This window comes from Streptomyces sp. NPDC001450, assembly GCF_053597295.1.
In genome coordinates this window covers 1-57,324 of sequence record NZ_JBSFHY010000025.1, presented here as the reverse complement: position 1 = coordinate 57,324, position 57,324 = coordinate 1, and the positions used below count along the sequence as shown (strand labels likewise).

The following is a 57,324-nucleotide window of genomic DNA, read 5'->3' as shown; positions in this document are numbered from 1 at the left end:
GAACGGCGACAGCACGGCCACCGGCAGCAGCGCCAGCACCATCACCGCCATCTGAACCGCCAGCGGCGACAGTTGACCGGTGTTGATCTGGGTGGCCAGCCCCACCGGACGTTCCTGCTTCTGCACCAGCTGGATCATGACGTTCTGCAGCGGCATCATCTTCTGGTCGGTGAGATAGATCGACGCGTTGAACCAGGCACTCCAGTACCCCACCGCATAGAACAGCGTGATGACGGCCAGCACCGCCCGGGACAGCGGCAGCACGATCCGCCACAGGATCCGCCAGTCCCCCGCCCCGTCGATCCGCGCGCTGTCGATGAGTTCGGACGAGATGCCCATGAAGAACCCGCGCAGCACCAGGATGTTGAAGACGCTCACGGCACTGGGCAGGATCAGCGCCAGATAGGTGTCGGTCAGGCCGAGTGCCTGCACCAGCAGGTACGTCGGGATCAGGCCCGCGCCGAAGAACATCGTGGCCAGCAGGGTCATCAGGATCCAGCGGTGCCCCAGTGAGCCCCGGCGTGAGAGGCCGTAGGCGCACAGCACCGACACCGCCATGCTGAACAACGTGCCCACCAGCGTCACCCCGAGGCTGACCAGGGCGGCCCGCTGCACCTGCCCGCCGCCGAGCAGTTCCCGGTAGGCGACGAAGGTGACGCCCTTCGGGATCACCACCAGGCCGCCCGTCTCGTCGATGACCTTCTTCGGGGACAGGCTGGTGACGATCACGATCCACAGTGGGAAGAGGATCGCGAAGCATGCGATGCCGAGGACCAGCCCCTTCGCGGCCAGCCCGGCCTTCGCCGACTCCTCCTCCCACGCGGGCCGCGGCGGCGCGGCCCACCTGCTCGGCTTCTCCTGCGCCACCGGCGTCCGGTCGACCACGGCGCTCACTTCTCGTACACCCCCTGCTCGCCCATGAGGTGGGCCACCTTGTTCGCCACGAGGACGAGGGTCAGTCCGACGACGCCCTTGATCAGGCCGGCCGCCGCCGCATAGCTGAAGTCCTGGTTGCGGATGCCGTTCCACCACACGTACGTGTCCAGCACCTCGGAGGCGTCCGGTCCCACCGCCTGCCGCTGGAGCAGGAACTGCTCGAAGCCGACGGTGAGGGCGTCGCCGACGCGCAGCACCAGCAGCAGGGCGATCACCGGGCGCAGTGTGGGCAGCGTGATGTGCCACATGCGGCGCCAGCGTCCGGCGCCGTCCATGGCGGCGGCCTCGTACAGGTCGGAGGAGACGGCGGCGAGGGCCGCGAGGAAGACGATGATGCCCCAGCCCGCGTCCTTCCAGACCATCTGGGCGGTCACCAGGTACTTGAAGACCGACGGGTCGGTCATGACGTCGAACCCGGAGTGCCCGTGCTGCCGCAGGGTCTGCGCGATGACGCCGGCGCCGCCGAAGACCTGCTGGAAGACGGTGACGACCAGCACCCACGAGAAGAAGTGCGGCAGGTACATGACCGCCTGGGCGACCGCGCGGACCCGGGGCCTGATCACGCTGTTGATGAGCAGCGCCAGCGCGATCGGGACCGGGAAGTACAGCACCAGCTGGAGGAAGAAGAGCACGAACGTGTTCTGCACCGCATGCCAGAACTCCGAGTCCTCGAAGACCCGCTGGAACTGGTCCAGACCCACCCAGGGGCTCTGGAACATGGCGACGAAGCCGTTGTCGCTGAGGTAGGGGTCGTAGTCCTGGAAAGCGACCACGTTGCCGAGGATCGGGACGTAGTTGAAGACCAGGAGCAGGAGGAGCACCGGCAGCGTCATGAGGATGAGCGTGCGGTCGCGCCGGAACCTGGTCCTCAGGCCGAGCCTTCCGCCGCGCCCCCGGCGCCCGGTGACGCGGGACGCCACCGGTGCCCTCTTCGCCTCGGCCTTGCTGCGGGGAACCGTGCTGGTCACTTCGCCGAGCCGGTGTCGTCGAGCAGCTTGCGGTACCAGTCGCGCAGGTCGTCGCCGCCCTGCTTCTTCCAGTCGGACACCGCCTGCTGCACGTCGCTGACCTTCTTGCGGCCGCGCACGACGTCGTCCTCCAGCTGCTCGAAGTTGTCGGCCAGGTTGGACCAGCGGCTGGGCTCGGTGATCGTGAGGCCGTAGAAGGAGGACTTCTTGGTGAAGGCGCCCATGCGCTGCTGCCACTCGACCATGCCCCGGGTGACCTCGGGAAAGTCGGGGTGGGCGACGAAGGGGGCGGGGTCGCCGGTGTAGTCGAAGGCGCCGACGACCTCGTTGACACCCTGGGTGGTCTTGTTGGGCACCCCCTTCTTCAGGGTGAAGTCGGTGCTCTGCGCACCGTAGTTGGTGAGCAGCCACTCCTTGGTGCCGTACGGGGAGGCACAGAAGTTCGCGATCGCGAGGAAGTCCTCGATCTGCTGCTTGGAGGCCTTCTTGCTGATGAACGTGAAGATGTTCGCGGGCTGGACCGCCCACAGCAGCGGGTCGCCCCCGTCGTGGGTGAAGACGTCCATCGCGGCCATCTCGAAGTCGGGGTTCTGGGTGCGCTGTTCGGAGGTCTTGCCGTACCAGTCGGACAGGTCCTGGTTGTAGACGAGGAGCTTGCCGGCGGTGAACCGGTTGCTCGCCGGGTTGGTGGTCTTGCCGGCCTTGTCGTCGGGGTGGACGACGCCGGCGGCGAACAGCTTGCGCGCCCACTCCAGGGCTTCCAGGTACTCCTCGGTCTCGACCCGGTTGATCAGCTTGCCGTCCTTCAGGTTCCACCACAGCGCCTTGTCGCTGCCGCTCAGGACGCCGAAGGCGTTGAACGCGGTCCACTTCATGTCGGAGCAGGCCCACACCCCGCCCTCGGCGTCGGTGGCCTCCTTCGCCCAGGCGAGGAACTCGTCGGTGCTCTTGGGGAGTTGCCAGCCCTTCTTGTCGAAGACGTCCTTGCGGTAGAAGGGCGCGATGTTGGTGACGTAGGAGGCGGGCATCGGGATCGCGCGGAGCCGGCCGCCGAAGATGGCGCGCTGCCAGGCGTCGGTGGGGACGGCCGCGAGGTTGGGGTAGTCCTTGACCTTGTCGCCGGACAGGTAGGGGCCGAGGTCGGCGAACTTGGCGTTGATGGCGCTGGGTATCTTGCCCATCAGGTTCCAGCCGGGGACGACCACGACGTCCGGGATGTCGCTGGAGGCGAGGACGGCGCCCAGCTTCTCGTCGTAGGTGTTGCCGTCCTGGTTCTGCCAGGTGGCGTCGACGCCGATGGCCTCGTTCATGGCCTTGTAGTACGGGTTGCCGTTGTCCGGCGGGGTGCCCCACAGCGGGGCCATGATCTTCAGCTTGCCGCCGCTGCCGAGCTTCTTCTGGACCGAGATCTTCAGCTGGTCCATGGCGACGGCCCGGGTGAAGCCGGCCGCCGAGCCGTTCTTCGCCGGGATGTCCGGGGCCACCACGCTCGAGGCGACGTACGCCGGGAGGATCTTCTGCGCCGCCTTGCCCGAGGTGGTGCCTTCCTTGCGGCCCTCCTGTCCGCCGCCGCAGGCGCTGAGCAGCGGCATCCCTCCGGTCACCGCCGCGGCGGCGACCGCGGTGGAGGCGAGGAAGCTTCTCCGGCTGGGGGAGCTTCTCCGGCTGGGGGAGCCTCTCCGGCTGGGCGCGGAGGAAGCGGAGGCGGCGTTCGGCGTCATTGCGTCAACCCTTCATGGCGCACCAGGACACCCGGCGGTGGGCCGTCGCTGCGGTGTCTCGAGTGGATCTGGCTGAGCTGAAGCGTTCGCAGTGCGGGGGCTGGCCGGCCAGTCGAAGCGCTTCGATGTTGCTGCGAGGTTAAGTGAACACCTGGGGGCACACAAGGGTCGTTCCCAAGATTCCTCCGATGCGCCAGGCAGCCTGCAAGACGTCTATCCCTCTTGCCCTGCAGCTGAGAAGTCCGGCCCGTTTCGGCACAGTGCCTTGACAGTCCACGGGTGGTCGAATGAGCATCGAAGCGCTTCGAAAGCTTCTCGTCGTTCCATCGCAAGGGGAACCGCCCGTGACCGTTCACTCGCCGACCACCCCGCCCTTCCGCGATCCGCAGCTGCCGGTCGCGAAGCGCATCGACGACCTGCTGGCGCGGCTCACCCCGGACGAGAAGGTCTCCTTCCTGCACCAGTTCGCGCCCGCCGTCGAGCGCCTCGGCATCGCCGCGTTCCGTACCGGCCAGGAGGCGCTGCACGGGGTGGCCTGGATGGGCCCGGCGACGGTGTTCCCGCAGGCCGTGGGGCTCGGCGCGACCTGGAACCCGGACCTCGTACGACGGGTCGGCGAGGCGGTGTCCCGCGAGGTCCGGGCGATGCGCGCCCGCGACGAGCGGGTCGGCCTCAACGTCTGGTCCCCGACGGTCAACCTGCTGCGCCACCCCCTGTGGGGCCGCAACGAGGAGGGCTACTCCGAGGACCCGAAGCTGACCTCGGCGATCGCCACGGCGTACACGCACGGCCTGCGCGGCGACCACCCGACGTACTGGCGCACCGCCCCCGTCCTCAAGCACTGGCTGGCCCACAACAACGAGACGGACCGCGCGACGTCGTCCGCCTCGGTCCGCCCGCGCGTGCTGCACGAGTACGACCTGCGCGCCTTCAGGCAGACGGTCGAGGCGGGCGCGGTGGCCGGGGTGATGCCCGCGTACAACCTGGTCAACGGCCGCCCCAACCACGTCTCCCCGTACCTGCGCGCCCAGCTGCGCGCCTGGACCGACGAGGACCTGCTGGTCTGCTCGGACGCGGGCGCACCCTCCAACCTGGTCGAGGCCGAGCACTACTTCGACACCCACGAGGAGGCGACCGCGGCCGCTCTGCTGGCCGGAGTGGACAGCTTCACCGACCACGGCACGGACGCCACACAGATCACCGCACGGGTCGAGGGCGCCCTCGAACAGGGCCTGTTGACGGAGGCGGACATCGACATCGCGGTCCGCCGCCAGCTGTCGGTCCGCTTCCGCCTCGGCGAGTTCGACCCGCACTACGACCCGCACCGGGGCACCGGCGAGTTCGACACCCCGGCCCACCGCGCCCTCGCCCAGGAGGCCGCCGAACAGGCCGTGGTCCTCCTGAAGAACGACGACGACCTGCTGCCCCTCGCGCCCGGCACCCGCATCGCCGTGGTCGGCCTGCTCGCCGACGAGTGCAAGCTCGACTGGTACAGCGGCAGCCTCCTGCACCGGTCCACCCCCCTGGAGGGCCTGTACGAGCGTTTCGGCGCCGAGCGGGTGGAGTTCGCGGAGGGCGTGGACCGCGTCCGCCTGCGCACCGCCGCCGGTGCCTTCCTGCACGTGCCGCCCGCGGACGCCCCCGACGAGGCGCGCGGCTCCGAGGGCGCCCTCGACCCGGCCCTGCTGTCCGGCCGCACCGACCTGCCCCCGCTCACCACGGACGCAACCGGCACCGAGTTCGCGCTGGTCGACTGGGGCGAGGGCGTCCTGACCCTGCGCGCGCCCGACGGCCGCTATCTGTCCGTCGCCGAGGACGGCCACGTCCGCGCCTCCGCGGACCAGCCGGGCGGCTGGGTGGTCCAGGAGACGTTCCGCCTGGAACCGCACCAGAACGGTCACCTCCTCGCGCACCTGGGCACGGGTCGCCATGTCTCGGTCGCCGCCGACGGCGTGAAGGTTGCCGAGACCGGCGACGTCTTCGAGGTGATCACGGTGGAGGAGGGCGAGGAAGCGGTGGCCCGGGCGGCCGAGCGGGCGGACGTGGTCCTCGTGGTCGCGGGCAACGACCCGCACATCAACGGCCGCGAGACGCAGGACCGTACGACCCTGGACCTCCCCGCCCACCAGCAGCGGCTGCTGCACGCCGCACGCGCCGCGAACCCGCACACGGCACTGGTCCTGACGTCGGCGTACCCGTACGCGGTGGCGGCGTCCCGCCTGCCGGCCATCGTCTGGACCGCGCACGGCGGCCAGGCGGCGGGCACGGCCCTGGCCCGGGTGCTGGCCGGTGACGTCTCCCCCGCGGGCCGTCTCCCGCAGACCTGGTACGAGTCCGACGCCGACCTGCCGGACCTGCTCGACTACGACGTGATCGGCGGCCGGCAGACCTACCTCTACTTCGAGGGCACCCCGCTCTTCCCCTTCGGCCACGGCCTGTCGTACGCGTCCTTCACCTACGCGGACCTGTCGACCCGGGTGCAGGACGGCACGGTCCACGTCGCCTGCACGCTCACGAACACGGGCGACCGCACGGCCGACGAGGTCGCCCAGCTCTACACCCGGGCGGCGGACCCCTCCGTGACCCGGCCGCGCCGCGAGCTGCTCGCCCACCGCCGGGTGACGCTCGCACCCGGCGAGCGGACGGAACTCCACTTCGAAGTCCCGCTGTCCGCCTTCGAGTTCTGGGATGTGGCGCGGGGCGGGTGGCGTCTGGAGCAGGGCCCGTACGACCTCCTGCTCGGCGCGTCCAGCGAGGACGTCCGCCTGCGTACGACCGTCACCCTCGACGGCGAACCCCCGGCGCCCCGCGCGGTCGTCCGACGGGGCCTGGAGGCGGCGGACTTCGACGAGCAGTCGGGCATCGTGATCGTCGACCGCACGAAGACGGCGGGCGACGCGGTGACCCCGGCGGGGGGCGGCTCGGCCGAACTGGTCTACCGCGCCTGCGACTTCGGCGACGGCGTGATCGAGGTGACGGCCCAGCTGGCGGGCGAGGGCGTCCTGGAACTGTCCCTGGACGGCGGCCCGCCACTGGCCGCCCTGCCCCTCCCCGTCCCCACCGCGGACGCCTACACCTACACCACCCTGGGCGCGGGCATCGTCACCGAGGGCGTGCACGACGTCCACCTCGGACTGCGCGGCCCGCTGCGGCTCGCGCATGTCGGCTTCTCCGGTTGAGGGTCCGGAGAAGCCCGGCGCCAGGAAGGGGCCCGGCACCAGGAAGGCAGCGATGCCGGGCCCCTTCCCGGACGCCCGGGCCGCGCCGCACGCAGCCCACATGAAATCGGTTCCCATGAGCCAGGGGGCGGTGGGCGCCGGCTCAACCGTCTCCGGTACGTCAACGCGGCCCAGGTCTGCGGTCCGACGGCACCGTCAGCGCAGTGCGGCGGTCTCGCCCGCGTGGACAGCCCGCAAGGCGCGCTCGACGGTCTCCTGGTTCTCGCCGACCGGCGCCACGTAGTCGATGACGTCGCGCGCCGCGTCCTCCCCGAGCGTTCGGGTGATCACCCAGGCGGCGAGATACTGCGACGCCAGGCAGCCGCCCGCCGTGGCGATGTTCCCCTCGGCGTGGAAGGGCACGTCCAGCACGGTGACGTCGCAGGCCTCGACGAAGGGCCGGCTCCTGCGGTCCGTGCAGGCGGGGATGCCGTCCAGCAGCCCGAGCCTTGCGAGCACCAGCGCGCCGGAGCACTGTGCACCGATCAGCCGGCGCGAAGGGTCGAGCGGCAGCCGGGAGATCAGCCGGTCGTCGGCGACCACCTCCCGCGTCTTCACCCCGCTGCCGATCAGCACGACGTCGGCTTCGGTCACGAACTCCAAAGGGCGCTGCCCGGTCACCTCGACGCCGTTCATGGACGTCACCACCGGCGTCGGTGTCGTGATGAAGGCCTCCAGGCCGTCCCTGCGGCACCGGTTGATCAATGTGGAGGCGATGAAGCTGTCGAGCTCGTTGAATCCGTCAAACGTGACCACGGCTACCTGCACGGCGTCTCCTCGAAGTACGGCACGGAGGCGCAGTTTCCCAGGCGCGCCGTGCCGGGGTCGCGGGCCGGTCGGCGATCCGTGGCCCCACGGGCAGACGAACGGCCCGGGTGCGGGACCCGGGCCGTCGACGGGGCGGCGGAAGCCCCGTTGCAGATGTGTCGCGTCAGCTGTGGTGGCTCGCCTCGGCGAGGGCGGTCACGAAGCGGAGGGCGTTCACGGTGCCCACGCCGGTGGCCATGTCGTAGCCCTTGACGGCCTTGTAGCCGGTGACACCTTCGTAGCTGTTGTCGGTGCCGTCCTTGACATCGACCACGCCGGTGTTCCTGAGCTTGGACAGCTTGTACAGCGCCGCGTTGATGTTGCCGAGCCGGTGGCCCGCCGCCTGGTCGGCGAGGGCGACGATGCCCGAGAAGAGCGGGCTGGCCTCGCTGGTGCCGCCGGTGACGTCCCAACCCTTGGCGGTCGGGTCGTAGCTGGAGTAGATCCAGGCGCCGCCGTTGACCGCGGCGGCCATCGAGACGTCCGGCGTGCCGCGGCGGGTGCCGACGATGTTCTTCACGCCGTCCTGGAAGCCCGGGCGGGAGAAGACGTGGGACTGGCCGCCGCCGCCCGCGCCGTAGTCGTTGTAGACGCTGTCCGGCTTGACGCGCTCACCCTTGTCGTTCAGGTGGAGCTGGGTGCCGCCGATGGAGGTGACCAACGGGTCCGCGGACGGCCAGGAGTTGACCCGCTTGTCGTAGTAGTGCTTGCCGTCCGCCTTCATGTCGGTGGCACCGCCGTCGCCGGACGAGGCGAGGACGGTCACGTGCTTCCGGTTCGCGGCCTGGAAGGCGTAGCGCAGCTTCTTGATGCTGGAGAAGTCGCCCCGGTTGAAGCCGGGGAAGGTGTTCTCCGTGGCGCCGAAGCTCTGGGTGATGACGTCGCCGACGCCGTGGTCGATCAGGTGCTTCTCTGCGGACATCATCTCCGGGAGACCGGTGGTGCCCTCGGTCTCGGAGACCGCCGTCTCCACCAGGACGATCTTGGCGCCGGGCGCCACGGCGTGGGCCATCTCGACGTCCAGGGTGGTCTCGCCGGCCCACCCGGTCATGTCGGAGTTCTTGGGGTCGAAGGCGGGGACGTGACCCCACTTGACCACCTTGACCTTGGTGCTGGGCAGGCCGAACTGCCTGCTGTAGACGTCGAGATCGTGCTGGACCGTCGGAGAGCCGAACGAGTCCACGATGACGATGGTGCGCCCCTTGCCCGTGATGCCCTTGCGGTACAGCGGGTTGAGGTTGTACGCCGTGCGGTACTGCAGCGGGTTGTAGCAGTTGATGTGCCACTTGGCCTGGCACTGCGCGCTCGGGAGCGGGCTGGCCACGCCATGAACCAGGGTGTGCCCTGCGATGGCCGGAACCGCCTTGGTGTGCGGTACGGCGGCGGGCGCGGCGGCGGTGACGCCGGCCTGCGAGGTGGTCGCCAGCGCGGCGGCGACGAGGGCAGCGGTGGCGGCCGCGGAAGCCGCGACGCCGCGCCCGGTACGGGCTATGTGCATGAATTCCCCTGAGAGGTCCGTGAGTCGGACGAAGTGGTCGACTCGCATCCCATCGAGTGAGTCATGCACAGAACAAGACTATTGAACGGACGATGCCTAATCCTTTACCCGGCAATAGGAACGGTAAAAGGAACGGCCGCAGCCCCCGCACAGTGGGCTGCGGCCGTTCCGTCCGACCTGTCCGTGGCAGGTCAGAGCGCGAGACCGGTGAGAACCAGCACGCGCTCGTATGTGTAGTCCTCCATCGCGAACTTCACGCCCTCGCGGCCCACACCGGACTGCTTGGCACCGCCGTACGGCATCTGGTCGGCGCGGTAGGACGGGACGTCGCCGACGACCACACCGCCGACCTCCAGCGCGCGGTGGGCGCGGAAGGCGACCTGGAGGTCGTGGGTGAACACACCCGCCTGGAGGCCGTACTTGGAGGAGTTGACGGCGGCGAAGGCCTCGGCCTCGCCGTCCACCTTCTGCACGGTGAGGACCGGCCCGAAGACCTCCTCGCACGCGATCGTGGTGTCCGCCGGTACGTCGGTGAGGACGGTCGGCGCGTAGGAGGCGCCGTCGCGGTCGCCGCCCGTGCGGAGGGTGGCGCCGGCCTCGACGGCCTCCTTCACCCAGGACTCCACGCGCTTGGCCGCGTCCTCGCTGACCAGCGGGCCGACGTCGGTCTTGTCGTCGCTCGGGTCACCGGTGGCCTGGGCCTCGACGGCGGCGACGATGCGCGGCAGCAGACGATCGTAGACGGAGGCGTCGGCGATCACGCGCTGCACGGAGATGCAGGACTGGCCGCCCTGGTAGTTCGAGAAGGTCGCGATGCGGGTCGCGGCCCAGTCGAGGTCGGCGTCCGAGGCGAAGTCGCCGAGCACGACCGCGGCGCCGTTTCCGCCCAGCTCCAGGGTGCAGTGCTTGCGCGGCACCGAGTCCATGATCGCGTAGCCGACCTTCTCGGAACCGGTGAAGGAGATGACCGGCAGGCGCTCGTCCTGGACCAGGGCGGGCATCTTGTCGTTGGCGACCGGGAGGATCGACCAGGAGCCGGCGGGCAGGTCGGTCTCGGCGAGCAGGTCGCCGATGATCAGGCCGGACAGGGGGGTGGCCGGGGCCGGCTTGAGGATGATCGGGGCACCGGCGGCGATCGCCGGGGCGACCTTGTGCGCGCACAGGTTCAGCGGGAAGTTGAACGGCGCGATGCCGAGGACGACGCCCTTCGGGAAGCGGCGGGTCAGCGCGAGGCGCCCCTGGCCACCGAGGTCGGTGTCGAGCCGCTGGGCCTCGCCGCCGTTGAACCGCCGGGCCTCCTCGGCCGCGAAGCGGAACACGGACACGGCACGGCCGACCTCGCCGCGGGCCCACTTGATCGGCTTGCCGTTCTCGGCGGAGATCAGCTGGGCGATCTCCTCGGTGCGCTCGACCAGACGCTTGCTGACGTGGTCGAGGGCGGCGGCGCGGACGTGCGCCGGGGTGGCGGCGAACTCGTCCCGGACGGCGTACGCGGCGGCCACGGCCTCCTCGACCTGGGCGTCGGTCGGCACGCTGACCTTGCCGACGAGACGGCCGTCCCACGGGGAGGTGACGTCGAAGGTGTCCTCGCCGGTGACCTGGCGGCCGGCGAGCCAGAAGGCGTGGGTGGCCCCCACAATTTTTTCCTGGGGCATGTGAGTCCCGGCCCTTCCGCGTTGGGGGTGTGCGTGTTCTTCCGTGGTCCACGGTAGGGCGGAGGCGGGCGGGGGTCGCTTGTCCGAGTCGTAGTGGTGGGGGTGGGCGATGCTCCGGTTTGGCGTGGTGGGTGCTGAGGTGAGGCCCACTTCTCGGCCTGTCGAGTCGGTACGGCTACTCCGGTGACGTCGCCTTCAAGGCGAGCCACAGCTCCATCCGGACGTCAGGGTCATCGAGGCTGCGCCCCAGAATTTCCTCCACCCTCCGCATCCGGTACCGCAACGTATGCCGATGCACCCCGAGATCCGCCGCCGCCGCGTCCCACTGACCGTGCCGGGACAGCCACGCCCGCAGCGAGGCGACCAGATCCCCCCGCCCCGTCGCATCGTGCTCGTGCAGCGCCCGCAGCAACCCGTCCGCGAACGCCTTCACCGCATCGTCGGCCAGCAACGGCAGCACGGACCCCGCAGCCAGCTGCTCGTGCTCCACCAGCACCCGCCCGCGCCGCCGCGCGACGGACAGCGCCTGCTCAGCCTGCTTGTAGGCCGCAGCCGCGGCGATCGGTCCGACCGGGGCCGACAGCCCGAGGACCAGCTCCTCCTCGCCCCCGGCCGCCTGCTCGGGCACGGCCCGCCCCGCCTCCAGCGCCGCCGCGTACGCGGCACACGCAGCCACCGCCGCACCGCCGTCCGCGGCCAGCACCACCAGCCGATCCCCCTCGGGCACGACCAGCACGGCCTCCCCGGCGCGGGCGGCCGCCGACTCCACGGCCTCCGCGATCCCGCCCAGCGTGTCGGCGTCCGCCTCCGTGTGCGCCCGGCCGGCCGCGCCGGACCCCGACTCGGCGACGATCATCCGGAAGGGCGCGTCGAGCAGCCCGCCGTACAGGTGCCCGGCGACGGCCCGGGCATGGTCCGGCTCCCCGGCCAGCAGCATGCGCAGTACGGCCGCGCCGACCCGCTGCTCGGCCGCGTGCAGCGAGCGGGACCGTTCGGTGGTGAGGGTGAGCAGCGCGATCGCGGAGTGGACGGCGTACCGCTCGGCGGTGCCGAGGGCGGCGGCCGTACCCACGGCGAGCGCGGCGCGCGGGCGCCGGCCCGTCCCCAGGGAGTGCAGCTCCACCCGGTCCTCGTTGTCGGGACCGCCGACCACCGAGGAGGCCGGGGCGGGCCGCTCCCGCAGCCGTTCGACCTCCGCGGTGAGCCGGGCGGCCCGGCGGCCGGCCCACTCGGGTGCGGTGGCGACGACGGCGCCCGAGGCGTCGTACAGCGCCGCCCACCCGTCGACCTGCGCGGCGAGCGCGCCGAGCAACCCCTCGGGGCCGGCGTTCAGGGCCTGCCTGGTCAGCTCCCGCTGGGCGGCGAAGCCCGCCGTGACGGCCCGGTACTGGTCGGCGGCGATCGCGGCGGAGACAGCCTTGCTGATGGCCAGGAAGGGGGTGCGGCGGGGCACCTCCAGCAGCGGCAGCCCCTCCTCCTCGGCGGCGTCGACGAGGGCCCTGGGGATCTCGTCGTAGTTCACCCCGACCGCGAAGCCGAGCCCGACGACGCCCGCGCCGACCAGCCGCTTCACATACCGCCGCATCGCCTCGGGATCCTCCGCGTCCAGCTTGAGCGCGGTGATCAGCAGCAGCTCGCCGCCCTCCATGTAGGGCACGGGGTCGGCCAGCTCGCTCACGTGCGCCCAGCGGACGGGCACGTCGAGCCGGTCCTCGCCCGCGCGCACGGTCAGCTTGAGTGCGGAGTGGTGGACGAGCGAGGCAAGGGTCGGGGGCATGAGGCCTTCAGGGAGGGGAGAACCGGGACAGCGGGTGGGGAGATCCGGTGATCACTGTGATCAATTGGCCGCTGCGTATGAACAGCCTATGCCGATTCTGCCGCACCGTACGGTCCCCGGGTGCCCCCTTCCCTCAGCCCCGCAGATCCACCAGCAACGGCGGAGCGTGCTCCCCCTGCACGGTGGTCAGCGACAGCACCGCATGCCCCGGCGGTACCCCGTGCGCCAGCTCGGAGGCCGACCAGCGCTCACGCTCCACCTGGCGGACGGTGACGGCCCGGGCGGTGGGTGCCTGGCCGGTGATGACCCGGCGCAGCATGTGCACGGCCTTGCCGGCCGGGGTCTCGGCGATGATCTGCCGGTCGGTGACGTCCCGGGTCTCGGTCCACTCCTTGCCCCACACCTCGGCGAAGTCCTGCCCGTCCCAGGGGGTGAGCCCGGACAGCGCCATCCGGCAGCCGGCGGCGCCGAGCAGCGGTCCGCGCAGCGGCCGGGGCACGTCGTCCAGGGTGCGCAGCGTCAGCACGGTGCCCGCATGGGCCGAGCGCAGCCGCTGGATGCCGCGCACGGACTCAGGGGTGATCACACCGGAGGCGTCGTCCAGCAGCAGGCAGGCGAACAGCGACCGGTCCTCCCGCACCGTCACGCTGGCCGTGAACTGGGCGAGGACCAGCCGGGCGAGGATCCGCGAGGCGTCGGCGTGCCCGCGCTGGGGCAGGTCGATGCGGACCCGGACCGGGTGGTCGAGGGCCTTGAGGGAGAACGGCCGGGACTGCCCGGAGGTGTCGAAGAAGGCGGCGAAGGCGGGCCGGTCGAGCAGGGCGATCCGGTCGGCGAGCACCGCGCCCACGTCGCCCGGGTGGGCCATCTGCCGCTCCCGCGCGTCCAGTTCCCTGAGCAGCGACTCCTGCCCGGTGTCGGTCAGCGCCTTGCGGAGTGCGGCGAGCCGTCCGGGCGTGCCGTCGAGGAGCTGGCGCAGCTCGGGGACGGAGGGGAAGCGGTCGTGGACGGCGCGGAAGGGGCCGAGCAACTGGGCGAGGACGGTCGTGGAGCGGCGGCTGTCGCCACCGGGGTGCGGGTCGGCGAGGTCGCCGACGAGGGCCTCGGCGAGTATGGCGGCGGCCTCGTCCGGGTCGGTGGTGCCGCCGTACAGGTCGAGGTCGTAGACGGACTCGGGGTGCCCGATCCGTACGACGACGTCGTACGCCTCGGCCGGGCCGAGGCCCGCGCCCGCCGCGCCGACGGCCACGACGGCGGCCCGCCCGGCGAGGGCGTGCAGGCACAGCGACTCGGCGAGCGGCCGGATGACCGCGCCGGTCTTGCCGGAGCCGGCCGGGCCGACGGCGAGCAGCGAGGTGCCGAGCAGCTCGGGGCCGAGGGCGAGTCCGGAGCCGCGGTAGTGGTACGGGTTGCGGGGGTCGTCGGCGGTGGTGCCGAGCCGTACCTGCCCGGTGAGCAGGTCGTGCCGGGCGTGCCGGGCGGGCAGGTCGCGCTCGCCGGAGGGGTGCAGACAGGCGGCCGAGCCGTCCTTGAGCACGGCGCCCGTGAAGGAGGCGAGCGTGTGCGTGCCGGACCGTACGCCCTGCCAGGCCCGGCTGATCCGGGCGTGGTCGACGTCCCGCATGAGCCCGGCCTTCGCCTCGGCGGCCAGCCGCTCGGCGGCCTCATGGGCTCCGGCGTGCCGCAGCTGGGGCCATTCGGCGGGGTCCTGCTCGGGGGCGGGCGCGGGCTCGGCGGCGGGCACGGCCTCCCGCCAGGCGGGCGGGCCGAAGCGGCGCCAGACCTCGCCCCAGCGGCCGAGGCGGCCGACGACGAGCATGATGACCACGGCGATGAGCGTGTAGTACGAGTACCAGAGGAGGGCGTTGCCGACCTGGTCGTTGCTCTGGCGCCAGGAATCCGGGGTGAACAGCTCCAGGGGCAGCACCCACCAGCCCCCGAGGTAGCCGTTCCACAGCAGGGACCACACCAGCCAGCCCACGAGGAAGGCGATCAGCGCGCCGCTCAGCAGCTGCCGGGTCGGGATCCGCTCGGGCTCCTGTTCGGGCCGGGGCCGGTACCCGAACCGCCACACGCCCGGCGCCGCCTCCGGCCGGGACGCCCGCAGCCAGGCCAGGAAGGCCGAGCCGTCCGGCCGGGGCGGAACCCCGGGCGGCCCGGCGGGCATGGGCGGCACGGCGGAACCCTCCCGGGGCACCGCCGGGCGCGGCACAGGATTCGCATGCGTACCGCGCGCGTCCCGCGTCCCGTCGCTCTCCATCGCCCTTGCCCCCTGACCAGCCGTTCCGTCCACCATCAGCGAGCCAATCTAACGCCCCGACAAAGGGAGTTCACCGTTTACGCGGCCGAGAGGACGCACCGGCCGGGCGTGCCCCTCCCCTAGTGCTATGTCCACGACGGACAACCAATCTTCCCGACAACGCCCACATGGAGCATGCCCACGCTCCACTTCCGGCCCTAGCCTGCGAAGAAAGAGACAAGCGTCCGAAAAACGCACCGTCCGGTACCGCCCGGGAACACCCGGTACGCAAGATCATCAGGGAGCCCCCATGACCGCACTTCCGCAGGAGCGCCGCGTCGTCACCGCCATCCCCGGCCCGAAGTCGCAGGAGCTGCAGGCCCGCCGCCTCGCCGCGGTCGCGCAGGGCGTGGGCTCCGTGCTGCCCGTGTTCACGACGCGCGTGGACGGCGGCATCATCGAGGACGTCGACGGCAACCGCCTGATCGACTTCGGTTCCGGTATCGCCGTGACCTCGGTCGGCGGCTCCGCCGAGGCCGTCGTACGCCGCGCGAGCGCCCAGCTGGCCGACTTCACCCACACCTGTTTCATGGTCACGCCGTACGAGGGCTACGTGGCCGTCGCCGAGGCGCTGGCCGAGCTCACGCCGGGTGACCACGCCAAGAAGTCCGCGCTGTTCAACTCGGGCGCCGAGGCCGTCGAGAACGCCGTCAAGATCGCCCGCGCGTACACCAAGCGCCAGGCCGTCGTCGTCTTCGACCACGGCTACCACGGCCGTACCAACCTGACGATGGCGCTGACGGCCAAGAACATGCCGTACAAGCACGGCTTCGGCCCGTTCGCGCCCGAGGTCTACCGCGTCCCCGTCGCGTACGGTTACCGCTGGCTGACCGGCCCGGAGAACTGTGGCCCGGAGGCCGCGAAGCAGGCCATCGACCAGATCACCAAGCAGATCGGCGCCGAGAACGTGGCCGCGATCATCATCGAGCCGGTGCTCGGTGAGGGCGGCTTCATCGAGCCGGCCAAGGGCTTCCTGCCCGCGATCAGCCAGTTCGCCAAGGACAACGGCATCGTCTTCGTCGCGGACGAGATCCAGTCCGGCTTCTGCCGCACCGGTCAGTGGTTCGCCTGCGAGGACGAGGGCATCGTCCCGGACCTGATCACCACCGCCAAGGGCATCGCCGGCGGTCTGCCGCTGGCCGCCGTCACCGGCCGCGCCGAGATCATGGACGCCGCGCACGCGGGCGGCCTCGGCGGCACCTACGGCGGCAACCCGGTGGCCTGCGCCGGTGCGCTCGGCGCCATCGAGACGATGAAGGAGCTGGACCTCAACGCCAAGGCGAAGAACATCGAGGCGATCATGAAGGCGCGCCTCACCGCCATGGCCGAGAAGTTCGACATCATCGGCGACGTCCGTGGCCGTGGCGCCATGATCGCCATCGAGCTGGTCAAGGACCGCGCCACCAAGGAGCCGAACCCGGAGGCGACCGCCGCCCTCGCCAAGGCCTGCCACCAGGAGGGCCTGCTCGTCCTGACCTGTGGCACCTACGGCAACGTGCTGCGCTTCCTGCCCCCGCTGGTGATCGGCGAGGACCTCCTGAACGAGGGTCTCGACATCATCGAGCAGGCGTTCGCGCGCATCTGAGCGGTTGGTTCGCACCTCTGAACGGTGCTTGAAGGGTGCCTACGGCAGGCCGTGTGAAGAAGGTGTGCGAGGTGGATGGCGGGACGCGATTCCGTCTGCCCAACCGCCTCGGGCTGCCGTAGGTTCTACCCAGATGAGAGATACACCCCGCCCACAGGGGACTGTGGGCGATCTCAGGCCGGGGCCTCCCCAGCTTCGACCTGGTCGTGCCCTCGCGCACACAACCGGGACCTGACGGTTCCGGGATCTCCTCACCGATCGGACGGTCGCCGCCCCAAACCCCCCGGGGCGCGCGACATCCCGATCCGGACGGCCGCCTCGGAACCATCCCCCCCTGTTCCGGGGCGGCCGACCTCCTTCCTCCCCCGCCGGGTCTGAGAAGCTGGGCCGCGTGTCGACGTCACCGGATCCGCGCCCGAAGTACGCGCTCCTGGCCCTGCCCACGCTCCTGCTCGCCCTGATCACCTGGCAGGTCGTCACCCACGGCCCGCTCCTGCGCGTCGACACGCGGTTGAGCCGGCACCTGGTCCACCCGGACCGGTTCTCCGAACTCCTCTCCGACCTCGGCAACGTCCAGGTCGCCGTGCCGGTGCTCGTCCTCGCCCTGGCGTACTCCGCCTGGCGCGGCAGCGCGACCGGTACGGAGCGCTGGTGGCTGCCGCCCGCCGCCGCGGCCGTACTGATGGCGCTGGTCCCGGCGTTCGTCGTCCCGCTGAAGGACTGGACCGCCCGCCCGGGGACCCCGCTGATGCCCCCGGGGGTCGGCTACTTCCCCTCCGGCCATACGGCGACGGCGGCGATCACGTACGGTTCCGCGACCCTGCTCCTGCTCCCCTGGCTGCGCTCACCCGCCGCCCGCCGGGCCCTCGTCGGCGTCTGCGCGGCTCTGGTGCTCGGCGTCTCCTACGGTCTGGTCCGCCGGGGCTGGCACTGGCCGCTGGACGTGGTGGCCAGCTGGTGCCTGGGCACTGTGCTGCTGACCACCCTGTCCCTGCTGGTCAGCCGAAATAGGTGTCGAAGTTCTTCTGGAACTCCCAGTTGGAGTAGCGGTCCCAGTTCACCGACCACGTCATCAGACCCCGAAGAGCGGGCCAGGTCCCGTGGGTCGGGTACGAGCCGCAGTTCGTCTTCTTCGTCAGGCAGTCCAGGGTCTTGGTGACCTCGGCCGGGGCCACGTACCCGTTGCCCGCGTTCGTCGACGCCGGCATGCCGATCGCCACCTGGTCCGGGCGCAGCGGCGGGAAGACGTTGTTCGCGTCGCCCGCGACCGGGAAGCCGGTGAGCAGCATGTCGGTCATGGCGATGTGGAAGTCGGCGCCGCCCATGGAGTGGTACTGGTTGTCGAGGCCCATGATCGGGCCCGAGTTGTAGTCCTGGACGTGGAGCAGGGTGAGGTCGTCGCGCAGGGCGTGGATCACCGGAAGGTACGCCCCGCAGCGCGGGTCCTGGCCGCCCCACTTGCCGGTGCCGTAGTACTGGTAGCCCATCTGGACGAAGAAGGTCTCCGGGGCCAGCGTCAGCACGAACTTCGAGCCGTACTTGGCCTTCAGGGTCTTCAGGGCCGAGATGAGGTTGACGATCACGGGCGTGGTGGGGTTCTTGAAGTCCGTGTCGTTCGCGTTCAGGGACAGCGAGTGACCCTCGAAGTCGATGTCCAGGCCGTCGAGGCCGTAGGTGTCGATGATGTTCGAGACCGAGGAGACGAACGTGTCGCGGGCCGCCGTGGTCGTCAGCTGGACCTGGCCGTTCTGGCCGCCGATCGAGATCAGCACCTTCTTGCCGGCCGCCTGCTTGGCCTTGATCGCCGCCCTGAAGTCGGCGTCGCTCTCGACGTTCGGGCACTCGGTGACCGGGCAGCGGTTGAAGCGGATGTCACCCGAGGTGGCCGAGGTGGGCTCGCCGAACGCGAGGTCGATGACGTCCCAGCTGTCGGGTACGTCGGCCATGCGGGTGTAGCCGGAGCCGTTGGCGAAGCCGGCGTGGAGGTAGCCGACGAGGGCGTGGGCCGGCAGGTCGGTCGAGCCGCCGCCACTGCCTGCCGTGGTCGTCGCGGTCACCGCGGCCGACTTGGCGGACTCGCCGGCGTCGTTGCTCGCGGTGACCTGGAAGCTGTACGCCGTCGAGGGCGCGAGTCCGGTGACGCCGGCCGAAGTGCCGTCCGCCGTCTGGACCTTGACCCCGTCGCGGTAGGCCGCGTAACTCGTGGCGCCGGTCACCGCCGACCAGGACAGGGTGACGGAGGAGGAGGTGACCGTGCCGGTTCTGAGGCCGGTCGGCGCGGCGGGCGGCTGTCCGGTGCTCGCACCCGGGCCGACCAGGGAGACGTCGTCGGCGTAGTAGGCGCCGGTGCCGTACCAGCCGTGGGTGTAGACGGTGACCTTCGTCGTGTTGGCGCCGGTGGTGAAGGTGGTGGTCAGCTTCTGCCAGTCGGGCGCGGACTGGGTCCAGGTGGAGACGTCGGTGGTGCCGGTGCCGTTCGCGCCGAGGTAGACGTAGGAGCCGCGGACGTAACCGGACAGCGTGTACCGGGAGTTGGGCTGGACGGTCACCGTCTGCGCGCACTGGGCGTCGTCGCTGCCGGCCGGGGTCGCCTGCAGCGCGGAACTCCCACTGTGCACAGGGGTGTTGACAGTCGTACCGGCCGTGCAGGTCCAGCCGTCGAGGCCGGCTTCGAAGCCGCCGTTCTTCGCGAGGTCCGCGTCGGCCGCACGGGCGGCCGACGAGAGCGCGGTGATCCCGGGCACGGCCAGCAGCGCGGCCGTGAGCAGGGTGAGGACGGATCTGGGACGTCTGGCGCGTCGAGCGCGGTCCACAAGGGCCTCCGGTGAAGGGGGAGTTGGAGGGGTGGAGCGCACTCAACTTGGTCCAGACCAATCTTCTTGTCAAGGTGTCCGGGTGTTACCCCGCCGGAGCCGTCCCGCGGCACGACCCTGGATCACACCTTCCGTGGGGCATCACCCATCGGCCGGGGCGACGTCACCGGAACCAGAGTCAACACCGGGGTCCTGCTGGGGCTGGTCCGGCTCGGCCTGGCCCGACTGCTGGTTCTGCTGCGGCTGGTCCTGCTGCGGCTGGTCATCCGGCGCCTGGTCCTGCTGCTGGTCCTGCTGCGGCTGGTCATCCGGCGCCTGGTCCTGCTGCTGGTCCTGCTGAGCCGGGTCCTTCGGCGGTTCCTGCTGCGCCGGGTCGGGCTGGGCCGGGTCCTGCTGGGTCGTGTCGGTCTTGCCGGGGTCGGTCTTGTCCTCGTCGGTCTTTCCCGGGTCGGTCTTCCCCGGATCCGTCTTGTCCTCGTCGGTCTTCCCCGGGTCGGTCTTGCCGGTGTCCTTCTTCTCGTCCTTCTTCTCGTCCCTCTTGTCCGACTCGGCCTTGTCCCAGTCCGACTTCCTGGGCTCCTTCTTCCAGTGGTCCTGGTCGTGCACGTCCCAGTGGTGGTCGTGTTGGTGGTGCCAGAAGTAGTGGAAGTTGTCACAGGAGTCCCAGAGGTAGTACCGGTGACGCTCGACCAACACGAAGAAGCAGTTGTGGTGGTCGTCCCAGTAGTACTTGTGGTTGTCGACCCAGCAGTAGAACTTGTGGTGCTTCTTCCAGTGGGACTTGTGGTGCTTGTCCCAGCAGTAGATCTTGTGCCCGCCGTGCTCCTGGGCGCCCTTGCTCACCGTCGGCGCCTGCGACATCGGTGCCGCCGTGGCGGTCGCGGCCGGCAGGACGACACCTCCGGCGACGGCCGCGGCCGAGGCGATCGCCGCCGCGAGGCCGATACGGCGCCTCGAACGGAAATCGTCGTTCTTGCGGATGGCGCGAGTCATGATTTCTCTCCTGCTCCTGATGGAAGGGGTTCGGCGCTTTCTCGGCGCACTTCCAGTAGGCCGGAACCGCCCGGCGGGGTCATGCTCCGAAGATTCGGGACTTGACCGAGGAGAAAATCGGGCGTAAAGGGCGGAGCAGCACAAAGGCCCAGGCCTGTGACCTGGGCCTTTGCTCAGAAAGGGCTCGTCGGAAAGAGCTCAGCTGTCGAAGCCCAGCCCCAGCCGGTCCATCGTCCGCAGCCACAGGTTGCGGCGGCCGCCGTGCGCGTCCGCACGGGCCAGCGACCACTTCGTCAGGGCGATGCCGGTCCAGGCGAAGGGCTCCGGCGGGAACGGCAGCGGCTTCCTGCGGACCATCTCCAGCTCGGTCCGCTCGGTGCGCTCCCCGTCCAGCAGGTCCAGCATCACGTCGGCGCCGAAGCGGGTGGCGCCGACGCCGAGACCGGTGTAGCCCGCCGCGTACGCCACCTTCCCCTGGTGGGCCGTGCCGAAGAACGCCGAGAAGCGGGAGCAGGTGTCGATCGCACCGCCCCAGGCGTGAGTGAAGCGGACGCCCTCCAACTGCGGGAAGCAGGTGAAGAAGTGCCCCGCGAGCTTGGCGTACGTCTCCGGGCGGTCGTCGTACTCGGCGCGCACCCGGCCGCCGTAGTGGTGGATCGCGTCGTAGCCGCCCCACAGGATCCGGTTGTCGGCCGACAGCCGGAAGTAGTGGAACTGGTTCGCCGAGTCCCCGAGGCCCTGGCGGTTCTTCCAGCCGATCGAGGCCAACTGGTCGGCGCTCAAGGGCTCGGTCATCAGCGCGTAGTCGTAGACCGGGACGGTGTACGAGCGCACGCGCCGCAGCAGGCTCGGGAAGATGTTCGTGCCGAGCGCGACCCTGCGGGCGCGGACGGAGCCGTACGGCGTGCGTACGGCCATGCCGGCGCCGTACTGCTTCAGGGTGAGGGCGGGCGTGTGCTCGTACACGCGCACCCCGAGCCGGAGGCACGCCTGCTTCAGGCCCCAGGCCAGCTTGGCCGGGTGCAGCATGGCGACGCCCCGGCGGTCCCACAGGCCGGCCTCGAAGGTGGGCGAGTTCACCTGCTCGCGCACGGCGTCGGCGTCGAGGAACTCGATGCCGTCGGCGAGGCCCTTCTCCTCCAGCTCCCGGTGCCAGTCGCGCAGCTCCCAGGCCTGGTAGGTCTCGGTGGCCACGTCGATCTCACCGGTGCGCTCGAAGTCGCAGTCGATGCCGTGCCGGGCGATCGCGGCCTCGATCTCGTCGAGGTTGCGCCTGCCCAGCTCCTCCAGCCGGCTGATCTCGTCCGGCCAGCGGGTCAGGCCGTTGGGCAGGCCGTGAGTGAGGGAGGCGGCGCAGAAGCCGCCGTTGCGGCCGGAGGCGGCCCAGCCCACCTCGCGGCCTTCCAGCAGCACCACATCGCGCTGCGGGTCACGCTCCTTGGCGCCCAGCGCGGTCCACAGTCCGCTGTAGCCGCCGCCGACGACCAGCAGGTCGCAGGTCTCGGTGCCGGTGAGGGCGGGCTCGGCGTGTGGCTTGCCGGGGTCTTCCAGCCAGTACGGGACCGGCTGGGCTTCGGAAAGAGAGGCGATCCAGTTGTCTTTGCCACGACTCATGGCGCTTGGGGCCATGATTTCAACTCCCTACAGAGCTTTACGCCTTTTTGTTACGGCGGTTGGTGATGAGCATCGAGACCAGGACGAACAGTACGGCGACCAGGAACATGGCCGTACCGATGACGTTGATCTGAACGGGTGTTCCGCGCTGCGCCGAACCCCACACGAACATGGGGAAGGTGACGGTCGAGCCCGCGTTGAAGTTGGTGATGATGAAATCGTCGAAGGAGAGCGCGAAGGACAGCAGCGCGCCCGCGGCGATTCCGGGTGCCGCGATCGGCAGGGTGACCCGCAGGAAGGTCTGCGCCGGGCCGGCGTACAGGTCCCGGGCGGCCTCCTCCAGGCGCGGGTCCATCGACATCACGCGCGCCTTGACCGCGGTGACGACGAAGCTCAGGCAGAACATGATGTGCGCGATCAGGATCGTCATGAAGCCGAGCTGGGCGCCCATGTTGAGGAACAGGGTCAGCAGCGAGGCCGCCATGACGACCTCGGGCATCGCCATCGGCAGGAAGATCAGCGAGTTGACGGCGCCGCGGGCACGGAAGCGGTAGCGGACCAGCGCGAAGGCGATCATCGTGCCGAGGATCGAGGCACCGATCGTCGCCCAGACGGCGATCTGGAGGCTGATGGACAGCGAGCCGCACATGTCGGCGACGCCGCACGGGTCCTTCCAGGCGTCCGTGGAGAACTGCTGCCACTCGTAGTTGAAGCGCCCCTTCGGCTTGTTGAAGGAGAACACCGTCACGATGATGTTCGGCAGCAGCAGATAAGAGAGCGTCAGCAGTCCCGCGATGACGACGAGGTGGCGCTTGAGCCAGGTGACGAAGGGCATTTAGACCAGATCCTCCGTCCCGGAGCGGCGGATGTAGACCGTGACCATGAACAGGATCGCGGCCATGAGGATGAAGGACAGGGCGGCCGCCGTCGGATAGTCCAGAATCCGCAGGAACTGCGTCTGGATGACGTTGCCGATCATGCGGGTGTCGGTCGAGCCGAGGAGTTCGGCGTTGACGTAGTCACCGGCCGCCGGAATGAAGGTGAGCAGAGTGCCGGAGACCACGCCCGGCATGGACAGCGGGAAGGTCACCTTGCGGAAGGTGGTCCACGGCTTGGCGTACAGGTCGCCGGCCGCCTCGTGCAGCCGCCCGTCGATCCGCTCCAGCGAGGTGTAGAGCGGCAGGATCATGAACGGCAGGAAGTTGTACGTCAGACCGCACACCACCGCGAGTGGCGTGGCGAGGACGCGGTCGCCGGCCGTCCAGCCGAGGAAGTTGGTGAGGTCCAGGATGTGCAGCGAGTTCAGGGTGTGCACGACCGGGCCGTTGTCCGCGAGGATCGTCTTCCAGGCCAGCGTCCGGATCAGGAAGCTGGTGAAGAACGGCGCGATCACCAGGATCATGATCAGGTTGCGCCAGCGGCCCGCGCGGAAGGCGATCAGATACGCCAGCGGGTACCCGAGCAGCAGGCACAGGACGGTCGCCGCGGCCGCGTAGAACACGGACCGCAGGAACTGCGGCCAGTACTCGGCCAGGGCGTCCCAGTAGGTCGCGAAGTGCCAGGTGACCTTGTAGCCCTCCTCCAGGGAGCCCGTCTGCACGGACGTGGAGGCCTGGTAGATCATCGGCAGCGCGAAGAAGACGACCAGCCACAGGATGCCGGGCAGCAGCAGCCAGTACGGCGTGAACCGGCCGCGCTTGCGCGGGGGCTTCTTCTCCGGTGCGGTGGGGGCGAGAGGCGGCGGCGCCTCGGTGAGCGTCGACATGTCTACGCGGCCTCTTCCTCGACGGTCTCCACGCCTGCGTCGATGTCCTGGGCCGCGTCCAGGCCGAAGGTGTGGGCCGGGCTCCAGTGCAGGACGACCTCTGCACCGGGGACGAGCCGTCCGTCGCGCTCGACGTTCTGGGCGTAGACCGCGAACTCGTCGCAGACCGGGGTGTCGATCACGTACTGCGTGGAGACGCCGATGAAGCTGGCGTCGGCGATCTTGCCGGTGACGCGGTTGCGGCCCTCGGGTATGGAGCCGGCGTCGTCGGCGTGGGTGAGCGCGATCTTCTCGGGGCGGATGCCGACGAGCACCTTGCCGCCGGTCGTCGTCCGGGCGGAACAGCGTGCCTCGGGCAGCACCAGCTTGCCGCCGCCCGCCTTCAGCACGATGTCGGCGCCGCTCTTGGTGTCGACCTCGGCCTCGATGAGGTTGGAGGTGCCGAGGAAGTTCGCGACGAAGGTGGTCTGCGGGTTCTCGTACAGGTCGGTGGGCGAGCCGAGTTGCTCGACGCGGCCCGCGTTCATCACGGCGACCGTGTCGGCCATGGTCATGGCCTCCTCCTGGTCGTGCGTGACGTGGATGAAGGTGATGCCGACCTCGGTCTGGATGCGCTTGAGCTCCAGCTGCATCTGGCGGCGCAGCTTCAGGTCGAGGGCGCCGAGCGGCTCGTCGAGCAGCAGCACCTTCGGGTGGTTGATCAGCGCCCGGGCCACCGCGACACGTTGCTGCTGGCCACCGGAGAGCTGGTGCGGCTTCTTGCGCGCCTGCTCGCCGAGCTGGACCAGCTCCAGCATCTCCTCGACCTGCTTCTTCACGCTCTTTACGCCGCGGCGGCGCAGGCCGAAGGCGACGTTCTCGAAGATGTCGAGGTGCGGGAAGAGGGCGTAGGACTGGAAGACCGTGTTGACCGGCCGTTTGTACGGCGGCAGGTGGGTGACCTCCTGGTCGCCGAGGTACACGGTGCCGCTGGTCGGCTCCTCCAGGCCCGCGATCATGCGCAGGGTGGTCGTCTTGCCGCAGCCGGATGCGCCGAGCAGGGCGAAGAAGGAGCCCTGCGGCACGGTCAGGTCCAGCGGGTGTACGGCGGTGAAGGAGCCGTAGGTCTTGCCGATACCGGTGAGGCGGACGTCGCCGCTGCTGTCTGTCGTCGTCATCTTCGTCACGCCCCTGTGAGCTTCGCGAACTTCTCTTCGTAGGCCGTCTCTTCCTTCTGGCTCAGGGAGCGGAAGGCATGGGACTTCGCCTGCATGGCCTTGTCGGGAACGATCAGCGGGTTGTTCGCCGCATCCTTGTCGATCTTCGCAAGGTAGGGCTTCACGCCGTCGACCGGACTCACGTAGTTGATGTAGGCGGCGAGCGCGGCGGCCTGTTCCGGCTCGTAGTAGAAGTCGATCAGCCGCTCGGCGTTCGTCTTGTGACGCGCCTTGTTGGGGATCAACATGTTGTCCGACGAGGTCATGTAGCCGCTGTCGGGGATGATGAAGTCCACGTCCGGGCTGTCCGCCTTGAGCTGGACCACGTCGCCGGCCCAGGCGATGCAGGCCGCGAAGTCGCCCTTGGTCAGGTCGGACGTGTAGTCGTTGCCGGTGAAGCGGCGGATCTGGCCCTTGTCGACGGCCTTCTGCAGCCGGGCGATCACCGCGTCGTAGTCGTCGTCGGTGAAGTTCGCCGGGTCCTTGCCCATGTCGAGCAGGGTCATGCCGATGCTGTCACGCATCTCCGACAGGAAGCCGACGCGCCCCTTCAGCTTGGGGTTGTCGAGCAGGTCGGAGACCGACTTCACCTCGATGCCGTCGAGCGCCTTCTTGTTGTAGGCGATGACCGTCGAGATGCCCTGCCAGGGGTACGAGTACGCCCGCCCCGGGTCCCAGTCCGGGTTGCGGAACTGGGCCGACAGGTTGGTGTAGGCGTGGGGCAGGTTGGACGGGTCCAGTTTCTGGGCCCAGCCGAGGCGGATCAGCCGGGCGGCCAGCCAGTCGGTGAGGACGATGATGTCGCGGCCGGTGTCCTGGCCCCCGGCGAGCTGCGGCTTGATCTTGCCGAAGAACTCGTTGTTGTCGTTGATGTCCTCGGTGTACTTGACCGCGATGCCGGTCCGCTTGCGGAAGGTGTCGAGCGTCGGGTGGTGCTTGCCGCTGTCGTCGACGTCGATGTACTCGGTCCAGTTGGAGAAGTTCACGACCTTCTCCGCGGCCGAGTGGTCCTGTGCGGACGTGCCGCCCTGTGTCTTGCCCGCCGCGGGGATCCCGCAGGCGCTCAGCGCCCCGAGTCCGCCGACCGTGAGCGCGCCGCCCGCGGAGGCGCGCAGCAGCGACCGGCGGGTCATCGCCGCCCGGCCGTTACGCAGGCTGCGCCGCATGGCGGCCACTTGGGCCGGGGTCAGGCGTTCGGGCTCGTACTGCTCCATGCGCGTGGTGCCCTTTCGGGAGGGATCGGCCTGGTCACTGGCCTGGTCTTCTCTAGCGGTCCCCGAAGATGGTGCGGTGCCAGTCCTTCCTCGCCACCGCGGTGTTGTCGAACATTACGTGTTTGACCTGCGTGTACTCCTCGAATGAGTACGCCGACATGTCCTTGCCGAAGCCGGAGGCCTTGTAGCCGCCGTGCGGCATCTCACTGATGATCGGGATGTGGTCGTTGATCCACACGCAGCCCGCCTTGATGTCGCGGGTGGCGCGGTTGGCCCGGTAGACGTTGCCGCTCCAGGCGGAGGCGGCGAGGCCGTACGGGGTGTCGTTGGCCAGCCGAATGCCCTCATCATCACTGTCGAACGGCAGTACGACCAGTACGGGACCGAAGATCTCGGACTGGACGATCTCACTGTCCTGGGCCGCGTCGGCGACGAGGGTGGGCCGATAGTAGGCACCGTCCTTGAGGTCCCCCTGCGGGGCCTCGCCTCCGGTCACCACGCGCGCGTAGGCACGCGCCCAGTCCACGAAGCCGGCGACCCGGTCGCGCTGGACGTGCGAGATGAGCGGACCGAGGTCGGTGCCGGGAGCGAACGGATCCCCGAGCCGTACGGTCTCCATCAGCGCCGCCGTCTGCTCCACGAAGGCCTCGTACAGCGGTCGCTGCACGTACGCGCGCGTGGCGGCCGTGCAGTCCTGCCCGGTGTTGATGAGCGCGCCCGCGACCGCGCCGTGCACGGCGGCCTCGAGGTCGGCGTCGTCGAAGACCACGAAGGGGGCCTTGCCGCCCAGCTCCAGGTGGAGGCGCTTGACGGTGGCGGTGGCGACCTCGGCGACCCGCTTGCCCACGGCGGTGGATCCGGTGAAGGAGGTCATGGCCACACCGGGATGCCCGACGAGGTGCTCACCGGCCTCCCTGCCGGCCCCCGTGACGATGTTGATGACACCGTCCGGAATCCCGGCGTCGGTGGCGGCCTGGGCGAACATCAGCGAGGTCAGCGGGGTCAGCTCGGCGGGCTTGAGCACGATGGTGTTGCCCGCGGCGATCGCCGGAAGGATCTTCCAGGCGGCCATCTGGAGGGGGTAGTTCCAGGGCGCGATCGACCCGACGACACCGATGGGCTCGCGCCGGATGTACGACGTGTGGTCGCCCGAGTACTCACCGGCCGACTGCCCCTGCAGATGCCGGGCCGCGCCCGCGAAGAACGCGGTGTTGTCGATGGTCCCCGGTACGTCGAACTCGCGGGTCAGCTTGAGCGGCTTGCCGCACTGCAGGGACTCGGCGCGCGCGAAGTCCTCGGCACGCTCGGCGAGCACGGCGGCGAACCGGTGCAGGGCGTCGGAGCGCTCGCCCGGGGTGGTGGCGGCCCAGCCCGGGAACGCCTCGCACGCGGCGGCGACGGCGGCGTCGACGTCGTCGGTGCCGGCCAGCTCGTAGGTGTACACCTCTTCGCCGGTGGCCGGGTCGACCACGGCGTGGGTACGGCCCGAGGTGCCCTTCGTCAGGCGGCCCGCGATGAACTGCGCGCCGTCCGCAAAGCGGTCCTGTGCGGGGAATCGTTCCGGGGTGGCGGTGCCCGGGTTGTGCATGTCGCTCTCCTCCGCCGTTCGTCCCGTCCCGAGGGGGCGGGTGGCGTAGCTCCAGCTCGATTTGAGTGCCGATCCTGACAGAGCAACGGGACTCCAACAAGTGATTCCGTTGTTGCCTTTTGGTTACGCGACGGAATCTGTCGACCAGGTGTCGAGTCGGCGCGGAAAAGGGCGGACGGAGTGTCAGTGGTGCGTGCCACACTCGCGTGCATGGGAAAGATCGACGGGGTGGAAGCCCTGATCAGGGAAGTCGGGGCAGGGGCTCGGATCAAGTACCTCCACTTCTGGGGGCACCGTCCGCGACCGGACGGCAGGCTCGGGGCGAGCTGCCTCAGCCAGTGGTGGCCGTCACCTTTCGTGGTGGACGGTGTGGAATACGCGACGGCCGAGCACTGGATGATGGCCGGCAAGGCGCGCCTGTTCGCCGACGCGGAGGCGGAGCGCCGGGTGCTGGCCGCGGAGCATCCCGCCGAGGCCAAGAAGGCGGGACGCCTCGTCCGCGACTTCGACGAGGCGATATGGGAGCGCGAGCGCTTCCGGATCGTGGTCGAGGGCAGTGTCCACAAGTTCGGGTCGGACGACGATCTCCGCACGTTCCTCGTGAACACCGGCGACCGCGTTCTGGTGGAGGCGAGCCCCGTGGACCGGGTGTGGGGCATCGGCCTCGCAGCGGACGACGACGCGGCCTCGGACCCCGAGCGGTGGCGGGGGCCGAACTTGCTGGGCTTCGCGCTGATGGAGGCGCGGGAGCGGTTGACGGGGGTGTGACGGCGCGGGGCGTTGGCGGGGGGTGAGTGGGCCGGGGCGGGCTGACCGGTGGGCTCCAGTCCTGGCGGCACCGCCGCGAGCGGGGGCAGGGCTGGGCGGGGCCCGTCGCAGGGGCGCGGAGGCATGACAGTACGGGGCGTTGGCGGGGCGTTGGGGCGCTGGATCGGGCTGACCGGTATGCCCAGCCCTGGCCGGGCCACGGTCAGCAGGGCCGGGCCCGGGCCACTCTCCTCGGAGAGGCGCAGGCACAACCCTGCGGGCTTCGGCAGGGGGCAGTGGGCCGGGGCGGGCTGACCGGTGGGCTCCAGTCCTGGCGGCGCCGCCGTCAGCCGGGCAGGACCGGGCGCGGGCTACTCCCGTCGCAGGGGCCGAGGCGTGACCCTGGGGGCTTCGGCAGGGGGGCAGTGGCCGGGACAGGCTGGCCGGTAGGCCAAGGTCTGGCCGGGCGCGGGCCACCCCGTCGCCGGGGTGGGGGCGTGACCCTGGGGGGTCGGCGGGGGTGAGTGGGCTGGAGCAGGCGGACCGGTAGGCCGAGGCCTGGCCGGGCCGTCGGCAGCAGGGCCGGGTGTGGGGCGCTTGCGGCGGAGCGGCGGGGGCGGACGCCGGCTGGGTCAGCTCTTGTAGGCCGCGATGGCGAACGCGAAGAGGCCCAGTACCAGGACGATGCCGGCAGCACCGCAGATGATCCCGGCCAGGGCCACGCCCGGGTTCGTGGCCTCGCCCCGGCGGGCCTTGCCGCGGCCCAGGGCGCCGAGGACCACGGCCACGACACCCATCACCAGGGCCAGCGGCCATGCACAGAAGCCGACCGTCGCCAGGATGCCCAGCACCAGGGAGGCCGTACCCATGCCGTTGTTCGGCTGCGGCTGCAGGCCCGGCCAGCCGTAGCCGCCCGCCGCGGGGTAGGAGGGGACGCCGGGTCCGCCGTAGCCCATCTGCGGCTGCTGGGCCGGGTAGCCGTACGGCACCTGTCCGGGGCCGTCGGGGGATATGGGCGGCGGGGGTATGGGGGCCGTCTCCTGGGGCTGGGGCCCGTACGGGTTGCCGTGGGCGGCCGGAGGGGCGTAGGGGGTCGCCGGGGTTCCGGCCGAGGGGGCGGCAGCGGGCGGAGCGAACGGGTTCGCCGGGGGCGCGTACGGGTTGGCCGGGGCTCCGGTGGGCGGCGCGGAGATCGGAGGGGAGTACGGGTCGGCCGGCCTGGCCCACGCCGGGGGGACCACGTCGGCTGGGGCGTCCGGGGTGGGGACGGAGATGACCGTCTGCTGGTCGTGGATGGACGGGTGCGGCGGCGGGGCTGCCGACTCGCCGGAGAGGACCGTGTCACCGGCTCCCTGCCCGCTCACCGGAGGCGCCCACGGATTCGCGCTCGCGGGCTGCGCCGCTGCCGGCTGTACGTCGGTCGGCTCGGCATCGACCGCCCGCCCGGGCGCCCCCTGCTCCCCGCTCCCCTTGTTCAGGGAAACCCGAGGCGACTCAGCCCCGTCCCCGGTGCCGGGCTCCCGCGGTGTCGGCTGTGCCACCTCGTCGGACATCGCTCAGGCCCCCCTGTGATCGTCGTCCCATCATGCTACGGCGCGTGTCCGGCCGCCGCGGGCCGGGGCCTACGATGATCCGGAGTCAACGATCAGCCGATCACCCGCGCCCGGACCACGGACCTCGCTCCGCGGGCGCCGTTCCCGGGGAGGAACCCTTGACCGACCGCGATCTGCACGCCTTCATCGCCGGACTGCCCAAGGCCGAACTGCACGTCCACCACGTCGGCTCCGCCTCCCCCCGCATCGTCTCGGAACTGGCCGCCCGCCACCCCGACTCCAAGGTCCCCACCGACCCCGAGGCGCTGGTCGACTACTTCACGTTCACGGACTTCGCGCACTTCATCGACGTGTACCTGTCCGTCGTGGACCTGATCCGCACCCCGGAGGACGTCCGGCTGCTGACCTTCGAAGTGGCCCGCGACCTGGCCCGCCAGCAGGTGCGCTACGCCGAGCTGACCATCACCCCGTTCTCCTCCACCCGGCGCGGCATCGACGAGCTGGCCTTCATGGCCGCGATCGAGGACGCGCGCAAGGCGGCCGAGGCCGAGTTCGGCACCATGCTGCGCTGGTGCTTCGACATCCCCGGCGAGGCCGGCCTGCAGTCCGCCGAGGAGACCGCCCGCCTCGCCACCGACGACCGGATCCGCCCGGAGGGCCTGGTGTCGTTCGGGCTCGGCGGGCCCGAGATCGGCGTGCCCCGGCCGCAGTTCAAGCCGTACTTCGACCGGGCCATCGCCGCCGGCCTGCACTCCGTCCCGCACGCCGGGGAGACGACCGGCCCCGAAACGGTGTGGGACGCGCTGACCGAGCTGCGCGCCGAGCGGATCGGGCACGGCACCAGCTCCGCGCAGGACCCCAAGCTGCTCGCCCACCTCGCCGAGCGCCGCATCCCGCTGGAGGTCTGCCCGACCTCCAACATCGCCACCCGCGCCGTCCGCACCCTCGACGAGCACCCGCTCAAGGAGTTCACCCGGGCCGGTGTGCTGGTCACGATCAACTCCGACGACCCGCCGATGTTCGGCACCGACCTCAACAGCGAGTACGCGGTGGCCGCCCGCCTCCTCGACCTCGACGAGCGGGGCCTCGCCGACCTCGCCAAGAACGCCGTGGAGGCGTCCTTCCTGGACGCGGCGGGCAAGGACCGGATCACGGCGGAGATCGACATGTACACCACCACGTGGCTCGCCCCCTGATCCCTGCGCGATGACCACCGCGCCGTGGTCACAATGGGAGCCATGCAGACCGTGACCGCCGTGGCCCACCGCGGCGCCCCCTACCGCTTCCGCGAGAACACCCTCGACTCGCTGCGTTCCGCGCTCGGCCTGGGCGCGGACGCGGTCGAACTCGACGTACGGCTCACCCGCGACGGCGTCCCCGTGCTGCTGCACGACGAGACGCTGAAGCGGCTGTGGGAACACGACCGGCCGCTGCGCTCGCTGTCGGCGGACGAGGTGCGCGGGCTCACGGCGGGCGGGGTGCCGACGCTGGCGGAGGCGCTGGCCGCGACCGGTGACAGCCGGGTGATGGTGGACCTGTGCGGGCGGGTCGACCGCCGGACCGTGCAGCGGGTGATGGACGTGGTCCGGCAGAGCGGGGCCCGGGACCGCGTGTACTACTGCGCCCACGCGGAGGCCATGCTCGCCGTCCGCGCCGCCGACCCCGCCGCCGAGATCGCCCTGACCTGGACGACCCTGGCGCCGCCCCGGCCGGCGCTGCTGGACGTGGTGCGCCCGCGCTGGCTCAACTACCGCTTCTCCCTTGTCGACCGGGACCTGGCGGCCCGCGTCCACCGCGACGGACTCCTGCTGTCCGTCTGGACCCCGGACACCCGCCGCTCCATGCGCCGCCTCCTCGACCTGGGCGTCGACTCGATCACCACGAACCGCGTCGACGCCCTGCACGCCCTGCGCAACGGCGGCTACACGCGCGAACGCTGAGGGACCGTCGCCGGGTCGGTGGGGGTGGTGCGCGTGACGTACTGCGGGACGGGTGCCGAGTCCTTGCCGTCGTCGCGGACCAGGCCGTACCGGATGGCGCCCTGCGCGGGGCCGGCGGATAACACTTTTTGCGGCGCTCCAGGGGTGCCGGCGAATGTCAGCGGGTGTCAGTCATGCGCGCATGCGGGCTGCCCTCCGAGGGCCGACCCTGAAGGCCACCCTAAGCGCTGACCCTGACAACTCCCCCGGATTTCTTCTCGGTTGTCCGGGGGCCGATCAGGGTCGGCGCCCTCCTCGGTGACGATCCGGTGGGCGTCGCGGGGCCGGAGGATGATCACGAACGCCAAGAGACGATCTCCTCAAGGAGCACCCACATGCGTCTGCGCAGCCGCAGCACCGTCGTCGCCGCCTCCCTCGCCCTGGCCCTCGCCGCCGGCCCGCTGGTGGCTCCCGCCTTCGCCGCGCCCGCCACGGTGACCGCGCGAACGACGAAGACGGTCCCGGATCCCGGGGCCCTGCGGGCCGCGATCGCCGGGCTGCCCGATGCCGACGCGACCGCCGCGCTGGTGCGGGTCGGCGGCACCGACGGCAGCTGGCGGGGCAGCGCGGGCGTGCATGATCTGGCGAGCGGGCGGGCGGCGGACCCGAACGCCCGGTTCCGGGCCGGTTCCACGACGAAGGTCGTGACGGCGGCGACCGTGCTGAAGCTGGCGGCCGAGGGCAGGGTCGACCTGGACACTCCCATCCAGCACTACCTGCCCGGGCTGCTCACCCCGGCCTTCAAGCCCATCTCCGTCAGGCAGTTGCTGAACCACACCAGCGGCATCAAGGCGGGCGACGGCTGGGGCGACGACTTCGCGGACCAGTACGCCCACCGCTTCGACACGATCACCCCGGAACAGGTGGTGGCCTCGGCGGTGGCGAAGGGGCCGGAGTTCGACCCCGGTGACCAGCAGGACTACCTGAACATCAACTACACGATCCTCGGGCTGCTGATCGAGAAGGTGACGGGACACTCGTACGAGCATGAGGCGACCCGGCTGGTGCTGCGCCCGGCCGGCATGCGCCACACCTGCTTCCCCGGCACCGACCCCGTAATCCACGGCCCGCACAACCACGGTTACCAGCTGGTGAAGGACGCCGAGGGGACCACGCGCTTCGTGGACGTCAGCGACTGGAACCAGGCCGACCGCTGGGCGGCGGGCGACATGATCTCCACGACCGCCGACCTGGAGCGGCTGATCACGGCACTGTTCCAGGGCCGGATCGTGCCCGAGCCGCAACTGCAGGAGATGTTCACGGTGCCCTCGAACATCACCGGCGCCACCTACAGCGCCGGTCTCGAACGGTTCGAGTACAAGGGCACGGTGTACTGGTCCAAGTCCGGCGGCCGCTACGGCTACAGCACGGAAATCGCGGCCACCCAGAACCTGAGCCGTACCCTGGTCTACTCGGTCAACTCCACGGACGCCAAGGGCGAGTCGGCGAACCCGGTCGCCCAGCGGATCATCATGGCCACCCTCAAGCAGCAGCCGGAGCACTGAGCGCCTCCAGCCGCTTGATCTTCTGCCGTACGACATACAGCGGGACGACTCCGAACACCCCGAACGACATGTCGATCAGCGACCACCAGAAGGGGATTCCCCGGATCGGTCCGCAGATCAGGGCGAGCGGGACGATCCCCGCGCAGGCGATCATCCCGAACTCCACGACCCAGATGTTGCGGACCGGGTCGCGGTACGGCCCGTAGAAGGCGACCGCGATGACGAGGTGCGCGAACGCCAGCCAGTCCGTGCCGTACAGCACGAAGGGGTACTTGGCGTCGACGGTGTCGAGCCCGTCCCGCACCCGCGAGATCCACTCCATGAGCCCCGGCAACCGCTCGGGCACGGACAGCGCCCGCAACACGCTCTCCGTCCACCGGAGTTCGTGCACCAGCGGAAAGGCGGTGGCCCCGCTGAGCACAAGACACACGACGAAGGTGACCAACCAGACGCGAATACCCCTCAGCAGGGCGGCTCTGTCGCTCATGCCTGGAGCGTACGCCTACATTTGAACACGTTCAAAATCGCCCCCTGGTCGTAGTGCTCACCTGGTGGCCCAGCCCTGCATCACAAGGCGGCGCTCGGAAGATCTGGACCGCTCGGCACTGGTGGACCGGCCGTTCCCGTGGTGTGCTGGAAGTGGCGGGAAGGACCCCTTGGAGACGCGGGGAAGCGGCTGGCGGCCGTGCACCGCGCAATCGGGATCCGCGAGAAGTGGATGGAGCCCTTCCCGCCCTTGACGCCGTCACGCCGGTCACGGCGTCACACCGGGCCATGACGTCATACCGGCTCATCGAGTCGCTCGGGCACGGCGAACTGATCGCCGCGGCGTTCACCCCCTGCTCTCGCTGAAGCCGGTCAGGGCGCAGCGCACGTCGACCACGCCCGGCACCGATCGCGCGAGCAGGGTCGCGAGCGGTACGAGAACGGTGTCCTGGACCCGGCCGGTGAGCGTGACCACACCGTCGTGCACCTCGACCCGTACAGGTGCCGTCCGTGTGCCGAAGAGCCGGGTGACGACCTCGCGGGCGACGTCCTCGGCGATGTCCTCGTCGTCCCGGAGGAACACTTTCAGCAGGTCGGAGCGGCTGACGATGCCCTTGAGGGCGTCTTCGTCGTCGACGACCGGCAGCCGCTTGACCTTGTTGCGGGCCATGACGCGCGCGGCGTGGGCGAGGGTCGCGTCGGGCGGCACGGTGACGGCCGGAGCGGTCATCAGCTCCTGCGCCGTCACCCCGTCCGCCTTGCGCAGGTCGGCGGGGTGCTGCAGTTGTCCGTGCCGGCCCGGGTCGCCCTCGCTGTACTCCTCCTTCGGCAGCAGGTCGGCCTCGGAGACCACACCGACGACGCGTCCACCGCCGTCCAGCACCGGGAGGGCGCTCACGCGCCACTCCCGCATGGTCCGCACGATCTCCTTGAAGGCCGCTCCCGCGCGCAGGGCGACGACCGTGCGGGTCATCACGTCGTTCACGACGGTCGGAGTGCCGTACATGGCGTCCTCCAGGGGGCTCGGCTGCCGTCCCGCGGCACCTCAAGCGTGCGGCCACGGACCCGGCTGCCGCATGGGCCGAGTGGCCCCACCAGGGGCCCGATTCGGGCGACGACAGGCCGCCCGTCCACTGAGCCGGCAGCGGCACCCGCCACTCCAGCGCGGCGCACTCGGGGCTGGACACGGCGAGGTGTCCGCCCAGCTGCTCCGCCCGCTCGGCCATGTTGCGCAGCCCGCTGCGGCGGCCGCCGGGCGGGATGCCCACGCCGTTGTCCGCGACGCGCCACCCCGCTTCTCGGTCAGGTACAGATTGCAGGGCCTGCTCCAGGTCCAGCTCCTCGCGATCCCACCACCGGATCCGTCATCGGCCGGTGACTTCGGACGACTGCCACCAGAGGACCTCCGGTCCCTGGACGGGGACCGATCGGCACTGGTCTGGCGACGCCGCACGGGCGACAGTGGACACAGGAGCGGCACCGATCCCCCGCGGTGTCGCTCCACTCGCGCCGGTGCGACGCCGTTGCAGCCGTGGGCGGCTCTGCCGGGGACGTACCAGGTGGTCGAGGCGACGACGCGCGTACGGTCGCACACGCGTCGTCTTCCGTCGTACAGCCCCCACCTCGTCGTACCGTCCCCGCCTCCTCACACGCTGATCCGGCGTCCGGTGACGGTGAAGGGATCGATGCGCACCCACAGGTTGCGGGAGCCCCCCGCCCAGGGCCCGCTGTGGGCCCGTTCCGTGAGCCGGCGCTGCTCCTCCGGGTCCGTGACCGCGTGTGCGGGTCCGCGGACCAGGACGCTCCAGCCCTGGCTGAACGCGTCGTCGATGCGATCGACCTCGAAGGCCACCTGGCAGCCGATGGCCAGGGCCGGCGTGGCGCCGCGTTCGGTCCGGAAGACGATCGCACCGTCCACGACGCTGTAGTTGACGGGCACCATCACCGGACCGGAGGCCGTGGTGATCGCGAGCCGCCCCACCCCGTGCGTCGCCAGCAGGGCCCGGCACTCGCTGGTGCGCAGCCTGGTGAACTGCGGTGCGGGCCCGGCGTGTCCGATACCGGGTGGCAGGTCGACGGTGCCGCCGGTGAGTTCGGTGACGGTGGTCTCCAGTGCCTTGGCCAGGGTCATCAGCACGCCGGTGCCCGGCACGGCCCCGGGGTGCTCCTCCAGGTACCTGAGATAGCCGGCCGCCATCCCGGCACGCGCCGCCGTCTCCCGCCGTGTCAGGCCGAGTTGGATCCGCCGGGCGGCGAGCCTGCGGCCCAGGTCGCCCAGCGGCGCCTCCGTCGCCGTGTCCGCGTTCCCCTGCTCGTTCATGATCATGGCTTCTCCTCCTCGGGGCCGACGGAGTCAGCCGTGCGCGACCACGGCGACGGGAGCGTCGACGTGATGCAGGACGGCGTGGGTGACGTGGCCGATGTGGGCGCCGAGCCGGCTGGTGCGGATGCGCCGGCCGACGACGACCAGGGAGGCGTCACGGGAGGCGGCGGCCAGGACCGGCGCGGCATGGCCGGGCCGGCTCGCCTCGGTCACATGGACGTCCGGGAACTTCTGCAGCCAGGGGCGCACCACCCCGGCAAGGACGTCGGCCTCGCTCCGCCCGATCGATCCCCGCAGGTCGTAGCCGGCGGACATGGCGTACGGGTCGGAGGGCGGCGGATTCCAGCCGTGCACGATGCGCAGCCGGGCCTTGCGGCGCGCGGCGGCGTCGAAGGCGAACTCGAGCAGTGTCTCGTCGGGGTCCCTGGTGTCGAGGCCGAGGACGACGGGCCGGAAGGGCGCCGCGGCGGAGGGCACGCCCGTCGGGTCCATCCTGTGCTCGTCGGCGGCCTGCTCACCCGCCCTGACCAGCACCACGGGCCGTTCGGCCCGGGCGATGACGGACAGGCTGACCGAGCCGGTCATGAACCCGCCGAACCCGCCGAGGCCCCGTGAGCCGAGCACCAGCAGTTCGGCGGCCTCCGCCGCCTCGCACAGTGCGTCGGCCGGCATCCCGGTGCGCTGCTCCGCGGCCACCTCGAGACCGGGGTGGCACAGCCGGATGCCCTCGGCGGCCTCACGCGGAACCCGCTCGGTCCGGTACTGGTGGGTCTCCGCTCCAAGCAGCGGGGCCTGGCCGGCCAGCTCGGGCGCGGGCTCCGAGACATGGACGATCTTCAGAGGCAGGCTCCTCAGCATTGCTTCACGGGCCGCCCATTCCGCTGCGGCCCGGCTCTCGGGCGAGCCGTCGAGACCTACCATGACCGGCCGGGTCATGCTCTCCACCTCCTGGGGCGAAGAAAGAATCCACTGCCACCGTCTCCACCGTGCTCGTCCGGTGCCGGCGGGAGCAGGGGCCACTGGTCCCCGGCCTGGCCCGACCGGCCCAGAAGGAGCGGACAGGCTGGGGGGGCGGCCGCGAGCCTGGACCCGTATACCAGCCGGTAGCGCCCCCACGCCTCTCAGTGATGCTCCCACGCCTCTCAGTGACGCCCGTACGCCTCGCGTTGGCCCGTGCGCCGGTGGATCCTGAGGGCGGACGGCGGAGGTCGGCGCATGGCCAAAGGACGGGCCGGGCGGGTTCCGGGGCTGCGCGGTCCCGTGCCCGGACCCGGTGCACTCCTCGCGCGCCTGCGGAGCCGGCTCCGCGGCGACCTGCCGGCGGGCATGACGGTGGCCGCGTACCTCGTGCCGCAGTGCATGGCGTACGCGGGCGTGGCCGGTCTGCCACCGGTCACCGGGCTATGGGCGATCCTTCCGGCGCTCGGCCTCTACCCCCTGGTGGGCTCCTCGCGCCTGCTGTCGGTCGGCCCGGAGTCCACGACGGCCCTGATGACGGCCACGGTGGTGGGCCCCCTGGCCGCCGGTGACCAGGCCCGCTACGCCTCGCTGGCGGCCGCCCTCGCCGTCACGGTCGGGCTGCTGTGCCTGGCGGCCCGGGCGATCCGGCTGGGCTTCCTCGCGGACCTGCTCTCCCGTCCGGTCCTGGTCGGCTATCTCGCGGGCGTGGCCCTGATCATGGCGGTGGGCCAGTTGCCCAGGCTCACCGGCGTGCGGACGAGCGGCACGGAGTTCTTCCCCCAGCTGTGGTCCTTCTTCACTCGGCCGGCAGACGCCCACCTGGCGACCGTGGCTCTCTCCGCCGCCGTACTGGTGTTCCTCTTCGCCGTCGACCGCTTCTTCCCCGCGCTCCCCGGACCGCTGCTCGCCGTGGTCCTCGCCACGGTGGCCGTCGTGGTCTTCGACCTGGACGGCCGATACGGCGTGGCGGTGATCGGCACGGTGCCCTCCGGTCTCCCGGGCCTCGCGCTGCCGGATCTCTCCGAGGTGCCGGGGCTGGTGCTGCCCGCGCTCGGTGTGCTGCTGGTCGCCTACACCGACATGATCCTCACCGCGCGCGCGTTCGCGGACCGTACCGACCAGAACGCGCTCGACTCCGACCGGGAGTTCCTCGCTCTGGGCGCCACCAACCTCGGCGCCGGCGTGCTGCACGGCTTCCCCGTCAGCAGCAGCGCCAGCCGTACGGCGCTCGCGTCCTCCGCGGGCGCCCGCAGCCAGGTGTACTCGCTGATCGCGGGGGCGGCCGTGCTGGCCGTCCTGCTGTTCCTCAGCCCGCTGCTGTCCCGCATGCCCTCCGCCTCGCTCGGCGCACTCGTCGTCTACGCCGCCGCCCACATGATCGACGTCGCGGGCTTCCGCCGGATCGCCTCCTTCCGGCGCCGCGAGCTGCTCCTCGCCCTGTGCTGCCTGGCGGGCGTGCTCGCCCTGGGCCTCCTGTACGGGGTACTCGTGGCCGTCGGCCTGTCGATCGCCGAACTGCTGACCCGGGTGGCCCGCCCCCACGACGCGATCGAGGGCCTGGTCCCCGGGGTGGCCGGCATGCACGACGTCGACGACTACCCGGAGGCACGCACGGTCCCCGGTCTGCTCGTGTACCGCTACGACTCTCCCCTGTTCTTCGCCAACGCGGAGAACTTCCGGCGCCGGGCGCTGGAAGCCGTGGACGAACAGACCGAACCCGTCCGATGGTTCGTCCTCAACACCGAGGCCAACGTGGAGGTCGACATCACGGCCCTGGACGCCGTGGAGCAGCTGCGCCAGGAACTCACGGGCCGAGGCATCGTCTTCGCCCTCGCCCGGGTCAAACAGGACCTGCTGGACGACCTCGAGGCGTACGGCCTCGCGAAGTCCGTCGGCACCGACCACATCTTCCCGACACTGCCCACGGCGGTGGCCGCGTACCGGGCCTGGGCCCGCGACCACTGACCCACAGGTCACACGGTCACACGGGTCATGTCACCGCCGTCGGAGTGAGTAGGGCCGGTCGGCCCTGGTGCATACGGCGCCGACGGAAGATGATCGGCCTCAGGGGCAGACTTCAGGCTGTCCTGACCGGGGAACGAGGGGCCGCCATGACCGAGGCACACACCTTCACCGAGCAGCACCCGATCCGGGTGTTCCTGCTGGACGACCACGAGGTCGTACGACGCGGCCTGGCCGACCTGCTCGACGCCGAACCGGACATCACCGTGGTCGGCGACGCGGACACCGCCGAGCACGCCCTCACCCGCGGGCCCGCACTGCGCCCGCACGTCGCCGTGCTCGACGTCCGCCTGCCCGACGGCGACGGCATCTCGGTCTGCCGGGAGCTGCGCAGCCGGATGCCGGAACTGGCCTGCCTGATGCTGACCTCCTTCGACGACGAGGACGCCCTGCTCGACGCGATCATGGCCGGGGCCTCCGGGTACGTCCTGAAGCAGATCAAGGGCTCCGACCTGGTGTCGGCGGTCCGCACGGTCGCCTCGGGCCAGTCGTTGCTGGACCCCGCGACGACCGCCCGCCTCATGCGGTCCCTGCGAGCCGGCCCCGCCGAGACCCCCACACTGCCCCCCGAGCTGGCGAGCCTGTCCCCGCGCGAACGCGACATCCTCGCCCTGATCGGCGACGGCCTGACCAACCGCGAGATCGGCAACAAGCTGTACCTGTCCGAGAAGACCGTCAAGAACCACATCTCCCGCCTGCTGGCCAAGCTCGGCGTACAGCGCCGCGTCCAGGCAGCGGTTCTGGCCTCACACCTCGAGCCGCACGGTGACCAGGACTGACGGTCGGCAGTGCCGGAGTACAGCACAGGTCACGTGGGGGTGATGCGCCGTCATCCCTGAGAGTCAGCGGAGGCGGACCTACAACCCCACGATCTGGTTCCACCGCTTCGCGAACTCCACCCGCTCCTGGGAGGTGATGTCCCGGGCGATGGCCAGCCGCTTGCGCATGGTGCTGTCCGGGAAGATCAGGGGGTTGTCGGCCAGGGCGGCGGTGTCCTTGTCCTTGGACGCCGCCAGGACGTCCTTGGCCGCCGGGACCGGGCAGACGTAGTTGACCCAGGCGGCGAGCTTCGCGGCGACCTCGGGGTCGTAGTAGTAGTCGATCAGGCGCTCGGCGTTGGTCTTGTGGCGGGCCCGGTTGGGGATCATCAGGGAGTCCGACCACAGCTCGGCGCCCTCCTCGGGGACGAGGAAGCGGATGTCGGGGTTGTCCGCCTGGAGCTGGATGACGTCGCCCGAGTAGGCCTGGCAGGCGAGGACGTCGCCGCTGACCAGGTCCTTGGTGTAGTCGTTGCCGGTGAAGCGGCGGATCTGGCCCCGGTGGACCTCGCGCTCCACCTGGTCGCAGACCCGGTGGAAGTCGTCCGCGCTCCACTTGGTGATGTCCACGCCGTTGCCCTGCATCAGCAGCGCGAACGACTCGTCCAGGCCGGAGAGCAGGGTCACGCGGCCCTTGAGGTTGCTCGCCCAGAGGTCCGAGACGTGGCGTATCTCGCGGCCGAGCTTGCGGCGGTTGTACGCGATGCCGGTGATGCCGGACTGCCACGGCACCGTGAACCTGCGGCCCGGGTCGAAGGCCGGTGAGCGCAGGAGCGGGTCCAGGTACTTCGCCACGTTGGGCTGGTGGGCGCGGTCCATCCGCTGCACCCAGCCCAGGCGGACGAACCGCGCGCACATCCAGTCGCTGATGACGATCAGGTCCCGGCCGGTCGACTGGTGGTTCATCAGCGCGGGGCTGATCTTGCCGAAGAACTCGTCGTTGTCGTTGATCTCCTCGACGTAGTCGACGGAGATGCCGCTGCGCTTCCCGAAGGCCTCGAGGGTGGGCCGCTTGTTGGGGTTGTCGTCATCGGTGTCGATGTACAGCGGCCAGTTCGCCCAGGTCAGCTTCTTGTCGGTGGCGGACACGTCGGTCACGGCACGGTCGCCGGGCTTGACGTAGGCGGCGGGCACCCCGCAGCCGGCCAGGGCTCCGAGTGCGGCGGTGCCGCCGAGCGCGCGCAGCAGGGAACGGCGGGAGACGGGACGCGGAAGCGAGGTTGTCTGGGGCACCACGGCAGGATGCCGTGAGGCCCCTAGCACGGACAATCGACGCTGCGTCGATCCGACCGGGTGGGACCCGACACCTTGTCGATCAGCACCGTAAGAGCGACCGGCACTGTAGGAGCGACCGGCGCCGTAGGACAAAAGGGCGCGGCCCCGGACGGGGAGGTGAACCCGTCCGGGGCCGCGTGCCTGCCCTGGGGCTCTTACGAGTCCAGCGACGTCATCACGTGCTTGATCCGCGTGTAGTCCTCGAAGCCGTACGCCGACAGGTCCTTGCCGTAGCCGGACTTCTTGAAGCCGCCGTGGGGCATCTCGGCGACCAGCGGGATGTGGGTGTTGATCCACACGCAGCCGAAGTCGAGCTTCTTGGACATGCGCATCGCGCGGCCGTGGTCCTTGGTCCACACCGAGGAGGCGAGGGCGTACTCGACGCCGTTGGCCCACTCGACGGCCTGGTCCTCGTCGGTGAAGGACTGGACGGTGATGACCGGGCCGAAGACCTCGTTCTGGATGATCTCGTCGTCCTGCTTCAGACCGGAGACGACGGTCGGGGCGTAGAAGTATCCCTTGTCGCCGACCTGGTGGCCGCCCGCCTCGACCTTGGCGTGGGCGGGGAGGCGCTCGATGAAGCCGGAGACCTGCTTGAGCTGGTTGGGGTTGTTCAGCGGGCCGAAGAGGACGTCCTCGTCGTCCGGCTGGCCGGTCTTGGTCTCGGAGGCGGCCTTCGCCAGCGCGGCCACGAACTCGTCGTGGATGGCCTCCTGGACGAGGACGCGGGTCGCGGCCGTGCAGTCCTGGCCGGCGTTGAAGAAGCCGGCGACCGAGATGTCCTCGACGGCCTTGGCGATGTCGGTGTCCTCGAAGACGACGACCGGCGCCTTGCCGCCCAGCTCCAGGTGAACCCGCTTGAGGTCCTTGGAGGCGGACTCGGCGACGGACATGCCGGCGCGTACGGACCCGGTGATGGAGGCCATCGCCGGGGTGTTGTGCTCGACCATCATGCGGCCGGTGTCACGGTCGCCGCAGATGACGTTGAAGACGCCCTTGGGCAGGATCGAGCCCATGATCTCGGCGATCAGGACGGTCGAGGCGGGGGTGGTGTCCGAGGGCTTCAGGACGACCGTGTTGCCCGCGGCGATGGCCGGGGCGAACTTCCACACGGCCATCATCATCGGGTAGTTCCACGGCGCGACCTGCGCGCAGACGCCGACCGGCTCGCGGCGGATGATCGAGGTCATCCCGTCCATGTACTCGCCGGCCGAGCGGCCCTCGAGCAGCCGGGCCGCACCCGCGAAGAAGCGAATCTGGTCGACCATCGGCGGGATCTCCTCGGAGCGGGTCAGCCCGGTCGGCTTGCCCGTGTTCTCCACCTCGGCCTCGATCAGCTCCTCGGCGCGCTCCTCGAACGCGTCCGCGATCTTCAGGAGGGCCTTCTGCCGCTCGGCCGGGGTCGTGTCGCGCCAGGCCGGGAAGGCCGCGGCGGCTGCCGTCATGGCGGCGTCCACGTCCGCCTGCCCGGACAGTGGAGCGGTGGCGTACGCCTCGCCCGTCGCGGGGTTGACCACCTCGGTGGTCCGTCCGTCGGCGGCGTCCCGGAACTCACCGTCGATGTAGTTGCGCAGACGACGCAGCTCGGTGCTCACTGCCGGCCTCCTGGTCTGGTTCAAGCTGTCCAATCACTGAGACACCCACCCTAGTCGCCGGACCCACGTTTTCAACACCCCCGTCGCGGCCAGTACTGCGAAATCCGCAAGACTGATGCTCACAAACAACGAATTTCATCGCTACGGCCTTGCGAAACTGTCGAGACGTCGTGCACAGTGAGGTCGTGGCCAGTCGAAGCGCAGACCAGAGGGACTCGTCCCGCGAGTCCAGGAACGGCACCCCCCAGCTGGATGCCGTCTCCCTCGCCATCATTCAGCAGCTCCAGGAGGACGGCCGCCGGCCGTACGCCGCGATCGGCAAGGCCGTCGGCCTCTCCGAGGCGGCCGTGCGCCAGCGCGTCCAGAAGCTGCTGGACCAGGGCGTGATGCAGATCGTCGCCGTCACGGACCCGCTCACCGTGGGCTTCCGCAGGCAGGCGATGGTCGGGATCAACGTCGAGGGTGATGTCGAGTCGATCGCGGACGCGCTGAGCGCCATGTCGGAAGTCGAGTACGTGGTGATGGCCGCGGGCTCGTTCGACATCCTCGCCGAGATCGTCTGCGAGGACGACGACCACCTGCTGGACGTCATCAACAAACGCATCCGGGCCCTGCCCGGCGTGCGCTCCACCGAGAGCTTCGTCTACCTCAAGCTCAAGAAGCAGACCTACATGTGGGGAACCCGATAACCGTGACCCAGAAGGACCTCAGCCGCACCGCGTACGACCACTTGTGGATGCACTTCACCCGCATGTCCTCGTACGAGAACTCCCCCGTCCCGACCATCGTCCGGGGCGAGGGCACCTACATCTACGACGACAAGGGCAAGCGCTACCTCGACGGTCTCGCGGGCCTGTTCGTGGTCCAGGCCGGTCACGGCCGCACGGAGCTCGCCGAGACCGCCTTCAAGCAGGCGCAGGAGCTGGCGTTCTTCCCGGTGTGGTCCTACGCCCACCCGAAGGCCGTGGAGCTGGCCGAGCGCATCGCCGACTACGCCCCGGGCGACCTGAACAAGGTCTTCTTCACCACGGGCGGCGGCGAGGCCGTCGAGACCGCCTGGAAGCTCGCCAAGCAGTACTTCAAGCTGCAGGGCAAGCCGACCAAGTACAAGGTCATCTCCCGTGCGGTCGCGTACCACGGCACCCCGCAGGGCGCCCTGTCCATCACCGGCCTGCCGGGCCTGAAGGCCCCCTTCGAGCCGCTGGTACCGGGCGCGCACAAGGTCCCGAACACCAACATCTACCGCGCCCCGATCTTCGGCGACGACCCGGAGGCCTTCGGCCGCTGGGCCGCCGACCAGATCGAGCAGCAGATCCTCTTCGAGGGCCCCGACACCGTCGCCGCGGTCTTCCTGGAGCCCGTGCAGAACGCAGGCGGCTGCTTCCCGCCCCCGCCCGGCTACTTCCAGCGGGTGCGCGAGATCTGCGACAAGTACGACGTGCTGCTCGTGTCGGACGAGGTCATCTGCGCCTTCGGCCGCCTGGGCACGATGTTCGCCTGCGACAAGTTCGGCTACGTCCCGGACATGATCACCTGCGCCAAGGGCATGACCTCGGGCTACTCCCCGATCGGCGCCTGCATCGTCTCCGACAGGATCGCCGAGCCGTTCTACAAGGGCGACAACACCTTCCTGCACGGCTACACCTTCGGCGGCCACCCCGTGTCGGCCGCGGTGGGCCTGGCGAACCTGGACCTGTTCGAGCGCGAGAACCTCAACCAGCACGTGCTCGACAACGAGTCCGCGTTCCTCTCGACCCTGCAGAAGCTGCACGACCTGCCGATCGTCGGCGACGTCCGCGGCAACGGCTTCTTCTACGGCATCGAGCTGGTGAAGGACAAGCACACCAAGGAGTCCTTCAACGACGAGGAGACCGAGCGCGTCCTGTACGGCTTCCTCTCCAAGGCGCTGTTCGAGAACGGCCTGTACTGCCGCGCCGACGACCGCGGTGACCCGGTCGTCCAGCTCGCCCCGCCGCTGATCTCCAACCAGGAGACCTTCGACGAGATCGAGCAGATCCTGCGGGCCACCCTCACGGAGGCGTGGACCAAGCTCTGATCATCCGACTGGATGATCAACACCGGCCCCGGTGCCGTCCGTTCGAGTGAGAACGGCGGCCCGGGGCCGTGTGCTGTCCGGCCTGCCGGTACCGCCTGCCTAGCGTTCCAGTGACCGATCGGCCCAGCCTTCGTTCCCCCGCACGGGGGACGGAGCAAGGGAACAACGGATCAGAACCGAGGTGTACGCCCATGGAGGCCCCGCCGGACAACGACGTGCTGTGGGCACGCTCCCTGCACTTCAGGCACCGCGACGGCTCGCCCGGCCTGGCCGGTGTCTCGCTGGAGGTGCGGCAGGGCGAGATCCTCGCCGTCAGCGGCCCGCGCGGCAGCGGCAAGACCACGCTCCTCAGGTGCCTGTCCGGTCTGGTCCGGGCGCAGCAGGGCGAGGTCTGGTTCAACAGCGTGCCCATGCACACGCTGGGGCCGACGGCCCGTGAGCGGCTGCGCCGCGACCGCTTCGGATGGATCGACCCGGCCCCCGTGCTGGTACCGGAGCTGAACGTCTGGGAGAACGCCGCCCTCCCGCTGATGCTGCGCGGCATCAGCCGCCGCCGGGCCAAGGTGGCCGCGCTGGAGTGGCTGGAGCGACTGGACGTCGGCGACCGGGCCCGCAGACGCCCGCACGAGCTGCAGCAGCCGGAGCGCCAGCGCGTCTGCGTCGCCCGCGCGCTCGCCCCCGGGCCCACGATCCTCTTCGCGGACGAGCCGACGGCCCCGCTGCACCGCGCCGACCGCGCCCATGTGCTGCGCACGCTCACCACGGCTGCCCGCTCGCACGGCATCACCGTCGTGCTGGCCACGTACGACCCCGACTCCGCGGCCCTCGCCGATCGCGCGGTCTCCCTGCTGGACGGGCGGCGCGTGAGGACCGTGCACCTGCCGGACGCCCCGGAGACGGAAGGCCGGGCCGCGTGCTCGCTCTCCGCCTGACCCGCGCGGCCCGGCCCGCCGTCCAGCTGCGTCGCCTGCTGGTGGCCGCCGCCTCGGGGGGCACCGGCTTCCTCCTGCTCGGTTCCCTGGGTTACGCGCTGGGCCACCCGCAGACCCCGGGCGCGGCCGTGCTGCGCCTGGCCTGGTGCCTGGTCCCGCTCGCCGCCACCGTGTACTTCGCACTCGCGGTGGCCCGCACGGACCCCGGCACCAGACCCCCACAGGGCCTGTCGGCCGTGGGCCTGGGACCGGCCCGCCTGATGGCGATCTCGGCGCTGACGACAGCCCTGTCCGCCACCTTGGGCTCGCTGCTGGCGCTGCTGGTCTTCCTGCACCTGCGCGGCGATCTGACGGGCATGCCCTTCGACGGCGCGGCGACCCAGTTCCTGGCCGCGGACCAGCCCCTCCCGCTGCCGGCGGCCCTGACCCTGCTGACCCTGGTCCCGCTGCTGGCCTCGACGACGGTGGCCGTCGCCCTGCGCCCCAGGGACCCGCGCCAACCCGCCAAGGCCACCCGCGCCTTCGGCCGCTTCGGTGCGTACGGCCACTCGGCGCAGCGGGACACGTTCGGGGCGTACGGGAGGTTCGGGGCACGGCTGCGTACCTCCGCGGGGTCGCGTGCCGCCGCCGGGAAGGAGGAGACCGCTCCGCAGGCTCCGCCCGAGACCACCCATCCCGTGGTCACCGGCTCCGAGGCGCCGGAGCAGGACACCGACCCGGCCGGCACCCCCACCGCCCTCCCGCCGTCCCGCGAAGCCCCCGTCGGCCTCCCCTGGGGCATCGCCACCGTCGCCGCGGGCCTCGCCGTGCAGGCCTACGCCGGCCGCACCACTCCCGCCCCCGACCTCACCGACCTGCCCGTCGATGCCTTCACCGTGCTGGTCGGCTGGGTCCTGACCGCCCTCGGGCTCGTCCTCGCCGCCCCTGGCCTCACCCACCTGTGCGGGCGCGTCCTCCAGTCCGTGCGTCCGGGCGCCCTCAGGCTGCTGGCCGGCCGGGTCCTGATGGCGGAGGCCACCCGGATCGGCCGCCCCCTGGGCGTGGTGTGCGCGGTGGCGTCCGCCACCTACGCCCTGACCGTCCTCTACGACGGGCCCGCCCCCTCCTTCGGGCCCCTCACCACCCTCGGCGCGCTCGTGGTCACCGGCAGCACGGTGGCGACCCTGCTGACGGCGGCCACCGAGGCCCGCCAGCGCCGCGCCGACACCACCGCCGCCCTGCTGCGCCTCGGCGCCCCCGCCACGATGCTGCGCAGCGCCGCCGCCCTCCGCACGGGCGCCCTGCTCGCCGTGTTCGCCCCGCTCACCCTGGTGATCGCCAACCTGGCGGCGCTGCCGATGGCCCGCTGAGCGTCGTACGAGAAGGTCTCCGAGAGTCGTACGAGAGGGTCTCCCGAAAAATCTCCGAGAAAAATCTCCGGCCGCCGATGAGTTCCGCGGCGGTCCGGCGTCCAACCCAGCGAACGGCACCAAGCGCACGGACCCGAGGGAGAGACCCCATGTACCAGCAGATGATCTTCGTGAACCTGGCCACCGCCGACGTCGAGGCGTCGAAGAAGTTCTTCACCGCGCTCGGCTACACGATCAACCCCCAGTTCAGCTCCGACGACTGCGCCTGCGTCGTGATCAGCGACACGATCGTCGCGATGCTGCTCAGCAAGCAGCACTACGCCACCTTCACGAAGAAGGAGATCGTCGACTCGACGACGTCCAGCGAGGTGCTGGTGTGTCTGAGCGCAGAGAGCCGCGAGAAGGTCGACGAGCTGGTGGACAGGGCGATCGCGGCGGGCGGGAAGCCCAGCGGCGAGACGCAGGACCACGGCTTCATGTACGGCCGCGCCTTCGACGACCTCGACGGCCACACCTGGGAGGTCGTGTGGATGGACCCGGCGGCGGTTCAGGGCTGACCCGGTCGGTTGGCACAGACGTGCCTAGAGTGGGCGGGTGCATCCGACACCCGCCCAGCCGCTCGACGGCTCCCACGACCGCGAGATCGAGTCCCTGGCCGAGTTCGACGAGATCGTCGCCGAGCGCGGCTCACTGGCCCACTATCGCGTCCAGGCAATCGATCTGACGGGCCGTACGAAGACTCTGCTCGCCCTCGACACCACGGGCGCCGTCTTCCTCGGCTGCCCGATGGACCCCGAGGCGGCCGCCCACGTCCGGTCGTCCGGCGCCCTGGTGTTCCCTCCGCTCCCGGGGCTCCCCTTCGACCCGTACCGCGGCTTCGCCTACTCGCCCGACGAGTTGTTCGAGTCGCTGGAGGAGGGCTACGAGGCGACGCCGGACGCGCGGGCCTACGCCTGGTTCCAGCGCACCAAGGCCGACGGTGACGTCTTCGCCTCCATGCTGCGCGCGATCCACGACGACGCCGTCTCCGACGCCCTGGACGAACTCCTCGCCGGCGCCCGGGTGGTGGGCGTCATGGGCGGCCACGCGATGGCCCGCGGCACGGCCGCCTTCGCCGGAGCAGCCCGGCTGGGCCGGGAGCTGGCACGCGCCGGGTTCACGGTCGCCACCGGCGGCGGACCCGGCGCGATGGAGGCGGCCAACCTCGGCGCGTACGCCGCCCCCTTCGCCGACGGCATGCTGGAGGACGCGCTGCGACTCCTCGCCAAGGCACCCTCGTTCCGGCCGTCCGTCACCGACTGGGCGCGGGCCGCCTTCGAGGTGCGCGAACGCTGGCCCGGGGGCCGGGAGTCGGTTGGCATCCCCACCTGGTTCTACGGCCACGAGCCGCCGAACGCCTTTGCCGCGCACATAGCCAAGTACTTCGCCAACGCCACCCGCGAGGACGGCCTGCTGGCCCGCTCCACCGCCGGGGTGGTCTTCCTGCCGGGCGCCGCCGGCACCGTACAGGAGATCTTCGACAACGCGACGCCGAACTACTACGAGTCGCGGGGCGAGCCCACGCCCATGGTGCTCGTGAACGAGGAGCACTGGACGCGGGAGCTGCCGGCCTGGCCGCTGCTGCGGTCGCTGGCCCGGGGGCGGTCGATGGAGTCCCGTATCGCCCTCGTTGACCGGATCGAGCAGGCTCCTGAGGTGTTGAAACGTCTCTGCAGTTAATAAGCAGGCAAAGCCAACGGCCGCCGCAGGCATATGCATTGACACTCTTATGGAGCGCTTATAAACCTGTGAGCCTCCTGGGGGTGCTGGGGCATCACCTCGTCCGTCGTCCCATCTCCCCCTCAGCCCCCCGCAGTTCTGCACTCTGTAAAGGACAAACGTTGTCCATAACCCGCCGTTCCGTGCGCATCCTGGGTGTTGCCTCCGCCTCCGCCGCGCTGGCCCTCGGGGTCGCCGGCCAGGCACTCGCCTGCAACATCAGTGAGTTCTCCGCCGAAGCCCAGTGCGACGGCAACAAGGGTGTCATCGTCGTCACCGACAAGGACGCCTCCGGCACCCCGGCCACCATCACCGTCTTCTCGAAGAACGCCGCCGGTGTCGAGAAGCAGGTCGGCGAGCCGCAGGACATCAAGGGCTCCGCCACGGGCACCACGGTGAGCTTCCAGGAGAAGTGGAAGCCCAACGCCACCTACCGCATCCACGTCAAGGCCGGCAACCAGGTCGACGAGGACATCAAGCCCGACCTGCTGACCCCGTCCACGTCCTGCAAGAAGGAGGAGTCCCAGACTCCGACGCCGCCGGCCACTCCGACGCCGAAGCCGTCGGCGTCCACCTCCACCCCGACTCCGTCGGCCTCCGAGAGCAGTTCCGCCCCGGCGGGCGCGCCGAGCAACGCGCCGTCCCCGGCGGCCGGTGACTCGAACCTCGCCGAGACCGGTGCCAACTCCAACACCGGACTGATCGCCGGTGTCGCGGGCGCCCTGGTCGTCGTCGGCGGTGGCGCGGTCTACTTCGGCATGCGCCGCCGCGGGGCGAGCAGCGGCCGCTGACGCCTCACTTCGCACAACACCGCGGCCCGTCCCCCCGTATCCCCCGGGGGGGCGGGCCGCGGTCGTGTCCGGCGTCAGGGCCTCCGCGTCCGATGGTCGGTGTTCAGCGCTGAACCCTGAGCACTCGACGCTCAGCCGAAGGTGCTCCGCTCCAGCCAGAACTCCAGCACCTCGCGCTCACCCAGCACCTCCAGGCCGGGGGCGTCCAGCGGCAGCCGCCGGTAGAAGGCGAGCAGGAGCGGGGTGAGCGGGCCGCGCAGGGCGACGGTGGCCTTCTCGTGGCCTCGGCGCCAGCTCACGCCCTCCTCGCCCAGCTCGACGAGCCACTCGGCGTTCAGGGCCGGGTCGGTGTCGGTGGCGTGCAGGTGGATGCTGCGGCCGGGCCCGCGCAGCTCCTCGGCCGCCGGGTGCGCCGCGTTACGCTGCACCCACTCCACGAGCTGGAGCCACTCGTCCAGCGCGTCGGCGGCGACGTCGGGCGCGACCTCGTAGGGCAGCCCGGCCGTGAGCGTGGCGTCCGCGCGGTGCACGGTGATCTCGTGCGTCATGCGCCGGGCCCAGAAACCGGAGTCGAGGATCCCGGCCCAGGCCCACACCGTGGTGTCGGGCCCCGCTTCGCGCAGCGCCTCGACGACCAGCTCGCCGGTCTCCGCCAGCCACTTGTCCAGGGCCGTCGCGTCGCCCCGCTCCTCGGGTCCGCCGACGAGCGGGATCCGCTCCTGCGGGATGTTCTCCTGCGCCCGGCTGCGTACCAGGGCGTCCACCCAGCGCAGGGCGCCGCCCATATGGCGTACGAGGTCCTCCAGCGACCAGTCCGGGCAGGTCGGCACGGTGGTGGCGAGGTCCGTGCCGGAGGTCAGCACGGCCCTCAACTGCCCTACCTGGTGGGCGATTTCATCGCAGTAGCGGTCATGTGCGAGCAAAGTCATGCCCCTCACCCTAGGGGCGGGGTGATCAGCCGAGCACCACGATTTCGGCTACGTCGAACGCGACCCCCAGCTCGGCCCCGGCCTCCGGCGCGTCCCGGAGCGCGCAGGCCGCCTCCAGGCGCGGGCCGCCGTCCCGGGGCCGGAGGTGGACGGCCACATGGGTGCCCTTGAAGGTGCGGGCGGTCACCGTGCACGGCAGACCCTCGTCGGCCGCGACGAGCCGCACGCCGGCGGGCCGGACCAGCAGCGGGTGGTTGCCCTGGGGTGAGGCGTCGGGCACGGGCAGCTTGCCCCACGGGGTGTCCGCCGCCGTGTCGGCGACGGTCGCCGGGACCACGTTGTCGAAGCCGAGGAAGCGGGCCACGAACTCGTCCGCGGGCCGCTGCCAGACCTCCAGCGGCGTGCCGGACTGGGCGATCCGTCCGTCCCGCATCACCACCACCCGGTCGGCCAGCGCGAAGGCCTCGCCCTGGTCGTGGGTGACGGCGAGCACGGTCGTGCCCAACCGGCCGAAGAGCTCCCGGAGTTCGACCACCAGCCGTTCCCGCAGCGAGCGGTCGAGCTGCCCCAGGGGTTCGTCCAGCATGAGCAGCCGGGGCCGGGGCGCGAGCGCCCGGGCGAGGGCCACGCGCTGCTGCTCGCCGCCGGACAGCCCGGCGACGGCCCGCCCGGCGGCGCCCGGCAGCCCGACCAGCTCCAGCAACTGCCCGACCTCGGCGTCCCGTCCGCCCCTCGGCACCCCGTGCATGCGCAGCCCGAAGGCCACGTTGCCGCCGACGTCCCGCTGCGGGAAGAGCTGGTGGTCCTGGAACATCAGGCCGACGCCCCGCCGGTGCGCGGGCACGCCCGCCTGGTCCCGGCCGTCGAGCAGCACCCGGCCGAAGTCCAGGGGCTGGAGCCCGGCCACCGCCCTGAGCAGCGTCGACTTTCCGCTGCCGCTGGGCCCGAGCACGCACACCACCTCGTGCTCGGCGACGTCCAGATCCACCGCGTCGAGCACGGGCCGCCCGCCGAGGCGCACGGTCGCGTCCGCAAGGCTCAGCAGCATCAGAACTCCCCCGTCCGGTCGGTGCGCAGCCGCTCCAGGACCAGCAGGGCCGCCGCGCACACCACCATCAGAATCGTCGACAGGGCCATCGCCTGCCCGTAGTTGAGGTCCCCGGGCCGGCTCAGCAGCCGGGCCACGGCCACCGGGAGCGTCGGGTTGTCCGGCCGCGCGATGAACACGGTCGCCCCGAACTCGCCGAGGGACACGGCGAACGCGAACCCGGCCGCGATCAGCAGCGCCCGTCGCACCAGCGGCAGGTCGACCTCCCGCCACACCCGCCAGGGTGAGGCCCCGAGCACGGCCGCCGCCTCCCGCAGCCGTCCGTCCACCGCTCGCAGCACGGGCAGCATGGTCCGTACGACGAAGGGGGCGCCCACCAGCGCCTGCGCGAGCGGGACGAGGATCCAGGACTGCCTCAGATCCAGCGGAGGCCTGTCCAGCGCGATGAGGAAGCCGAAGCCGACGGTCACGGCGGAGACGCCGAGCGGCAGCATGAGCAGCGCGTCGAAGCCGCGCACCAGCCGTCCGGCGTCCCTGCGGGCCAGCGCGGCGGCCGCGAGTCCGCCGATCACCACGGCGATGGCGGTGGCGGCGACGGCGTACTCGAGCGAGGTCCACACGGCGTGCAGCGGCGCCACGAGGAAGGTGCCGCCGTCGGCGTCGGTCAGCGCCCGGTAGTAACCGAGGCCCGGCGCGTCGAGGGAGCGCCGCACGAGCACGGCGAGCGGCAGGACCAGCAGCAGGGCGATGGTGACCAGGACCCCGGCGAGCAGCGCCCACTGCCCGGCGCCGCGCGGCCGGCTGGCGGTCACCTTCGGGTCGACGAGCCGCAGGGCGGTCTCCCGCCGCCGTACCGTCCAGGCGTGCGCGGCGAGGATCGCGCCCACCGCGACGAACTGGACGAGGGTGAGGACGGCGGCCGTGGACAGGTCGAAGACCTCGGAGGTCTGGCGGTAGATCTCCACTTCGAGGGTGGAGAAGGTGGGACCGCCGAGGATCTGGACCACGCCGAAGGAGGTGAAGGTGAACAGGAACACCATGAGCGCGGCGGCGGCCACGGCGGGTGCGAGCGCGGGCAGCGTCACCTTCCGCCACGCCCGCAGCGCGGACGCACCGAGCATCCGGGCGGCCTGCTCCTGCCGGGGGTCGAGCTGGGCCCACAGTCCGCCGACCGTGCGGACGACGACCGCGTAGTTGAAGAAGACGTGCGCCAGCAGGATCGCCCACACGGTGGTGTCGAGCCGTACGCCCCACAGGTCGTCGAGGAGCCCGCCGCGGCCGACGAGCGCGAGGAACGCCGTGCCGACGACGACGGTCGGCAGCACGAAGGGGACCGTGACGACGGCCCGCAGCAGCTGTCTGCCCGGGAAGTCCAGGCGGGCGAAGACATGGGCGGCGGGCAGGGCGAGCAGCAGGGTGAGCGCGGTGGAGGCGAGCGCCTGCCAGGTGGTGAACCACAGTACGTGCCGGATGTCGGGCTGGGTGACGACGTCCGCCATCCGCCCGAACTGCCAGGCGCCGTCCACCTTCAGCCCGCGCGCGACGATCGCGGCCACGGGCCAGGCGAAGAAGACGGCGAAGAACGCGACGGGCAGGGCCATGAGCCCCAGCAGCGCCGCGCTCCCGCGCGTCCGTCCCGGGGCTACTTCAGTACGAGTGACGTCCACGACTTGACCCACTGGTCGCGGTTGGCGGCGATCTTGCCGGGGGCCATGGTCTCGGGGTTCTTGGCGGCCGGCCCGTACTTGGTGAAGTCGGCGGGCACCGCGGCGCCCTGCACCACCGGGTACACGAACATGTTCAGCGGCATGTCCTGCTGGAACTCCTTGGAGAGCAGGAAGTCGATGAACGCCTTGGCACCCTTGGTGTTCTTCGCGTTGCTCAGCAGCCCGGCGAACTCGATCTGCCGGAAGCAGGTGCCGGTCGCGACGCCGGTCGGCGCGGTGCTGGGCCGCTTCTTGGCGTAGATCACCTCGGCGGGCGGGGAGGAGGCGTACGACACCACGAGCGGCCGGTCGCCGCCCGCCTTCTTGCCCTCGGACGAGCCCGAGAACTCCTGGCGGTAGGCCTGCTCCCAGCCGTCGACGACCTTGACGCCGTTGGCCTTGAGCTTCTTCCAGTAGCCCTGCCAACTGTCGTCGCCGTACTGCGCGGCGCTGCCGAGCAGGAAGCCGAGGCCGGGCGAGGAGGTGGCCGCGTTCTCGGTGACGAGGAGGTTCTTGTACTCGGGCTTGGCGAGGTCGGCGAAGGTCTGCGGCGGGGTCAGCTTGTGCTCGCTGAAGTAGGCCTTGTCGTAGTTGACGCAGATGTCGCCGTAGTCGACCGGCGTGACCCGGTGCTTGCCCTGGTCGAGCTGGTAGGAGGCGCCGACCGCGTCGAGGCCCTTCGCCTCGTAGGACTGGAACAGCCCGTTGTCGAGGGCCCGGGACAGCAGGGTGTTGTCGACGCCGAAGAAGACGTCGCCCTGCGGGTTGTCCTTGGTCAGGATCGCCTTGTTGACGGCCTGCCCGGCGTCGCCGTCCTCGAGGACCTCGAGCTTGTACCCGGACTGCTTCTCGAAGTCCTTCTGCACGCTCTTGGAGAGGGCCCACGAGTTGTGGCTGACCAGGGTCACGGTCTTGGAGTCCCCGGCGCCCTTGGTGTCCGTCGATCCGCACGCGGACAAGGTGAGCAGGCCGAGGCCGACCGTCGCGGCCACGAGGGTCTTGGTGTTCACGTGAGTTGTCCTCCTGGGGTTGGCCAGGAAGAACGCGGCCCTGCCCGGGGACGAACCCGGGCAGGGCGCAACAGCATGAGTGGTGACCGAACTTCCTACCCAGAATGACCTGGGCGAGGTTCAGAGGGTCTGCGGCCCGCTTGCCGCACTCTCAGCGCTGTGGCGCTCCCCTGTCGGAATATGAAGATGTGATGAGACTCAATCGAACGCAGCCAGACTACCGCTCGGTGGCCGCGAGCTGACCACACGCCCCGTCGATCTCCTGTCCCCGCGTATCCCGGATGGTGACCGGCACCCCATGCGCGGCGATCGCCTCGACGAACGCCTTCTCGTCCTCGGGCCGCGAGGCGGTCCACTTGGACCCCGGCGTCGGGTTCAGCGGAATCAGGTTCACGTGCACGGGCTTGCCCTTGAGCAGCCGCCCGAGCCGGTCACCGCGCCAGGCCTGATCGTTGATGTCGCGGATGAGCGCGTACTCGATCGACAGCCGGCGCCCGGACTTCTCGACGTACTCGAACCCGGCGTCCAGCACCTCGCGCACCTTCCACCGCGTGTTCACGGGGACGAGGGTGTCGCGCAGCTCGTCGTCGGGGGCGTGCAGGGAGATCGCGAGCCGGCACTTGAAGCCCTCGTCGGCGAACCGGTGGATCGCGGGCACGAGCCCGACGGTCGAGACCGTGATCCCTCGCTGTGAGAGCCCGAGCCCGTCCGGCGCGGGATCGGTGAGCGCCCGGACGGCCCCCACGACCCGGTTGTAGTTGGCGAGCGGCTCGCCCATGCCCATGAAGACGATGTTGGAAAGCCGCGCAGGCCCGCCGGGCACTTCACCGTCCCGCAGAGCCCGCATGCCGTCCACGATCTGATGGACGATCTCGGCGGTCGACAGATTCCGGTCGAGCCCCGCCTGCCCGGTGGCGCAGAAAGGGCAGTTCATCCCACACCCGGCCTGCGAGCTGATGCACATGGTCACCCGGTCCGGGTACCGCATCAGCACCGACTCAACGAGCGTGCCGTCGAACAGCCGCCACAGCGTCTTGCGGGTCGTCCCCTGGTCGGTCGACAGGTGCCGCACGACGGTCATCAGGTCCGGGAACAGCGCCTCGCGCAGCTTGTCCCGCGAACCGGCCGGGATGTCGGTCCACTGCTCGGGGTCGTGCGCGTACCGCGCGAAGTAGTGCTGCGAGAGCTGCTTGGCACGAAACGGCTTCTCCCCGATCTCGGCCACCGCCTCCTTGCGCTGGGCGGGCGTGAGATCGGCGAGGTGCCGCGGCGGCTTCTTGGCTCCGCGCGGGGCTACGAAAGTGAGTTCTCCGGGCTTAGGCATGGCTGTACCAGTGTCGCAGATCCAATTGGGTGACCTGGGGCTGTCGGTCGCTACGACTGTCGTTAGCAGTCGTCACTGAGCGGCGTCGGACGGCCCAGGGACGGCCCAGCCGAGGGGGCTGCGCGCCCCGACCGAGCTGCCACTGTCATCGTTGCGGTCCGCTTACGCGGAGCAGACCGTCCATGGCGATACGTGCCGCCGCCACGAAGGCGTCGAGGCGATCATTCAGGCGGAAGCGGATCCGGGAGCCGAATCGACGGGCGTCTCCCCGCCGGGCCCGTGGGACCTCAGCCGTCCGCACCAACACATCCCACAAGGGTTTTCACCCCTTGTTCCATGGGGCACACGGCCGGTGGGACCCCACGGAGGTACCGAGATGAGCGCCGGAGAACGGGCCAAGGCAAAGGCCGAACAGATCGTCGGAAAGACCGTGCGGAAGGCGGCCCACGCGGTGCACAAAGAAACTCTCGCAGCGAAAGGCGCCGCTCTCGAAGCACGGGGCAAGATGCGGGGCGCGAAGGAACAGACCAGGGGCTCCTTCAAGCGCTGAGCGCGCTACCGCAGGCTTTTGGAAGACCGCGTATGTGGGCGGGCGCTGACCTGGAGCAACGCTGACCTGCGTGTTCACAGGGTGATAGCCGACGTTCCCCGCTGCGCGTGGAGCGGGCGTCGGCATGAGGCTCCGCAGCCGCTGATCTCGCCAGGACGTAGGACGATCTCAACGCTACGCTCAGTAAGGGAACCATCACGCCGCGCACCGCCGGTCGTGGCCGGCGTGATGCCCATGAAGCCCACCCACGAAAGGCGAAGCCATGACCACAACGGCAGCGGACGTCGTCCGCCTCAAGATCGAACGTGCGTTCGACACCATTGATGCCGACAATGACGGCTACGTGGACTGGTCGGACTACCAGCAGATCGTCGACCGGTTCATCAGCGTCTTCCACCTCGGCAAGAACGATCCCCGGGCCGGCGGAATCCAGGCCTTCTATCAGATGTACTGGCAGGAGCTGCTCCGGCATGCGCCGTCGAATGGGCAGAAACTCTCGAAGGACGCCTTCATCGAGGCCAACCGTCTCGCGAGCATGGACACTAGTCGGCTCAACATCGTCGAAGGCTGCGGCCACGCGATCTTCGACTGCATGGACGTCGACGGCGACAACGAAGTCAGCAAGGAAGAGTTCGAGAACTTCCTGAGGAAGGTCTGGAAGGTCTCCCAGCCCGACGCGATCGAGAGCTTCCACCGGCTGGACCTCGACGGAGACGGCCACATCTCGCGGCAGGAGTTCATCCGGGCGGCACACGAGTACTTCTACTCGAACGACCCGAATGCTCCGGGCAGCCTCTTCTTCGGTCAGGTCTGACCGCATCCGCTCCGTCCGGTGCAGGCCTGGATGACAGGTTCGGCGTGCCGCCCCCGTGGCAGGATGCACCGCGTTCGATCAGGGGGCCTGCGAGGTGCCCGTGCAGGGGTGAGAGTTGTTTTCAGACACACATTCGAAAATGTCCCG

46 protein-coding genes and 1 pseudogene (1 of these 47 only partly in view) are annotated in these 57,324 nt (G+C 70.6%); 18 read left to right on the top strand and 29 right to left on the bottom strand.

Annotated elements, in window-relative coordinates; genetic code table 11:
- The 3 genes in view from ACWC5O_RS26130 to ACWC5O_RS26120 are tightly spaced (each overlapping or abutting the next) and all read right to left on the bottom strand, a layout consistent with a single transcriptional unit that may run on beyond the window.
- Positions 1-894: the 5' portion of a carbohydrate ABC transporter permease gene (locus tag ACWC5O_RS26130; RefSeq protein ID WP_450589481.1), read on the bottom strand. The gene continues 51 nt to the left of window position 1, outside the view; 894 of the gene's 945 nt are visible here — the first part of the coding sequence; its start codon is at positions 892-894; its stop codon lies beyond the left edge, outside the window.
- Positions 891-1,904: an ABC transporter permease gene (locus tag ACWC5O_RS26125; protein ID WP_450589479.1), complete on the bottom strand. Its 1,014-nt coding sequence runs from the start codon at positions 1,902-1,904 to the stop codon at positions 891-893. Before ACWC5O_RS26125 ends, ACWC5O_RS26130 begins: the two co-directional genes overlap by 4 nt.
- The gene (locus ACWC5O_RS26120; RefSeq protein WP_450589478.1) at positions 1,901-3,625 is read right to left on the bottom strand and encodes an extracellular solute-binding protein; all 1,725 of its coding nucleotides are present in this window, start codon (positions 3,623-3,625) and stop codon (positions 1,901-1,903) included. The genes ACWC5O_RS26125 and ACWC5O_RS26120 overlap by 4 nt, the downstream gene beginning before the upstream one ends.
- A 344-nt stretch (positions 3,626-3,969) precedes the next feature.
- On the opposite strand from ACWC5O_RS26120, the gene ACWC5O_RS26115 reads away from it, so the two are divergent.
- On the top strand, positions 3,970-6,804 hold the full coding sequence (locus ACWC5O_RS26115; RefSeq protein ID WP_450589476.1) for a glycoside hydrolase family 3 C-terminal domain-containing protein: 2,835 nt from the start codon (positions 3,970-3,972) through the stop codon (positions 6,802-6,804).
- A gap of 195 nt (positions 6,805-6,999) precedes the next feature.
- Here the strand turns inward: ACWC5O_RS26115 and ACWC5O_RS26110 are convergent, their stop codons facing one another.
- From ACWC5O_RS26110 to ACWC5O_RS26090, 5 genes are all read right to left on the bottom strand, one after another.
- Entirely contained in the window at positions 7,000-7,611 is a 612-nt protein-coding gene (locus ACWC5O_RS26110) for an AraC family transcriptional regulator (protein ID WP_450589474.1), read from the bottom strand.
- 163 nt (positions 7,612-7,774) lie between these two features.
- Complete coding sequence (locus tag ACWC5O_RS26105; protein WP_450589472.1) at positions 7,775-9,148, bottom strand: S53 family peptidase; 1,374 nt, start codon at positions 9,146-9,148, stop codon at positions 7,775-7,777.
- Positions 9,149-9,339: 191 nt separating this feature from the next.
- Positions 9,340-10,785, bottom strand: coding sequence for an aldehyde dehydrogenase family protein (locus tag ACWC5O_RS26100; protein WP_450589470.1), 1,446 nt, complete (start codon positions 10,783-10,785; stop codon positions 9,340-9,342).
- Positions 10,786-10,978: 193 nt separating this feature from the next.
- Positions 10,979-12,580: a PucR family transcriptional regulator gene (locus ACWC5O_RS26095; RefSeq protein ID WP_450589468.1), complete on the bottom strand. Its 1,602-nt coding sequence runs from the start codon at positions 12,578-12,580 to the stop codon at positions 10,979-10,981.
- A gap of 133 nt (positions 12,581-12,713) precedes the next feature.
- A complete protein-coding gene (locus ACWC5O_RS26090) occupies positions 12,714-14,840 on the bottom strand; it encodes an ATP-binding protein (RefSeq protein WP_450589466.1) in 2,127 nt (708 codons plus the stop codon).
- Between the two features lie 289 nt (positions 14,841-15,129).
- Between ACWC5O_RS26090 and gabT the strand changes: the two genes are divergently transcribed.
- Both gabT and ACWC5O_RS26080 read left to right on the top strand, forming a co-directional pair.
- A complete protein-coding gene (gene gabT, locus ACWC5O_RS26085) occupies positions 15,130-16,464 on the top strand; it encodes a 4-aminobutyrate--2-oxoglutarate transaminase (RefSeq protein WP_450589464.1) in 1,335 nt (444 codons plus the stop codon).
- Positions 16,465-16,855: 391 nt separating this feature from the next.
- Positions 16,856-17,521 (top strand): annotated as a pseudogene (locus ACWC5O_RS26080) (phosphatase PAP2 family protein); the annotation flags it as partial.
- Here ACWC5O_RS26080 and ACWC5O_RS26075 read toward each other — a convergent pair.
- From ACWC5O_RS26075 to ACWC5O_RS26040, 8 genes are all read right to left on the bottom strand, one after another.
- Positions 17,463-19,277 carry a chitinase gene (locus ACWC5O_RS26075; protein ID WP_450589462.1) on the bottom strand — a complete coding sequence of 605 codons (1,815 nt, stop codon included), beginning with the start codon at positions 19,275-19,277 and terminating at the stop codon, positions 17,463-17,465. The pseudogene ACWC5O_RS26080 and the gene ACWC5O_RS26075 sit on opposite strands and share 59 nt — an antisense overlap.
- Before the next feature lie 141 nt (positions 19,278-19,418).
- The gene (locus ACWC5O_RS26070) at positions 19,419-20,270 is read right to left on the bottom strand and encodes a hypothetical protein (protein ID WP_450781077.1); all 852 of its coding nucleotides are present in this window, start codon (positions 20,268-20,270) and stop codon (positions 19,419-19,421) included.
- Between the two features lie 198 nt (positions 20,271-20,468).
- Positions 20,469-21,899: an NAD(P)/FAD-dependent oxidoreductase gene (locus tag ACWC5O_RS26065; protein WP_450589458.1), complete on the bottom strand. Its 1,431-nt coding sequence runs from the start codon at positions 21,897-21,899 to the stop codon at positions 20,469-20,471.
- 22 nt (positions 21,900-21,921) lie between these two features.
- Positions 21,922-22,719 carry an ABC transporter permease gene (locus tag ACWC5O_RS26060; RefSeq protein WP_450589456.1) on the bottom strand — a complete coding sequence of 266 codons (798 nt, stop codon included), beginning with the start codon at positions 22,717-22,719 and terminating at the stop codon, positions 21,922-21,924.
- Positions 22,720-23,649: an ABC transporter permease gene (locus ACWC5O_RS26055; RefSeq protein WP_390855870.1), complete on the bottom strand. Its 930-nt coding sequence runs from the start codon at positions 23,647-23,649 to the stop codon at positions 22,720-22,722. It abuts the gene before it with no gap.
- Positions 23,650-23,651: 2 nt separating this feature from the next.
- Complete coding sequence (locus tag ACWC5O_RS26050) at positions 23,652-24,806, bottom strand: ABC transporter ATP-binding protein (RefSeq protein WP_450589454.1); 1,155 nt, start codon at positions 24,804-24,806, stop codon at positions 23,652-23,654.
- A gap of 5 nt (positions 24,807-24,811) precedes the next feature.
- Entirely contained in the window at positions 24,812-26,059 is a 1,248-nt protein-coding gene (locus ACWC5O_RS26045) for an ABC transporter substrate-binding protein (RefSeq protein ID WP_450589452.1), read from the bottom strand.
- A 52-nt stretch (positions 26,060-26,111) separates the two neighbouring features.
- Entirely contained in the window at positions 26,112-27,647 is a 1,536-nt protein-coding gene (locus ACWC5O_RS26040) for a gamma-aminobutyraldehyde dehydrogenase (RefSeq protein ID WP_450589450.1), read from the bottom strand.
- Positions 27,648-27,857: 210 nt separating this feature from the next.
- On the opposite strand from ACWC5O_RS26040, the gene ACWC5O_RS26035 reads away from it, so the two are divergent.
- Positions 27,858-28,415 carry an NADAR family protein gene (locus tag ACWC5O_RS26035; protein ID WP_450589448.1) on the top strand — a complete coding sequence of 186 codons (558 nt, stop codon included), beginning with the start codon at positions 27,858-27,860 and terminating at the stop codon, positions 28,413-28,415.
- A gap of 611 nt (positions 28,416-29,026) precedes the next feature.
- Here ACWC5O_RS26035 and ACWC5O_RS26030 read toward each other — a convergent pair.
- Positions 29,027-29,758, bottom strand: coding sequence for a DUF4190 domain-containing protein (locus ACWC5O_RS26030; RefSeq protein WP_450589446.1), 732 nt, complete (start codon positions 29,756-29,758; stop codon positions 29,027-29,029).
- A gap of 263 nt (positions 29,759-30,021) precedes the next feature.
- On the opposite strand from ACWC5O_RS26030, the gene ACWC5O_RS26025 reads away from it, so the two are divergent.
- On the top strand, positions 30,022-31,143 hold the full coding sequence (locus ACWC5O_RS26025) for an adenosine deaminase (RefSeq protein ID WP_450589444.1): 1,122 nt from the start codon (positions 30,022-30,024) through the stop codon (positions 31,141-31,143).
- A 42-nt stretch (positions 31,144-31,185) separates the two neighbouring features.
- Positions 31,186-31,887: a glycerophosphodiester phosphodiesterase gene (locus ACWC5O_RS26020; RefSeq protein WP_450589442.1), complete on the top strand. Its 702-nt coding sequence runs from the start codon at positions 31,186-31,188 to the stop codon at positions 31,885-31,887.
- Here the strand turns inward: ACWC5O_RS26020 and ACWC5O_RS26015 are convergent.
- Positions 31,869-32,012, bottom strand: a complete 144-nt coding sequence (locus ACWC5O_RS26015; protein WP_450589550.1) for a hypothetical protein — start codon at positions 32,010-32,012, stop codon at positions 31,869-31,871. The genes ACWC5O_RS26020 and ACWC5O_RS26015 overlap by 19 nt on opposite strands.
- Before the next feature lie 249 nt (positions 32,013-32,261).
- Between ACWC5O_RS26015 and ACWC5O_RS26010 the strand changes: the two genes are divergently transcribed.
- The gene (locus ACWC5O_RS26010; RefSeq protein WP_450589440.1) at positions 32,262-33,431 is read left to right on the top strand and encodes a serine hydrolase domain-containing protein; all 1,170 of its coding nucleotides are present in this window, start codon (positions 32,262-32,264) and stop codon (positions 33,429-33,431) included.
- Here ACWC5O_RS26010 and ACWC5O_RS26005 read toward each other — a convergent pair.
- The 4 genes from ACWC5O_RS26005 to ACWC5O_RS25990 form a co-directional block, all read right to left on the bottom strand.
- A complete protein-coding gene (locus tag ACWC5O_RS26005) occupies positions 33,409-33,918 on the bottom strand; it encodes a hypothetical protein (protein ID WP_450589438.1) in 510 nt (169 codons plus the stop codon). The two genes, ACWC5O_RS26010 and ACWC5O_RS26005, sit on opposite strands and share 23 nt — an antisense overlap.
- Before the next feature lie 345 nt (positions 33,919-34,263).
- The gene (locus ACWC5O_RS26000) at positions 34,264-34,923 is read right to left on the bottom strand and encodes a CBS domain-containing protein (protein ID WP_450589437.1); all 660 of its coding nucleotides are present in this window, start codon (positions 34,921-34,923) and stop codon (positions 34,264-34,266) included.
- A 639-nt stretch (positions 34,924-35,562) separates the two neighbouring features.
- The gene (locus ACWC5O_RS25995) at positions 35,563-36,237 is read right to left on the bottom strand and encodes a helix-turn-helix domain-containing protein (RefSeq protein ID WP_450589435.1); all 675 of its coding nucleotides are present in this window, start codon (positions 36,235-36,237) and stop codon (positions 35,563-35,565) included.
- 33 nt (positions 36,238-36,270) lie between these two features.
- On the bottom strand, positions 36,271-37,176 hold the full coding sequence (locus tag ACWC5O_RS25990; protein WP_450589433.1) for a universal stress protein: 906 nt from the start codon (positions 37,174-37,176) through the stop codon (positions 36,271-36,273).
- A 279-nt stretch (positions 37,177-37,455) separates the two neighbouring features.
- Between ACWC5O_RS25990 and ACWC5O_RS25985 the strand changes: the two genes are divergently transcribed.
- Positions 37,456-39,165 carry a SulP family inorganic anion transporter gene (locus ACWC5O_RS25985; RefSeq protein ID WP_450589431.1) on the top strand — a complete coding sequence of 570 codons (1,710 nt, stop codon included), beginning with the start codon at positions 37,456-37,458 and terminating at the stop codon, positions 39,163-39,165.
- A gap of 146 nt (positions 39,166-39,311) precedes the next feature.
- Positions 39,312-40,001 carry a response regulator gene (locus tag ACWC5O_RS25980; RefSeq protein WP_450589429.1) on the top strand — a complete coding sequence of 230 codons (690 nt, stop codon included), beginning with the start codon at positions 39,312-39,314 and terminating at the stop codon, positions 39,999-40,001.
- Between the two features lie 78 nt (positions 40,002-40,079).
- On the opposite strand, the gene ACWC5O_RS25975 is transcribed toward ACWC5O_RS25980, so the two are convergent.
- Both ACWC5O_RS25975 and ACWC5O_RS25970 read right to left on the bottom strand, forming a co-directional pair.
- On the bottom strand, positions 40,080-41,273 hold the full coding sequence (locus ACWC5O_RS25975) for an extracellular solute-binding protein (RefSeq protein WP_450589427.1): 1,194 nt from the start codon (positions 41,271-41,273) through the stop codon (positions 40,080-40,082).
- A 197-nt stretch (positions 41,274-41,470) separates the two neighbouring features.
- Positions 41,471-42,910, bottom strand: coding sequence for a gamma-aminobutyraldehyde dehydrogenase (locus tag ACWC5O_RS25970; protein ID WP_450589426.1), 1,440 nt, complete (start codon positions 42,908-42,910; stop codon positions 41,471-41,473).
- 170 nt (positions 42,911-43,080) lie between these two features.
- Between ACWC5O_RS25970 and ACWC5O_RS25965 the strand changes: the two genes are divergently transcribed.
- The 7 genes from ACWC5O_RS25965 to ACWC5O_RS25935 all read left to right on the top strand — a co-directional run bounded on the left by ACWC5O_RS25965 (position 43,081) and on the right by ACWC5O_RS25935 (position 49,796).
- Positions 43,081-43,599 carry an Lrp/AsnC family transcriptional regulator gene (locus ACWC5O_RS25965; protein ID WP_393480274.1) on the top strand — a complete coding sequence of 173 codons (519 nt, stop codon included), beginning with the start codon at positions 43,081-43,083 and terminating at the stop codon, positions 43,597-43,599.
- A complete protein-coding gene (locus tag ACWC5O_RS25960; RefSeq protein ID WP_450589424.1) occupies positions 43,584-44,966 on the top strand; it encodes an aspartate aminotransferase family protein in 1,383 nt (460 codons plus the stop codon). The genes ACWC5O_RS25965 and ACWC5O_RS25960 overlap by 16 nt, the downstream gene beginning before the upstream one ends.
- 191 nt (positions 44,967-45,157) lie before the next feature.
- Complete coding sequence (locus tag ACWC5O_RS25955; RefSeq protein WP_450589422.1) at positions 45,158-45,898, top strand: ABC transporter ATP-binding protein; 741 nt, start codon at positions 45,158-45,160, stop codon at positions 45,896-45,898.
- Positions 45,880-47,247: a hypothetical protein gene (locus ACWC5O_RS25950; protein WP_450589420.1), complete on the top strand. Its 1,368-nt coding sequence runs from the start codon at positions 45,880-45,882 to the stop codon at positions 47,245-47,247. The genes ACWC5O_RS25955 and ACWC5O_RS25950 overlap by 19 nt, the downstream gene beginning before the upstream one ends.
- A gap of 149 nt (positions 47,248-47,396) precedes the next feature.
- Complete coding sequence (locus ACWC5O_RS25945; RefSeq protein ID WP_450589419.1) at positions 47,397-47,804, top strand: VOC family protein; 408 nt, start codon at positions 47,397-47,399, stop codon at positions 47,802-47,804.
- Positions 47,805-47,841: 37 nt separating this feature from the next.
- Positions 47,842-48,966 carry an LOG family protein gene (locus tag ACWC5O_RS25940; RefSeq protein WP_450589417.1) on the top strand — a complete coding sequence of 375 codons (1,125 nt, stop codon included), beginning with the start codon at positions 47,842-47,844 and terminating at the stop codon, positions 48,964-48,966.
- Between the two features lie 161 nt (positions 48,967-49,127).
- A complete protein-coding gene (locus ACWC5O_RS25935; protein ID WP_450589415.1) occupies positions 49,128-49,796 on the top strand; it encodes an LAETG motif-containing sortase-dependent surface protein in 669 nt (222 codons plus the stop codon).
- Between the two features lie 131 nt (positions 49,797-49,927).
- On the opposite strand, the gene ACWC5O_RS25930 is transcribed toward ACWC5O_RS25935, so the two are convergent.
- From ACWC5O_RS25930 to rlmN, 5 genes are all read right to left on the bottom strand, one after another.
- Positions 49,928-50,725: a maleylpyruvate isomerase family mycothiol-dependent enzyme gene (locus ACWC5O_RS25930; RefSeq protein ID WP_450589413.1), complete on the bottom strand. Its 798-nt coding sequence runs from the start codon at positions 50,723-50,725 to the stop codon at positions 49,928-49,930.
- Between the two features lie 25 nt (positions 50,726-50,750).
- Complete coding sequence (locus ACWC5O_RS25925; protein WP_450589411.1) at positions 50,751-51,773, bottom strand: ABC transporter ATP-binding protein; 1,023 nt, start codon at positions 51,771-51,773, stop codon at positions 50,751-50,753.
- Positions 51,773-53,374: an ABC transporter permease gene (locus tag ACWC5O_RS25920; protein WP_450589409.1), complete on the bottom strand. Its 1,602-nt coding sequence runs from the start codon at positions 53,372-53,374 to the stop codon at positions 51,773-51,775. The genes ACWC5O_RS25925 and ACWC5O_RS25920 overlap by 1 nt, the downstream gene beginning before the upstream one ends.
- Positions 53,375-53,415: 41 nt before the next feature.
- Positions 53,416-54,489 (bottom strand): thiamine ABC transporter substrate-binding protein, encoded by a 1,074-nt coding sequence (locus ACWC5O_RS25915; RefSeq protein ID WP_450589407.1) that lies wholly within the window; start codon positions 54,487-54,489, stop codon positions 53,416-53,418.
- Positions 54,490-54,706: 217 nt separating this feature from the next.
- Positions 54,707-55,813, bottom strand: a complete 1,107-nt coding sequence (gene rlmN, locus ACWC5O_RS25910) for a 23S rRNA (adenine(2503)-C(2))-methyltransferase RlmN (RefSeq protein ID WP_450589405.1) — start codon at positions 55,811-55,813, stop codon at positions 54,707-54,709.
- Between the two features lie 376 nt (positions 55,814-56,189).
- Between rlmN and ACWC5O_RS25905 the strand changes: the two genes are divergently transcribed.
- Positions 56,190-56,363, top strand: coding sequence for a hypothetical protein (locus tag ACWC5O_RS25905; protein ID WP_450589404.1), 174 nt, complete (start codon positions 56,190-56,192; stop codon positions 56,361-56,363).
- 262 nt (positions 56,364-56,625) lie between these two features.
- On the top strand, positions 56,626-57,177 hold the full coding sequence (locus ACWC5O_RS25900; RefSeq protein WP_450589403.1) for an EF-hand domain-containing protein: 552 nt from the start codon (positions 56,626-56,628) through the stop codon (positions 57,175-57,177).
- Positions 57,178-57,324: the final 147 nt, after the last annotated feature.

What these genes read in the sequence shown, in the direction of transcription:
- ACWC5O_RS26025 (WP_450589444.1), top strand. Translation starts at nt 30,022, where the DNA reads ATGATCCGGAGTCAACGATCAGCCGATCACCCGCGCCCGGACCACGGA.
- ACWC5O_RS25925 (WP_450589411.1), bottom strand. Translation starts at nt 51,773, where the DNA reads ATGCTGCTGAGCCTTGCGGACGCGACCGTGCGCCTCGGCGGGCGGCCC.
- ACWC5O_RS26035 (WP_450589448.1), top strand. Translation starts at nt 27,858, where the DNA reads ATGGGAAAGATCGACGGGGTGGAAGCCCTGATCAGGGAAGTCGGGGCA.
- ACWC5O_RS26090 (WP_450589466.1), bottom strand. Translation starts at nt 14,840, where the DNA reads ATGGAGAGCGACGGGACGCGGGACGCGCGCGGTACGCATGCGAATCCT.
- ACWC5O_RS26005 (WP_450589438.1), bottom strand. Translation starts at nt 33,918, where the DNA reads ATGAGCGACAGAGCCGCCCTGCTGAGGGGTATTCGCGTCTGGTTGGTC.
- ACWC5O_RS26010 (WP_450589440.1), top strand. Translation starts at nt 32,262, where the DNA reads ATGCGTCTGCGCAGCCGCAGCACCGTCGTCGCCGCCTCCCTCGCCCTG.
- ACWC5O_RS26105 (WP_450589472.1), bottom strand. Translation starts at nt 9,148, where the DNA reads ATGCACATAGCCCGTACCGGGCGCGGCGTCGCGGCTTCCGCGGCCGCC.
- ACWC5O_RS26070 (WP_450781077.1), bottom strand. Translation starts at nt 20,270, where the DNA reads ATGACTCGCGCCATCCGCAAGAACGACGATTTCCGTTCGAGGCGCCGT.
- ACWC5O_RS26045 (WP_450589452.1), bottom strand. Translation starts at nt 26,059, where the DNA reads ATGGAGCAGTACGAGCCCGAACGCCTGACCCCGGCCCAAGTGGCCGCC.
- ACWC5O_RS26055 (WP_390855870.1), bottom strand. Translation starts at nt 23,649, where the DNA reads ATGTCGACGCTCACCGAGGCGCCGCCGCCTCTCGCCCCCACCGCACCG.
- ACWC5O_RS25930 (WP_450589413.1), bottom strand. Translation starts at nt 50,725, where the DNA reads ATGACTTTGCTCGCACATGACCGCTACTGCGATGAAATCGCCCACCAG.
- gabT (WP_450589464.1), top strand. Translation starts at nt 15,130, where the DNA reads ATGACCGCACTTCCGCAGGAGCGCCGCGTCGTCACCGCCATCCCCGGC.
- rlmN (WP_450589405.1), bottom strand. Translation starts at nt 55,813, where the DNA reads ATGCCTAAGCCCGGAGAACTCACTTTCGTAGCCCCGCGCGGAGCCAAG.
- ACWC5O_RS26020 (WP_450589442.1), top strand. Translation starts at nt 31,186, where the DNA reads ATGCAGACCGTGACCGCCGTGGCCCACCGCGGCGCCCCCTACCGCTTC.
- ACWC5O_RS25995 (WP_450589435.1), bottom strand. Translation starts at nt 36,237, where the DNA reads ATGAACGAGCAGGGGAACGCGGACACGGCGACGGAGGCGCCGCTGGGC.
- ACWC5O_RS25980 (WP_450589429.1), top strand. Translation starts at nt 39,312, where the DNA reads ATGACCGAGGCACACACCTTCACCGAGCAGCACCCGATCCGGGTGTTC.
- ACWC5O_RS25900 (WP_450589403.1), top strand. Translation starts at nt 56,626, where the DNA reads ATGACCACAACGGCAGCGGACGTCGTCCGCCTCAAGATCGAACGTGCG.
- ACWC5O_RS25920 (WP_450589409.1), bottom strand. Translation starts at nt 53,374, where the DNA reads ATGGCCCTGCCCGTCGCGTTCTTCGCCGTCTTCTTCGCCTGGCCCGTG.
- ACWC5O_RS25990 (WP_450589433.1), bottom strand. Translation starts at nt 37,176, where the DNA reads ATGACCCGGCCGGTCATGGTAGGTCTCGACGGCTCGCCCGAGAGCCGG.
- ACWC5O_RS26120 (WP_450589478.1), bottom strand. Translation starts at nt 3,625, where the DNA reads ATGACGCCGAACGCCGCCTCCGCTTCCTCCGCGCCCAGCCGGAGAGGC.
- ACWC5O_RS26065 (WP_450589458.1), bottom strand. Translation starts at nt 21,899, where the DNA reads ATGGCCCCAAGCGCCATGAGTCGTGGCAAAGACAACTGGATCGCCTCT.
- ACWC5O_RS26050 (WP_450589454.1), bottom strand. Translation starts at nt 24,806, where the DNA reads ATGACGACGACAGACAGCAGCGGCGACGTCCGCCTCACCGGTATCGGC.
- ACWC5O_RS25945 (WP_450589419.1), top strand. Translation starts at nt 47,397, where the DNA reads ATGTACCAGCAGATGATCTTCGTGAACCTGGCCACCGCCGACGTCGAG.
- ACWC5O_RS25955 (WP_450589422.1), top strand. Translation starts at nt 45,158, where the DNA reads ATGGAGGCCCCGCCGGACAACGACGTGCTGTGGGCACGCTCCCTGCAC.
- ACWC5O_RS25985 (WP_450589431.1), top strand. Translation starts at nt 37,456, where the DNA reads ATGGCCAAAGGACGGGCCGGGCGGGTTCCGGGGCTGCGCGGTCCCGTG.
- ACWC5O_RS26095 (WP_450589468.1), bottom strand. Translation starts at nt 12,580, where the DNA reads ATGCCCCCGACCCTTGCCTCGCTCGTCCACCACTCCGCACTCAAGCTG.
- ACWC5O_RS26060 (WP_450589456.1), bottom strand. Translation starts at nt 22,719, where the DNA reads ATGCCCTTCGTCACCTGGCTCAAGCGCCACCTCGTCGTCATCGCGGGA.
- ACWC5O_RS26040 (WP_450589450.1), bottom strand. Translation starts at nt 27,647, where the DNA reads ATGCACAACCCGGGCACCGCCACCCCGGAACGATTCCCCGCACAGGAC.
- ACWC5O_RS25905 (WP_450589404.1), top strand. Translation starts at nt 56,190, where the DNA reads ATGAGCGCCGGAGAACGGGCCAAGGCAAAGGCCGAACAGATCGTCGGA.
- ACWC5O_RS26000 (WP_450589437.1), bottom strand. Translation starts at nt 34,923, where the DNA reads ATGTACGGCACTCCGACCGTCGTGAACGACGTGATGACCCGCACGGTC.